This window comes from Variovorax sp. P4_B10 (assembly GCF_056402375.1).
In genome coordinates this window covers 1-49,213 of the sequence record NZ_JBFUHN010000054.1, presented here as the reverse complement: position 1 = coordinate 49,213, position 49,213 = coordinate 1, and the positions used below count along the sequence as shown (strand labels likewise).

The 49,213-nt window shown below is 67.7% G+C and carries 38 protein-coding genes and 1 pseudogene; 34 read left to right on the top strand and 5 right to left on the bottom strand.

Annotation, left to right across the window (positions count from 1 at the left end):
- Together AC1DXX_RS22785 and AC1DXX_RS22780 are read right to left on the bottom strand one after the other, a co-directional pair.
- Positions 1–111 (bottom strand): annotated as a pseudogene (locus AC1DXX_RS22785) (TetR family transcriptional regulator); the annotation flags it as partial.
- Between the two features lie 22 nt (positions 112–133).
- Complete coding sequence (locus tag AC1DXX_RS22780) at positions 134–907, bottom strand: ferredoxin--NADP reductase (RefSeq protein WP_478136489.1); 774 nt, start codon at positions 905–907, stop codon at positions 134–136.
- Between the two features lie 315 nt (positions 908–1,222).
- Between AC1DXX_RS22780 and AC1DXX_RS22775 the strand changes: the two genes are divergently transcribed.
- From AC1DXX_RS22775 to AC1DXX_RS22640, 28 genes are all read left to right on the top strand, one after another.
- The gene (locus AC1DXX_RS22775) at positions 1,223–2,842 is read left to right on the top strand and encodes a 6-hydroxynicotinate reductase (protein ID WP_478136488.1); all 1,620 of its coding nucleotides are present in this window, start codon (positions 1,223–1,225) and stop codon (positions 2,840–2,842) included.
- Positions 2,843–2,844: 2 nt separating this feature from the next.
- Positions 2,845–3,759, top strand: coding sequence for a UPF0280 family protein (locus AC1DXX_RS22770; protein ID WP_478136487.1), 915 nt, complete (start codon positions 2,845–2,847; stop codon positions 3,757–3,759).
- Between the two features lie 21 nt (positions 3,760–3,780).
- The gene (locus tag AC1DXX_RS22765; RefSeq protein ID WP_478136486.1) at positions 3,781–4,422 is read left to right on the top strand and encodes an amino acid synthesis family protein; all 642 of its coding nucleotides are present in this window, start codon (positions 3,781–3,783) and stop codon (positions 4,420–4,422) included.
- A gap of 35 nt (positions 4,423–4,457) precedes the next feature.
- On the top strand, positions 4,458–5,042 hold the full coding sequence (locus AC1DXX_RS22760; RefSeq protein WP_478136485.1) for an amino acid synthesis family protein: 585 nt from the start codon (positions 4,458–4,460) through the stop codon (positions 5,040–5,042).
- A 67-nt stretch (positions 5,043–5,109) separates the two neighbouring features.
- Entirely contained in the window at positions 5,110–6,315 is a 1,206-nt protein-coding gene (locus AC1DXX_RS22755) for an ABC transporter substrate-binding protein (RefSeq protein ID WP_478136484.1), read from the top strand.
- Between the two features lie 24 nt (positions 6,316–6,339).
- Entirely contained in the window at positions 6,340–8,259 is a 1,920-nt protein-coding gene (locus AC1DXX_RS22750; RefSeq protein ID WP_478136483.1) for an ABC transporter permease, read from the top strand.
- The gene (locus AC1DXX_RS22745; RefSeq protein ID WP_478136482.1) at positions 8,256–9,074 is read left to right on the top strand and encodes an ABC transporter ATP-binding protein; all 819 of its coding nucleotides are present in this window, start codon (positions 8,256–8,258) and stop codon (positions 9,072–9,074) included. Before AC1DXX_RS22750 ends, AC1DXX_RS22745 begins: the two co-directional genes overlap by 4 nt.
- The gene (locus AC1DXX_RS22740) at positions 9,071–9,805 is read left to right on the top strand and encodes an ABC transporter ATP-binding protein (protein WP_478136481.1); all 735 of its coding nucleotides are present in this window, start codon (positions 9,071–9,073) and stop codon (positions 9,803–9,805) included. Before AC1DXX_RS22745 ends, AC1DXX_RS22740 begins: the two co-directional genes overlap by 4 nt.
- Positions 9,806–9,833: 28 nt before the next feature.
- Entirely contained in the window at positions 9,834–10,559 is a 726-nt protein-coding gene (gene pncA / locus AC1DXX_RS22735; RefSeq protein ID WP_478136480.1) for a bifunctional nicotinamidase/pyrazinamidase, read from the top strand.
- A 44-nt stretch (positions 10,560–10,603) separates the two neighbouring features.
- Positions 10,604–11,764 (top strand): ABC transporter substrate-binding protein, encoded by a 1,161-nt coding sequence (locus tag AC1DXX_RS22730; protein ID WP_478136479.1) that lies wholly within the window; start codon positions 10,604–10,606, stop codon positions 11,762–11,764.
- Positions 11,742–12,251, top strand: a complete 510-nt coding sequence (locus tag AC1DXX_RS22725) for a (2Fe-2S)-binding protein (RefSeq protein WP_478136478.1) — start codon at positions 11,742–11,744, stop codon at positions 12,249–12,251. The genes AC1DXX_RS22730 and AC1DXX_RS22725 overlap by 23 nt, the downstream gene beginning before the upstream one ends.
- The gene (locus AC1DXX_RS22720; RefSeq protein WP_478136477.1) at positions 12,248–16,009 is read left to right on the top strand and encodes a molybdopterin cofactor-binding domain-containing protein; all 3,762 of its coding nucleotides are present in this window, start codon (positions 12,248–12,250) and stop codon (positions 16,007–16,009) included. Before AC1DXX_RS22725 ends, AC1DXX_RS22720 begins: the two co-directional genes overlap by 4 nt.
- Positions 16,010–16,083: 74 nt before the next feature.
- On the top strand, positions 16,084–17,280 hold the full coding sequence (locus AC1DXX_RS22715) for a fumarylacetoacetate hydrolase family protein (protein WP_478136476.1): 1,197 nt from the start codon (positions 16,084–16,086) through the stop codon (positions 17,278–17,280).
- Between the two features lie 141 nt (positions 17,281–17,421).
- Positions 17,422–18,519, top strand: a complete 1,098-nt coding sequence (gene tssA, locus AC1DXX_RS22710) for a type VI secretion system protein TssA (protein ID WP_478136475.1) — start codon at positions 17,422–17,424, stop codon at positions 18,517–18,519.
- Positions 18,520–18,595: 76 nt separating this feature from the next.
- Positions 18,596–19,171, top strand: a complete 576-nt coding sequence (tssB, locus tag AC1DXX_RS22705) for a type VI secretion system contractile sheath small subunit (RefSeq protein ID WP_478136474.1) — start codon at positions 18,596–18,598, stop codon at positions 19,169–19,171.
- A gap of 42 nt (positions 19,172–19,213) precedes the next feature.
- A complete protein-coding gene (gene tssC, locus AC1DXX_RS22700) occupies positions 19,214–20,722 on the top strand; it encodes a type VI secretion system contractile sheath large subunit (protein ID WP_478136473.1) in 1,509 nt (502 codons plus the stop codon).
- Between the two features lie 47 nt (positions 20,723–20,769).
- Positions 20,770–21,252, top strand: a complete 483-nt coding sequence (locus tag AC1DXX_RS22695; RefSeq protein ID WP_478136472.1) for an Hcp family type VI secretion system effector — start codon at positions 20,770–20,772, stop codon at positions 21,250–21,252.
- Positions 21,253–21,376: 124 nt separating this feature from the next.
- A complete protein-coding gene (locus tag AC1DXX_RS22690) occupies positions 21,377–22,249 on the top strand; it encodes a type VI secretion system accessory protein TagJ (RefSeq protein WP_478136471.1) in 873 nt (290 codons plus the stop codon).
- Positions 22,250–22,287: 38 nt separating this feature from the next.
- Positions 22,288–22,815 carry a type VI secretion system baseplate subunit TssE gene (gene tssE, locus AC1DXX_RS22685; protein WP_478136490.1) on the top strand — a complete coding sequence of 176 codons (528 nt, stop codon included), beginning with the start codon at positions 22,288–22,290 and terminating at the stop codon, positions 22,813–22,815.
- Positions 22,815–24,686: a type VI secretion system baseplate subunit TssF gene (tssF, locus tag AC1DXX_RS22680; RefSeq protein WP_478136470.1), complete on the top strand. Its 1,872-nt coding sequence runs from the start codon at positions 22,815–22,817 to the stop codon at positions 24,684–24,686. Before tssE ends, tssF begins: the two co-directional genes overlap by 1 nt.
- A complete protein-coding gene (gene tssG, locus AC1DXX_RS22675; protein WP_478136469.1) occupies positions 24,683–25,873 on the top strand; it encodes a type VI secretion system baseplate subunit TssG in 1,191 nt (396 codons plus the stop codon). Before tssF ends, tssG begins: the two co-directional genes overlap by 4 nt.
- The gene (tssH, locus tag AC1DXX_RS22670) at positions 25,870–28,575 is read left to right on the top strand and encodes a type VI secretion system ATPase TssH (protein WP_478136468.1); all 2,706 of its coding nucleotides are present in this window, start codon (positions 25,870–25,872) and stop codon (positions 28,573–28,575) included. The genes tssG and tssH overlap by 4 nt, the downstream gene beginning before the upstream one ends.
- Positions 28,576–28,595: 20 nt before the next feature.
- The gene (locus AC1DXX_RS22665; protein ID WP_478136467.1) at positions 28,596–30,974 is read left to right on the top strand and encodes a type VI secretion system Vgr family protein; all 2,379 of its coding nucleotides are present in this window, start codon (positions 28,596–28,598) and stop codon (positions 30,972–30,974) included.
- The gene (locus AC1DXX_RS22660; RefSeq protein ID WP_478136466.1) at positions 30,971–31,447 is read left to right on the top strand and encodes a hypothetical protein; all 477 of its coding nucleotides are present in this window, start codon (positions 30,971–30,973) and stop codon (positions 31,445–31,447) included. Before AC1DXX_RS22665 ends, AC1DXX_RS22660 begins: the two co-directional genes overlap by 4 nt.
- A gap of 13 nt (positions 31,448–31,460) precedes the next feature.
- Complete coding sequence (locus tag AC1DXX_RS22655; RefSeq protein WP_478136465.1) at positions 31,461–34,079, top strand: DUF2169 family type VI secretion system accessory protein; 2,619 nt, start codon at positions 31,461–31,463, stop codon at positions 34,077–34,079.
- Complete coding sequence (locus AC1DXX_RS22650) at positions 34,076–35,125, top strand: pentapeptide repeat-containing protein (protein ID WP_478136464.1); 1,050 nt, start codon at positions 34,076–34,078, stop codon at positions 35,123–35,125. Before AC1DXX_RS22655 ends, AC1DXX_RS22650 begins: the two co-directional genes overlap by 4 nt.
- Positions 35,126–35,171: 46 nt before the next feature.
- Positions 35,172–35,834, top strand: a complete 663-nt coding sequence (locus AC1DXX_RS22645) for a DUF3540 domain-containing protein (protein ID WP_478136463.1) — start codon at positions 35,172–35,174, stop codon at positions 35,832–35,834.
- A gap of 15 nt (positions 35,835–35,849) precedes the next feature.
- On the top strand, positions 35,850–36,230 hold the full coding sequence (locus tag AC1DXX_RS22640; protein WP_478136462.1) for a DUF4150 domain-containing protein: 381 nt from the start codon (positions 35,850–35,852) through the stop codon (positions 36,228–36,230).
- 28 nt (positions 36,231–36,258) lie between these two features.
- On the opposite strand, the gene AC1DXX_RS22635 is transcribed toward AC1DXX_RS22640, so the two are convergent.
- From AC1DXX_RS22635 to AC1DXX_RS22625, 3 genes are read right to left on the bottom strand one after another with little or no spacing between them, the layout of a single operon-like run.
- Positions 36,259–37,071, bottom strand: coding sequence for a PP2C family protein-serine/threonine phosphatase (locus AC1DXX_RS22635; RefSeq protein WP_478136461.1), 813 nt, complete (start codon positions 37,069–37,071; stop codon positions 36,259–36,261).
- Entirely contained in the window at positions 37,064–39,043 is a 1,980-nt protein-coding gene (tagH, locus tag AC1DXX_RS22630; protein ID WP_478136460.1) for a type VI secretion system-associated FHA domain protein TagH, read from the bottom strand. The genes AC1DXX_RS22635 and tagH overlap by 8 nt, the downstream gene beginning before the upstream one ends.
- 45 nt (positions 39,044–39,088) lie before the next feature.
- On the bottom strand, positions 39,089–39,493 hold the full coding sequence (locus tag AC1DXX_RS22625) for a TssQ family T6SS-associated lipoprotein (RefSeq protein WP_478136459.1): 405 nt from the start codon (positions 39,491–39,493) through the stop codon (positions 39,089–39,091).
- A gap of 141 nt (positions 39,494–39,634) precedes the next feature.
- Between AC1DXX_RS22625 and tssJ the strand changes: the two genes are divergently transcribed.
- The 6 genes from tssJ to AC1DXX_RS22595 form a co-directional block, all read left to right on the top strand.
- Positions 39,635–40,150, top strand: coding sequence for a type VI secretion system lipoprotein TssJ (gene tssJ, locus AC1DXX_RS22620; RefSeq protein WP_478136458.1), 516 nt, complete (start codon positions 39,635–39,637; stop codon positions 40,148–40,150).
- 158 nt (positions 40,151–40,308) lie between these two features.
- A complete protein-coding gene (gene tssK / locus AC1DXX_RS22615; RefSeq protein ID WP_478136457.1) occupies positions 40,309–41,688 on the top strand; it encodes a type VI secretion system baseplate subunit TssK in 1,380 nt (459 codons plus the stop codon).
- Between the two features lie 8 nt (positions 41,689–41,696).
- A complete protein-coding gene (locus AC1DXX_RS22610; RefSeq protein WP_478136456.1) occupies positions 41,697–43,049 on the top strand; it encodes a DotU family type VI secretion system protein in 1,353 nt (450 codons plus the stop codon).
- Positions 43,049–46,693 (top strand): type VI secretion system membrane subunit TssM, encoded by a 3,645-nt coding sequence (gene tssM / locus AC1DXX_RS22605; RefSeq protein WP_478136455.1) that lies wholly within the window; start codon positions 43,049–43,051, stop codon positions 46,691–46,693. Before AC1DXX_RS22610 ends, tssM begins: the two co-directional genes overlap by 1 nt.
- A gap of 345 nt (positions 46,694–47,038) precedes the next feature.
- Positions 47,039–47,752, top strand: a complete 714-nt coding sequence (gene tagF, locus AC1DXX_RS22600) for a type VI secretion system-associated protein TagF (protein WP_478136454.1) — start codon at positions 47,039–47,041, stop codon at positions 47,750–47,752.
- A 31-nt stretch (positions 47,753–47,783) separates the two neighbouring features.
- Positions 47,784–49,213, top strand: a 1,430-nt coding sequence (locus AC1DXX_RS22595) for a serine/threonine-protein kinase (protein WP_478136453.1), incomplete at its 3' end; no start/stop codon positions are given.

The window sequence follows — 49,213 nt, the reverse complement described above, 5'->3', positions numbered from 1 at the left end:
GGCGAACACCTTGGTCGCCGACTTCAGGATGCTGTCGCGCGTGGCCTGCGCGGCGGCCTCGCGCACGCCGGTGCGCCGTTGGGGCTTGGTGACGGAGTGGCTGACGGCCATCGTGCGCGCGGCGTCGCTGGTCTTATTTTTCGGCGAAGGCGCGTTCGACCACGAAGTCGCCCGGCGTGCTCGTGTTGCCTTCCTTGAAGCCGCGCTTCTCCAGGATGTGCTTCAGGTCCACCAGCAGGCCGGGGCTGCCGCACAGCATGACGCGGTCTTCCTCGACGTTGAGCGGCGGCAGGCCGAGGTCGTCGGTGAGCTTGTTGCTCTCGATGAGGTCGGTGATGCGGCCCTGGTTGCGGAACTCCTCGCGCGTGACCGTCGGGTAGTAGAGCAGCTGCTTGGCAACCATCTCGCCCAGGAACTCGTGCTTGGGCAGATGGTCGGTCACGAGGTCGTGGTAGGCCAGCTCGTCCACCTGGCGCACGCCGTGCACCAGGATGACCTGCTCGAACTTCTCGTAGGTGTCCGGGTCGCGGATGATGCTCATGAACGGTGCGAGGCCGGTGCCGGTGCCGAACAGGTAGAGGCGCTTGGCGGGCAGCGTGTAGTCGATCAGCAGCGTGCCGGTGGGCTTGCGGCCCACGATGATGGTGTCGCCCACCTGGATGTGCTGCAGCTTCGAGGTCAGCGGGCCTTCTTCCACCTTGATGCTCAGGAACTCGAGGTGCTCCTCGTAGTTCGGGCTCACGATGCTGTAGGCGCGCAGCAGGGGCTTGTTGTTGACCTTCAGGCCGATCATCGTGAAATGACCGTTCGAGAAGCGCAGCGCCGGGTCGCGCGTGGTGGTGAAGGTGAACAGGCGGTCGGTCCAGTGGTGGACGCTCAGGACGCGTTCTTCGCTGAATGCACTCATACGGAACTCAAGAGTTGGTTGGTAACGGTAGAAGGTGGCTGGGCCGAAATGCACGCCCTTGGGGCGTCAGCCGTCGGCCGGCTCCGAACCCTCCATTGTCGTTGGTCGGAAAAACCCCGATAAACCCCGCGAGAAAACACCATTGCAAGCATCGGGCCTGTTTGCTACATTGACTGCGAATGTAGTGAACGCAACATGAAAGTGTAGGGAATGCTACACAAACGGCAGGCGACGCACAAGCGGGCAGACGGCACGTTTGTTGCAAACCCCGGCCGAACCGGATTGCCCCATACACACCGCCCACGAGATCGCCCGATGACCGAACACACCAAGACAGACGGATTGCCCGGCATGGACATGCCGGTGGTCGCAGAAGCCGGCGGCAGCGCCTTCGGCAAGGCGCCCCCGCGCAACGAGCGCATGAGCACGGCCAAGGTCGAGTGCAACGCCTGCCCGGTGCTGTGCCAGATCTCCGACGGCCGTACCGGCGCCTGCGACCGCTACGCCAACAGGGAAGGCGTGCTGGTGCGCGTGGATCCCGTGGTTCTCTTGCGCCGCGAGATCGCGAGCGAGGCGCCCACGCTGGTGCCCTTCGACCGGCCGGCCGCCGAGAAGACCGACGAAGTCGGCGCCCCCGACTGGAATGGCGACCTGCTGCACGCCGACGAAGTGTTCGTCACCGGCGTGGGCTCGTCCACGACCTACCCCGACTACAAGCCCGCCCCCTTCATCGTGGCCTCCAAAGCCCAGGGCGTCGACATGGTCACCGTCGTCACCGAAGGCATCTTCAGCTACTGCAGCTTCAAGGTGAAGATCGACACCGACCGCTTCCTCGGCTCCGAGCAGGCCAACGTGCGCTACCGCGGCGAAGTCGTGGGCCACGTCACCACGGCCGAGTACGGCTCGCAAATGCTCTCGCTCGGCGGCGTGCATCACCTCACCGGCGGCAGCAAGAAGGAAGGCCGCATGACGGCCGAGCTGATGCAGCTGCTCGGCAACAAGAAGGCCGTCGAATGCACCATCGACGGCGGCGCTGGCCTCGTGATCCAGGCCGGCAAGGCGCCCATCGTCAACGGCGTCGAAGAGCAGCGCATGCGCGTGGGCTGCGGCTCGGCGGCGGTCGGCATCTTCGCGCGCCAGTTCGCCGGCGTGGCCGACGAGGTGGTGGTGGTCGACGACCACATCACCGGCGTGCTCACCGAGCACCAGGCCGGTCGCTGCCTCGACATGGCGCCCTCGGGCATCCAGATGCTGGGCCGCAAGTCCACGCCGGGGCGCTACTTCCAGGTGGCGAACCCGGGCAACGGCTGGGGCGGCACCGACATCGCCGATCCGCTCTCGATCATCGAAGGCTGGGAAGAGGGCGTTGCGCGTCCGGGCCTGCGCCTGCTGATGACCTCGACCACCGGCGAGCACGCGCAGTGGTACGTGCTCGACGATGCGCTGAAGCCGGTCGAGCAGCCCATGCCGCCCGAGGTGCGCCGCATCGTCGAGCGCATCGGCGAGAACTGCGAGCCATCGCTGTGCACCGTGCTGTTCCTCGGCGGCGCGGGCGGCAGCCTGCGTGCCGGTGTCACCGAAAATCCCGTGCTGCTGACGCGCGCCATCAAGCGTGCGCTGGTCAACGTCACCTGCGGCGGCGCACCGGCCTATGTGTGGCCCGGCGGCGGCATCACCGTGATGGCGGACGTCATGCGCATGCCCGACAACAGCTTCGGTACCGTGCCCACGCCGGCCATCGTGGCGCCCATCGAGTTCAGCATGCGGCGCGACGCCTACGAAGCGCTCGGTGGCCACATGGAACACATCTTCTCGCTCGAGCAGGCGCTGGCGCGCGGTGCGTGGCAGGAAGACGGCGCACCGCTCGCGCGCCGATGGCTCGTCATGGACGACGCCAACCCGTGGCCGCTCGGCCACGCACCCATGCTGGGCTGATCATGTCTGCCCAACTCAGCGCGCTCGACGGCGGTCGCTGGCACTTCAACCACGGCCCGATCGACATCGTGGCCGAGGCGCACGGCGATCCGTATGCCGTCACGGCCGCGCACGACGCAGCGTGGGCGCGCTTCGTTCATGTGCTCGACGAACTGGTGCGCGAGCTGCCGCTGCTGCGTCTGCCCGTGACCGACAGGATGCGCCCGCGCGGCGTCGTGGGGCAGCGCATGTGGGATGCCTGCGCTGCGTTCTCGCCCATGTTCATCACGCCCATGGCCGCGGTGGCGGGCTCGGTGGCCCAGGAGCTGATCGCGTTCTACGACCGCCCCGGCATCGAGCGCGCCTGGATCAACAACGGCGGCGACATCGCGCTGCACCTCGCACCCGGCCAGTCTGCGCGCGTGGGCGTGTTCGCCGACATCGCACGCTTCGACTGGCGCAACCATGGCGATGGCGGCGGCATGCTCACCACCGACGGCCAGTTCGAGCTGCACGCCAGCCAACCCGTGCGCGGCGTGGCCACCAGCGGCTGGCGCGGCCGCAGTTTCTCGCTGGGTATCGCCGACAGCGTGACGGTCCTGGCCGCCACCGCGGCGCAGGCCGACGCCGCCGCCACCGTGATCGCGAATGCCGTCGATGTCGACGACGCCGCCATCCAGCGCCGCCCCGCCAGCGAATGCAAGGACGACAGCGACCTCGGCGACACCCTCGTCACGGTCGATGTGCCGCCGCTTGCACCCTCGCAGGTGCAAAGCGCACTCGATACGGGCGCCGTGTGTGCCAGGGTCCTGCAAAAAGGGGGGCTGGTCTGGGCCGTTCTACTCGTTTGCCAGGGGCAGTGGCGACTTGTCGAACCCTTATGCTCGAAGCCGCTGCAGACAGTGCTGCCGAAGGCAGTTGGTTCAGTATTTGCTTAACGAAAAGCAAGGTTCTTTTTCATGATCGATATACGCCGCGTCTTCACCCATGTCGAGCACATCCACCACGAGTTCGGGCCGCGCGCCGACACCCCGTTGGTGCGCGGTGCCATCGGTGCGGTGCTGACCAATCCTTTCGCGGGCCGCTACGAGCCCGACATCCTGCCGATGATGGCGCTGCTCGACCCGGTGGGCGTCGACATGGCGCACAGGCTGCATGCCGCCATGGACGTGCCGCTCGAGCAGATCGCCACGTACGGCAAGGGCGCCATCGTCGGCGCCGACGGTGAACTCGAGCACGGTGCGTTGTGGCACGTGCCCGGCGGCTACGCGATGCGCGAACTGCTCGGCTGGAAGGGCAGCCGCGCCGCGTACACGGCAGGCAAGGCCGAGGAGAAAACCGGCCAGCCCGGCAATGCGCTCTCCATCGTGCCTTCGACCAAGAAGGTCGGCCCGCCCGGTGCCGCGCTCGACGTGCCGCTCACCAACATCAACGCCAGCTATGTGCGCGGCCAGTTCGACGCCATCGAGGTGCGCGTGCCCGGCGCGCCTGCGGCCGACGAGATCGTCTTCATCCTGGCCATGAGCACCGGCTACCGCATCCATGACCGCGTCGGAGGTCTTCGCGCCGAAAACATCAGCAAGTGGGACGGCCTGCGCTGACCCACCCACAGAGAGACAAACAAGGAACATCCGCCATGACCGCCAACATCCGCAAGCTCGTCGTCCAGGTCGACGAAACCCGCAAGGAAATGGGCAAGGACATCACGCCGCCCACGCGCCGTGCCGTTGCCATCGCCGTGATCGAGAACCCCTATGCCGGCCGCTACAGCGAGAACCTCGACGAACTGATCGCCATCGGCGAAGAACTCGGCGCGCTGCTGGGCCAGAAGGCCGTGAAGGCCCTCGGCATCGAGCCGGGCCAGGCGCAGAGCTACGGCAAGGCCGCCATCGTCGGCGAGAACGGCGAGCTCGAGCATGCGGCCGCCATCCTGCATCCCAAGCTCGGCGCACCGCTGCGCGTGGCGGTCGAGAAGGGCGCAGCCCTCGTGCCTTCGGCCAAGAAGCGCGGCACGCTCGGCACCGCCATCGACGTGCCGCTCGGCCATAAAGATGCCGCCTTCGTGCGCAGCCACTTCGATGCCGTCGAGGCCCGCGTGTCCGACGCGCCGCGTGCCAACGAGATCGTGGTCGCCGTGGCCGTGACCGACAGCGGCCGTCCGCTGCCGCGCATCGGCGGCCTGCAGGTCAGCGAAATCAAGGGCGAAGACGGTCTGCGCTGAGGCCGCCGTTCACGCACCACCCATTCACGCCGTTTCTCTTCTCTTTCGATCCCAAGGAGTTTCCCCCATGAACCCATTGCGTCACGTCTTCAGCGCCGCGGCACTCGCCGCGCTGGTCACCGCTCTCGTCCCCGCCCATGCGCAGGGCGTGATCAAGATCGGCGAGGTCAACAGCTACAAGGCGCAGCCTGCCTTCCTCGAGCCCTACAAGAAGGGCATGGAACTGGCCGTCGCAGAAATCAACGCCAAGGGCGGCGTCAACGGCAAGAAGGTCGAGCTCATCACGCGCGACGACAACGCCAACCCCGGCGACGCGGTGCGCGTGGCCGAAGAGCTGGTCGCCCGCGAGAAGATCGACGTGCTGACCGGCACCTTCCTGTCGAACACCGGCCTGGCTGTGGCCGACTTCGCCAAGCAGAAAAAAATCTTCTTCCTGGCCGGCGAACCGCTGACCGACAAGATGACCTGGCAGGGCGGCAACGAATACACCTTCCGCCTGCGCCCCGGTACCTACATGCAGGCCGCGATGCTCGTGCCCGAGGCCGTCAAGCTCAAGAAGAAGCGCTGGGCCGTCGTGTACCCCAACTACGAATACGGCCAGTCGGCCGTGGCCGCGTTCAAGACGCTGCTGAAGGCCGCGCAGCCCGATGTCGAGTTCGTCGCCGAACAGGYGCCGCCGCTCGGCAAGGTCGATGCGGGCGCGGTCGCGCAGGCGCTGGCCGATGCGAAGCCCGATGCGATCTTCAACGTGCTGTTCGGTGCCGACCTGTCGAAGTTCGTGCGCGAAGGCAACACGCGCGGCCTCTTCAAGGACCGCGCGGTCGTCAGCGTGCTGACCGGCGAGCCTGAATACCTCGACCCGCTCAAGGACGAGACACCCAACGGCTGGATCGTGACCGGCTACCCCTGGTACGGCATCCAGACGCCCGAACACAAGGCCTTCTTCCTCGCGTACCACGAGAAGTACAAGGACTACCCGCGCCTGGGTTCGGTGGTCGGCTACAGCATGATCAAGTCGGTTGCGGCCGGCATCGCCAAGGCCAAGAGCACCGAAACGCCGAAGCTCGTCGAAGCCTTCAAGGGCCTGCAGGTCGACACGCCGTTCGGCAAGATCAGCTACCGCGCCGAAGACCATCAATCCACGATGGGCGCCTTCGTCGGCAAGACGAAGAACGAGAACGGCAAGGGCGTGATGGTCGACTACACGTACTTCGACGGCGCCAAGTTCCAGCCCTCCGCCGCCGACATCAAAAAATCGCGCACCGCTGATTGACCCTTTTCCGGAGCGCTTGCACCCATGAGTCTCTCGTCCCTGCTGCTTCAGTTCCTGACCGGGCTGTCGTCGGCTTCGTCGCTGTTCCTCGTGGGAGCCGGCCTTTCGTTGATCTTCGGTGTCACGCGCATCGTCAACTTTGCGCATGGCTCCTTCTTCATGGTCGGCATCTATGTTGCCTACACGCTGGTCGAGAAGCTGGGCGGTGGCCTGGGCTTCTGGCCGGCGGTGGTGATCGCCGCGCTCGCGGTCGGCGTGCTCGGTGCGCTGATCGAGATGGTGCTGCTGCGCCGCATCTACAAGTCGCCGGAGCTGTTCCAGCTGCTGGCGACCTTCGCACTGGTTCTTGTCATCAAGGACGCGGTGCTCTACATCTGGGGGCCTGACGAACTGCTCGGGCCGCGCGCGCCGGGCCTGTCGGGCTCCGTTGAAATCCTGGGCCGACAATTCCCGACCTACGACCTGTTCCTGATCGTCGTCGGCCCGCTCGTGCTCGGCCTGATGTGGCTGCTGCTCACGCGCACGCGCTGGGGCACGCTGGTGCGTGCGGCCACGCAAGACCGCGAGATGGTCAGTGCGCTCGGCGTGAACCAGGCCTGGCTCTTCACGGCGGTGTTCGCGCTCGGCGCCATGCTCGCAGGCCTCGGCGGCGCGCTGCAGCTGCCGCGCGAACCGGCCACGCTGGCGATGGACCTCAACACCATCGGCGCGGCCTTCGTCGTGGTGGTGGTGGGCGGCATGGGCTCCATTCCGGGCGCCTATGCGGCCGCGCTGCTGATCTCCGAGATCAAGGCCGTCTGCATCTGGCTCGGCGTGGTCGAAATCTTCGGCTACAGCGTGTCGTTCTCCAAGCTCACGCTGGTGGTCGACTTCGTCGTGATGGCGGTCGTGCTGGTGTGGCGCCCGTGGGGCCTGTTCGGCCGTCCGCAGGCGCCGAGCCGCTACGTCGGCATGCCCGAGGAGCCGCTGCGCCGCGCGAGCAAGGGCTATCTGTGGCTGGTCGCCGCGCTCGGCGCCGTGCTCATGGCCATGCCGTTGCTCACGGCCGACTCGCCCTACACCACGGTGCTGCTGATCGACCTGCTGATCGCGGCCCTGTTCGCCGCCAGCCTGCACTTCATCATGGGCCCGGCCGGCATGCACTCGTTCGGCCATGCGGCCTACTTCGGCCTGGGCGCCTACGGCGCCGCGCTGCTGGTGCGCGCGAGCGGCTTGCCGATGGAGGCGGCGCTGGTCGTGGCGCCGCTGGTCGCGGCCATCGGCGCCTTCGTCTACGGCTGGTTCGCGGTGCGGCTCTCGGGCGTGTACCTCGCGATGCTCACGCTGGCCTTCGCGCAGATCACCTGGGCCATCGTCTACCAGTGGGATTCGTTCACCGGCGGCAGCAACGGCCTCACCGGCGTCTGGCCCTCGGAATGGTTGTCGGACAAGCGCACCTACTACTGGCTCACGCTGGTACTGGTGGCGGCCGGCATCCTGATGCTGCGCCGCGTGCTGTTCTCGCCCTTCGGCTATGCGCTGCGGGCGGGGCGCGACTCGGTGCTGCGGGCGGATGCGATCGGCATCGACGTCAAGCGCATGCAGTGGACGGCCTTCGTGATCGCGGGCGCCGCCGCGGGGCTGGCGGGTTCGCTCTACGCCTTTTCCAAGGGCAGCATCTCGCCCGAGAGCCTGAGCGTCGACAAGTCGGTCGACGGGCTCGTGATGGTGCTGCTGGGCGGCATCCAGACGCTGGCGGGGCCGGTGGTCGGCGCCGTCACGTTCAGCTGGCTGCACGACACCGTGGCGCGCAACACCGACTACTGGCGCGCCACCCTGGGTGCCATCATCCTGGTCCTCGTGCTGCTGTTCCCGCAGGGGATCGCCGGCTTCGCCAAGCAGATGACCGAGCGCCTGCTGCGGCGCAAGACGCCGGCTGCCGAGGTGAAGGAGGCCAAGGCATGAGCAACAACAACGCACCGCTCCTCAAAGTCGAGAACCTCGGCAAGTCCTTCGGCGGGGTCAAGGCCGTCGACGGCATCAGCTTCGAACTGAAGGCCGGCGAACTGCTGGCCCTCATCGGCCCGAACGGCGCCGGCAAGTCCACCACCTTCAACATGGTCAACGGCCAGCTCAAGGCCGACCAGGGCTCGATCCTGTTCGACGGCCACGAGCTGGTGGGCCAGAAGCCGCGCGCCATCTGGCGCAAGGGCGTGGGCCGCACCTTCCAGATCGCCGAAACCTTCGCCTCGCTCACGGTGGCCGAGAACGTGCAGATGGCGATGCTCTCGCACGACGGCAAGCTGTTCTCGATGTGGCGCCGCGCCAGCGAGCACAAGCGCGACGAAGCGCTCGCGCTGCTCGACCAGGTCGGCATGAAGGCGCAGGCCGACCGGCCCTGCAGCGAGCTTGCGTACGGCGACGTCAAGCGCGTCGAGCTGGCCATCGCGATGGCCAACAGCCCGAAACTGCTGCTCATGGACGAGCCCACCGCCGGCATGGCGCCGAAGGAGCGCAACTCGCTCATGGCGCTCACCAAGGACCTCGTGATCCAGCGCGGCCTCGCGGTGCTCTTCACCGAGCACAGCATGGACGTGGTGTTCGCGTATGCCGACCGCATGATCGTGCTGGCCCGCGGGCGCCTGATCGCGCAGGGCAAGCCGCTCGAGATCCGCGACCACCCGAAGGTGCAGGAGGTGTACTTCGGCAGCGGCAAGACATTCGAAAAAATCGCCGAGAAGGCTGCGGCCGTGTCGGCAGCTCTGGGAGAAACCGCATGAGCGGAGGAGAACTGTTGCTCGAAGCGAAGGCGCTGTGCGCGTGGTACGGCGCCGCGCAGATCCTCTACGACGTCGACCTCGAGGTGCGGCGCGGCGAGGTGGTTGCGCTGATGGGCCGCAACGGCGCGGGCAAGTCGACCACGCTCAAGACGCTGATCGGCATGCTGGCCAAGCGCCGCGGCGCGGTGCGCTTCCTGGGCCACGACATCTCGAAGAGCGAGCCGCACGTGGCGGCGCGCCTGGGCCTGGGCTTCGTGCCCGAAGACCGGCGCGTGTTCACCGACCTCACGGTGATGGAGAACCTCGAAGTCGGCAAGCAGCCGGCACGCCGCTGGACCGACGGCACCGACGCGCCGCTGTGGACGCCCGAGCGCCTGTTCAAGCTCTTTCCCAACCTGGGCGAGATGCCGACCCGGCCGGGCGGGCGCATGAGCGGCGGCGAGCAGCAGATGCTCACCGTGGCGCGTACGCTGATGGGCAACCCGTACCTGGTGCTGCTCGACGAGCCCTCCGAAGGCGTGGCGCCGGTGATCGTCGAGCAGATGGCCAACATGATCCTGGAGCTCAAGGCCCAAGGTGTGAGTATCCTGCTGTCGGAGCAGAACATGCACTTCGCCGAACTGGTGTCCGATCGCGCCTATGTGCTCGAGAAGGGCCAGATCCGTTATCACGCCACGATGGCCGAGCTTGCGGCCAACGAGGATGTGCGCCGTGCCTACCTGAGCGTCTGATTTTTTCAACCCCACCGGAGTCCAYGCCATGCATCGCAGAACCGTCCTGAAATCCGCCGCTGCCCTCGGGTTTGCGGGCAGCCTCGGCAGCTTTGGCCTCTCCGCCTTCGCGGCCGGCAAGATCAAGCCCGGCAGCAAGGCCGCGCTGATCGTCGTCGACGTGCAGAACTGCTTCCTCGACGGCGGCACGCTCGCGGTGAAGGGCGGCAACGAGGTGATTCCGGTGATCAATGCACTGGCACCGGCGTTCGAGAACATCGTCGTCACGCAGGACTGGCACACGGCGGGCCACGCGTCCTTCGCCAGCACCTACTCGGGCAAGAAGCCCTTCGAGACGACCAAGCTCAGCTACGGCACGCAGGTGCTGTGGCCGGACCATTGCGTGCAGGGCACGGAAGACGCCGCGCTCGGCAAGGAGCTCAAGGTGCCGACCGCGCAGCTCGTCATCCGCAAGGGCTTCCACAAGGAAATGGACAGCTACTCGGCTTTCGAGGAAGCCGACCACAAGACCGCGACGGGCCTGGCCGGCTACCTCAAGGCGCGCGGCATCAAGACGGTGTTCGTCACCGGGCTGGCCACCGACTTCTGCGTGGCCTGGACCGCGATGGATGCGCGCAAGGCCGGCTTCGAGGCCTATGTGATCGAGGACGCGACGCGCGGCATCGACCTCAACGGCTCGCTGGCCGCCGCCTGGAAGCAGATGAATGCCAAGGGCGTCAAGCGCATCCAGTCCACCGACATCCAGGGCTCCTGAACGCATCTCTTCCCCAACGACGACAACTCCGAGATTCACGACGCATGAAGCTTTCGATTTCAAGGCGCGCCATGGTGGCGGGCGGCGCAGCCCTGGCCCTGGGCCCTGGCCTTTTGCGTTCGGCACGCGCGGACAACGGCGTGACCGACACCACCATCCGCATCGGCCAGTCGGCCGTGCTCAGCGGCCCGGCCAAGGACTTCGGCGTCGATTACCGCGCGGGCATCAAGCTCTACTTCGACCGCGTCAACAAGTCGGGTGGCGTCAACGGCCGCAAGATCGAGCTCGTCACGTATGACGATGCCTACGATCCCGCGAAGACGGCTGCCAACACGGCGAAGCTGATCGACGAGGACAAGGTCTTCGCGCTCACCGGCTTCGTCGCCACCGGCAATCTCGCAGCCGCCATGCCGCTCGCGGAGAAGGCGGGCGTGCCGATGTTCGCGCCGCTGGTGGGCACCACCTCGTTCCGAACCAAGGTCAACCGCATCCTTTTCCATGTGCGTGCCGGCTACGACCTCGAGCTGCGCAAGATCATCAGCCACCTCTCGACCATCGGCATCTCGTCGATCGCCGTGGTGTTCCAGGACAGCCCCTTCGGCAAGTCGAACCTCGCCACTTGCGAGCAGCTCGCGGCCGAGTACAAGGTGCAGGTGGTGAAGACGCTGCCGCTGGCCATCACCGCCGAGGATGCGAAGCAGGTCGCCACCGGCCTCGCCGAAGCGAAGCCGGGCGCGGTCGTGATGATCATGGCCGGCCGCATGGTCGAAACCTTCATCCGCGACTACCGCGCGAACGGCGTGGGCGCGCCGCTGTACACGCTGTCGGTGGGCATCACCGATGCGGCCGGCTCCGCCAAGCGGCTCGACGGCAAGCTCGCGGGGCTGGTCACGGCCAGCATCGTGCCGCCGCCGCAGGCGCAGCGCGTGCCCATCGTGGCCGACTACCAGCGCGACCGCGCGGAGTTCGGCGAGAAGATCGACAGCTACACCGCGCTCGAGGGCTACATCGTCGCGCGCGTGATGGTCGAAGGCCTGCGCCGCGCTGGCAAGACGCTCACGCGCGACAGCTTCATCGCCGGGCTCGAAAGCATCGGCAGCACGCGCTTCGGCGATTTCCCGATCGACTACAGCGCGAAGAACCACAACGGCTCGACCTTCGTGGACCTGGAGATGTACACCCGTGACGGCCAGTTGCGGCGCTGAGCCGCTGCACCTGCAGGTCAACGGCCAGGCCTGTTCGTTGTCGGGCGTTTCACGCGAGGCTTCGCTGCTGCATCTGCTGCGCAACGACCTGGGCCTCAACGGGCCCAAGTACGGCTGCGGCCTGGGACAGTGCGGCGCGTGCACGGTGCATGTCGACGGCGTGGCGGCGCGTTCCTGCGTGATTCCCGCGCACGGCGTGGCGGGCCGCGCCATCACCACGCTCGAAGGCCTCGGCACGCGCGGCCGCTGGCATCCGGTGCAGGCGGCCTTTGAAGACGCGCAGGCCGCGCAGTGCGGCTACTGCCTCAACGGCATGGTGATGCAGGCGGCGGCGCTGCTCGCGCGCGATCCGCAGGCGAGCGAGGCGCGCATCCGCGCCGAGCTTTCGGGCAACCTGTGCCGCTGCGGAACGCACATTGAAATTCTCGACGCCGTGCAGCGTGCCGCCGCGCGCATGAGCGCAACATCGCAAGACAAGGCCGCATGACGCGTCGCGCCGATCTGCCGCAGACCCGCGCGGCGTTTCTCGCTGCCGACGGCGTGTTGCTGGTGGTGCGCGAGACGCCGTCCGCGCCGGCGCCTGCGAACGGGCAGCCTGCGCTGATCGCGGGCAACCCCATCGAGGGCGACGAGATCCTGCTCGCGGTCTGGGACGACGGCAGCGCCTCGGCGCTCAACGGGCACGTCGATCTCGGCACCGGCATCCAGACCGCACTCGCGCAGATCGTGGCCGAAGAGCTCGACCTCGGCATGCCCTGCGTGCGCATGATGCTGGGCGACACTGCGCGTGCGCCCAACCAGGGTGCGACGATCGCGAGCGCCTCGATCCAGCTCCACGCGCAGCCCCTGAGGCTGGCCGCCGCACAGGCGCGCGCATGGCTGCTGGCGCGTGCGGCCGAGCGGCTGGGCGTTGCGGCCGAAGCGCTGCAGGTGCGCAACGGCGTGGTGCGCATTGCCGAGGCACCGGACCGCCACGTCAGCTACGCGGACCTCGTGGCCGGCCAGCGCACGGTGCTGCGGCTCGATGCGGCCGCACAACCCAAGGACCCGGCCGACTACCGCATCGTCGGCACCCGCCAGGCGCGCGTCGACATTCCCGCGAAGCTCGCGGGCGAGCTGGTGTTCGTGCACGACATGCGCGTGCCGGGCATGCTGCACGGCCGCGTGGTGCGCCCGCCCTATGCGGGCGCAGACCACGGCGAGTTCATCGGCAACACGCTCGAGTCGGTGGACGAATCGTCGATCGCGCACATCCCCGGCATCCGTGCCGTGGTCGTGATCCGCGACTTCGTCGGCATCGTGGCCGAGCGGGAAGAGCACGCGGAGCAGGCGCTGCGCGAGTTGCGCGTGACGTGGAAGCCCTGGCCCGGCATGCCCGACCTGGGCGACCTCGCACAGGCCCTGCGCGACAACCCGTCGACGCAGCGCTTGCTGGTCGACGAAGGCGATGTCGATGGCGCGATGGCCGCAGCCGCACAGCCGATGCAGCGCACCTATGTGTGGCCGTACCAGATGCATGCGTCCATCGGTCCGTCGTGCGCGCTGGCCGAATGGCAGCCGGCCGACGGCACCGGCATGCAGCTGCGTTGTTGGGCGGGCTCGCAGAACCCGCATGTGCTGCGCGCCGACCTGGCGAAGCTCATGGGCGTGGACGACGTGCAGGTCGACGTGGTCCGCATGGAGGCCGCGGGTTGCTACGGCCGCAACGGCGCCGACGACGTGGCGGCCGATGCGGCCCTGCTCGCGCGCGCCGTGGGCATGCCGGTGCGCGTGCAGCTCACGCGCGAGCAGGAACATGCGTGGGAGCCCAAGGGCGCCGCGCAGCTCATGGAGATCGATGGCGGGCTGATGGCCGACGGCCGCGTCGCCGCCTACGACTTCGAGACCTCGTACCCGTCGAACGGCGCGCCGACGCTGGCGCTGCTGCTCACGCGCACCATCGAGCCGGCCGCGCAGGCCTTCGAGATGGGCGACCGCACGGCGCGCCCGCCCTACGGCTACGACAACCTGCGCGTGAAGGTCAACGACATGGCGCCGATCGTGCGCGCCTCGTGGCTGCGCGGCGTGTCGGCGCTGCCGAGCTCGTTCGCACACGAGTCGTACATCGACGAGCTGGCGACCGCGGCGGGTGTCGATCCGGTGCAGTTCCGCCTGCGCCACCTGAACGATCCGCGCGCGGTCGAACTGGTGCAGGCCACCGCGCAGAAGGCCGGCTGGCGCATGCGCACGGGGCCGCAGGAGAACGCCGATGGCGGGCTGGGCGAGGGCGGCGACATCCTCTTCGGCCAGGGCTTCGCCTATGCGCGCTACATCCACAGCAAGTGGCCCGGCTTCGGCGCCGCGTGGGCTGCGTGGGTGGCCGATGTGGAGGTGAACCGCAAGACCGGCGAGGTGCACGTGCGCCGCGTGGTGGTGGGGCATGACGCGGGCTTGATGGTCAATCCCGCGGGTGTCGAGCACCAGGTGCACGGCAACGTGATCCAGACCACGAGCCGCGCGCTCATGGAGCAGGTGCAGTTCGCGCCGCAGCAGGGCGCCGCGGCCGGTGGTGCCCGGTTGCCCGGCGTGCTGCCGGCCGGCGTGGTCGCGAGCCGCGAGTGGGGCGGCTACCCGATCATCAACTTCCGCGACGTGCCGGTGATCGAAGTGATGCACATGCCGCGGCCGGGCGAGCCGTCGCTGGGCGCGGGCGAGTCGTCCTCGGTACCGGGGACCGCGGCGATCGCGAATGCGATCTTCGATGCGACGGGGGTGCGGTTCCGGTCGCCGCCGTTCACGCCGGAGACGGTGCTGGCCGAACTGAATCGGGAGTTTCTCCCTCCCCCTCTGGGGGAGGGCGGGGGTGGGGGCGAGCGGCGCTCGAGTGGTGACGCCGCCGTGCCCCCATCCCAACCTTCCCCCAAAAGGGGAAGGAGCAAGACGGATGCGCCGTGGCCCCAGCGCAAGAGCGTCTGGGCCACCGGCGCAGCGCTCTTCATCGGCGGCATCGGCCTCATCGCCGGCCTGCTCGGCTGGCGCTCCGCCATTGCCCCGGTCTCGCTCAGCGCGCCGGTCTACAGCGAGTCCACCATCGAACGCGGCCGCGTGCTCGCCGCGCTCGGCGATTGCGCGGTGTGCCATACGGCGCCCGGCGGCGCGCCCAATGCGGGCGGCCGCGCGATGGACACGCCCTTCGGCACGCTCTACACCACCAACCTCACGCCCGATGACTACACCGGCCTTGGCCGCTGGTCCTTCAGTGCCTTCCAGCGTGCGATGCGCGAGGGTGTTTCGCGTGACGGCCATTACCTGTATCCCGCGTTCCCGTACACCGCGTTCGCGAAGACCAGCGACGACGACCTGCAGGCGCTCTATGCGTACTTCATGTCGATGCCCGCGGTGCGCGCGGAAACGCCGAAGTCCGCGCTCAAGTTCCCGTTCAGCATGCGGCCGCTGATGGCCGGCTGGAATGCGCTGTTCCACGATCCCGCACCGTTGCAGCCGGCGGCCACGCAAAGCGCCGAATGGAACCGCGGCGCCTACCTCGTCAACGGCCTGGGCCATTGCGGCGCCTGCCACACGCCGCGCAATGCGCTGGGCGCGGAGCAGGGCGGCAGCGCCTTTCTTTCGGGCGCGATGGTCGATGGCTGGGAGGCGCCTGCGCTCACCGGCCTTTCGAAATCCGCGGTGCCGTGGGATGCCGACGAGCTGTACCGCTACCTGCGCAGCGGTCACACGCAGCGCCACGGCATCGCAGGCGGGCCGATGGCCGAGGTGGTGCGCGAACTCGGCCAGGTGTCCGATGCCGACGTGCGTGCGATGGCGACCTACCTCGGTTCGTTCAACCCGACGCCGGCTGCAGCACCGCAAGCCGTCGCGCAGCAGGTGGTCGACGCTGCATCGCGCACGCAAGGCCAGCTGCTCGGCCCCGCGCAGCGCATGTTCGACAGCGCGTGCGCGTCATGCCATCACGACGGCAACGGCCCCACGCTGCTCGGCGTGAACACGCCGCTCGCACTCAACGGCAACCTCACGAGCGCACGGCCCGACAACCTGCTGCGCACCATCCTCGACGGCGTGCGCGATCCCGCGAGCCGCGACATCGGCTTCATGCCGGCCTTCCGCGAGGCACTCGACGACCGGCAGATCGCCGAGCTCGCTGGCTACATGCGTGCGCGCTTCGCGCCGCAGGAGCCTGCGTGGACGGACCTGCCCGCACAGGTGGCGCGGGTTCGGGCGGCAAAGGCGCACGGCGCAGGGCACTGAGCGCACCTCCGACGTACGATGCAGCGTCGCGCATTCGCGCACTGCATCGCACCCTACCGGAGACACACAGCGCCATGTCCTTGAACCTCTCGACTTCCAACAGCCTTCCCCGCGACGCCGAGCGCGCCACCCTGGTCGGCCGCCTCTGGCAACCCGGCGTGGGCCCGGTGCTGGTGGCCGTGCACGAAGGCGGCCTGCACGACCTGTCGAAGCTCGCGCCGACCATGAGCGACCTGCTCGAAGGCAGGAACCCGCCGGCCGAGGCTGTGCGTGGTGCCCTGCAAAGCGGCCAGGCCCCGCGCATCGCTGCGCTCGAGGCCGTCCTCGCGAACAGCGACGAGAGCGACGAGACCGCGCGCGACGTCGGCAAGCCCTGGCTGCTCGCCCCCTGCGACCTGCAGGTCATCAAGGCCAGCGGCGTGACCTTCGTGGCAAGCCTCCTCGAACGCGTGATCGAAGAGCAGGCGCGCGGCGACGCCTCGAAGGCCGAGGCCACGCGCGCCGCCATCGGCAGCGTGCTCGGCGACAACCTCGCGGACATCGTGCCCGGCTCGCCCGAGGCGGCGAAGGTCAAGGAGGTGCTGCTCGCGCAGGGCGTGTGGTCGCAGTACCTCGAGGTCGGCATCGGGCCCGATGCCGAGATCTTCACCAAGGCGCCCGTGCTCGCCGCCGTGGGCACAGGCGCCGACGTCGGCATTCATTCGGGCTCGGTCTGGAACAACCCCGAGCCCGAGGTCGTGCTCGCGGTCAACAGCCGCGGCGAGACGCTCGGCGCCGCGCTCGGCAACGACGTCAACCTGCGCGACTTCGAAGGCCGCAGCGCGCTGCTGCTCGGCAAGGCCAAGGACAACAACGCCTCCTGCGCCATCGGTCCGTTCATCCRCTTGTTCGATGCGCATTTCGGCATCGCCGATGTGCGCCGCATCACGGTGGCGCTCGAGGTGACCGGGCCCGAAGGCTTCAGGCTCGAAGGCTCCAGCTCGTTGTCGAAGATCAGCCGCGATCCGCTCGACCTCGTGTCGCAGGCGGTCGGTGCGCACCATGACTACCCCGACGGCTTCATGTTGTTTCTCGGCACGATGTTCGCGCCGACACAAGACCGTCACGGGCCTGGGCAAGGATTCACCCACGTCGTCGGCGACCGCGTGTGCATCGCCGCACCGGAACTCGGCGCGCTGTTCAATCGCGTGGTTCATGCCGACCAGGCACCGCGGTGGACTTTCGGCTTAAGTGCGCTGATGCGCAATCTTGGTGGGCGTGGCTTGCTGTAAGCGTTCCGTTTGACGTCTGAAAGGAGATGTACTCCTTTGGGATTCATCGCCTGTGCGTTGCGTCCTGTTGATGTTGACCGTAACTCTTGTTCCCCTCAAGATAAACATTGTTGAGAACGGTTTATCCAAAGGGGGGCGCGGTTGTTGCCGAGTGAGATCGATCTATTGCAGTCGCCTGTAGCAGGCCCGCTTCCGTGCGGAGAAGATCTGGAATACGACCCCGATTTCATGGCGTTGCAACAAGCGACGACAGGCAAGCGGGAGCAGCAGTTCGGCTCGACGATCATTCCGGCCGAACCGCCCGACTGGGCCCGTGTGGAACGCATTGCCAGGCAGCTGTGCGAACGCACGCGCGACCTGCGGGTGCTGGTTCCATTGACCCTGGCATGGACCGAAACGCGAGGCTTGCCCGGCTATGCCGACGGGCTTCGGCTGGTCGATGCCGTGCTGCAGAAATTCTGGGACGACGTGCATCCGCATGTCGCGGGCGATGGCTTCGAAGATCCGCTGCCGCGCATGAATGCGCTGGCTGCATTGGCCGAAGCCGAAGGGCTCGGACGCAGCGTGCGCGATGCGCGCCTGCTCGACGACGGAGGTTCGTCGGTGAGCCTTCGGCAGGTCGAGGCATTGCTCGATTCGAGCAAGACCGATCAGATCGATTACCCGGGCGGCATCGGCCGGCTGCGGGAGGCGGCGCGCCGCGCACAGGAGAAGGCGGCGCCGCCGGTGGTGGCCTTGCGCGAGGCGCTGGCGTTGCTGCAGCGCATTCGCGAGACCTCCGAACGCGCACTGGGACAGAGCTGGGCGCCCGATTTTTCGCGGCTCGAACGGTCGCTTCGCACCGTGGTCCAGTTGCTGCCGGAGCAGGTGCAGCCCGATCCGCCGGACGGCATTCGGCCCGAAAGCGGTGCGCATGCGGATGGCGTTGCGCAGCCCGCTGCTTCGAGCGCGCAGGGCACGGCTGCCGGTGCTGCGAATGGCAGTGCGGGCTTGCGCGCGGCGGGTATTAAAGAGATTGAAATATCGAGTCGTGATGATGTGCAGGTGTTGTTGGAAAAGGCTTGCCAGTACATGGAGCGCACGGAGCCCAGTCATCCGGCGCCCATGCTGATCCGCAGAGCGCAAAGGCTCCTGGACCTCAACTTCTTCCAGATCATCGAAGAGCTCGTGCCCGAGGGATTGCAAAAGATAGAGAGCCTGGCCGGGCGGCCGTTGAACAGCGGCGCGTCCTCGGAGTAGGCGGCCGTCGCCGCAGATGCCGAAGGCTTGCAGACAGCCGGGTCCGATCCACGCATTCAGTTTCAAGAGGAAGCTTATGGCAGACAACCGTGTCAGAAACAGTGGTCAGAAATTCATCGCGCGGAACCGGGCGCCGCGCGTGCAGATCGAGTACGACGTCGAGATCTACGGCAGCGAACRCAAGATCCAGCTGCCCTTCGTGATGGGCGTGATCGCCGACCTCGCGGGCAAGCAGGTCGACCCGATGCCCGATCTCGCGGATCGCGACTTCATGGCCGTGGACATCGACAACTTCGACGACCGCATGAAGTCGATCAAGCCGCGCGTGGCCTTCCAGGTGCCCAACACGCTCACGGGCGAAGGCCAGATGAATGTCGACATCACCTTCGACAGCATGGACGACTTCTCGCCCGCGCGCATCGCAAGCCAGGTAGGTGCGCTGCAGCAGCTGCTGGCGGCCCGCACGGAGCTCTCGAACCTGCTCTCCTACATGGACGGCAAGAACGGCGCCGAGCAGCTGATTGCGCAGGCGCTGCAGAACCCGGCCCTCCTCAAGTCGCTGGCCTCCGCGCCCAACCCCGCGGTGATCAAGGCGGTGGAAGCCGCGAATGAAAAGTCGGGCACCACGGCGCCCGGCACCTCTTCCGAGTAAGCGCGAGCAGCCGCAGCAAAGCAAGCCGACAGGATCTCCATCATGAGCACCGCACCCAAACAGACAGCGCGCGCGCAGACCACCACGGTCGAAGCGCTCGAGCCGAACGAGTTCTCCGACCTTCTGCAGCGCGAGTTCAAGCCCAAGACAGACCAGGCGCGCGAGGCGGTGCAGAACGCCGTCAAGACGCTCGCCGTGCAGGCGCTCGAAAGCACCGTCACCATCTCGAACGACGCCTACCGCACGGTGCAGGGCATCATCACCGAGATCGACCGCAAGCTCTCGGAGCAGATCAACCAGATCCTGCACCACGAAGACTTCCAGCAGCTCGAAGGCGCATGGCGCGGCCTGCACTACCTCGTCAACAACACCGAGACCGACGAGCAGCTCAAGATCCGCGTGATGTGCGCGTCCAAGCGCGAAGTGGCGCGCTCGCTCAAGCGCCACAAGGGCATCGGCTGGGACCAGAGCCCGCTGTTCAAGAAGATCTACGAGGCCGAGTACGGCCAGTTCGGCGGCGAGCCCTTCGGCGCGCTGATCGGCGATTTCCATTTCGACCACAGCCCGCCCGATGTCGAGATGCTGGGCGAGATGGCCAAGATCGCCGCCGCCGCGCACTGCCCCTTCATTGCCGGCGCATCGCCCACCGTGATGCAGATGGACTCGTGGCAGGAACTGTCGAACCCGCGCGACCTGACCAAGATCTTCCAGAACACCGAGCACACCGCCTGGCGTTCCTTGCGCGAATCGGAAGACGCGCGCTACATCGGCCTGGCCATGCCGCGCTTCCTGGCGCGCCTGCCCTACGGCGCGCGCACCAACCCGGTCGACGAGTTCGAGTTCGAGGAAGAGACCGACTCGGCGCAGCACACGCGCTACACCTGGGCCAACTCGGCCTATGCGATGGGCGTGAACATCAACCGCTCGTTCAAGCAGTACGGCTGGTGCACCTCCATCCGCGGCGTGGAATCGGGCGGCGCGGTCGAGAACCTGCCCACCCAKACCTTCCCGACCGACGACGGCGGCGTGGACATGAAGTGCCCGACCGAGATCGCGATCAGCGACCGGCGCGAAGCCGAGCTTGCCAAGAACGGCTTCATGCCGCTCGTGCACCGCAAGAACTCCGACTTCGCGGCCTTCATCGGCGCGCAGTCGCTGCAGTCGCCGGCCGAGTACTACGACGCCGACGCCACGGCCAATGCCAACCTGGCGGCGCGCCTGCCGTACCTGTTCGCATGCTGCCGGTTCGCGCACTACCTGAAGTGCATCGTGCGCGACAAGATCGGTTCGTTCCGCGAGCGCGAGGACATGGAGCGCTGGCTCAACGACTGGATCATGAACTACGTGGACGGCAGCCCCGGCACGTCGTCCCAGGACACGAAGGCGATGAAGCCGCTGGCGGCGGCGGAAGTCCAGGTGGAAGCCATCGAGGACAACCCCGGCTACTACGCCGCCAAGTTTTTTCTCCGGCCGCACTATCAGCTCGAAGGGCTGACGGTGTCGTTGCGGCTGGTTTCGAAGCTGCCATCCAACAAGAAGGACAGCAGCTAATTCAACGGTGCTCCACGAGGGGCGCACATAACTTTTGGGGGTTAATCATGGCAGTAGACATGTTCATGCGCGTCGAGGGCGCGAACGGCGAATCCAAGGACKCGAACCACAAGGACTGGACGGATATCAAGTCGTTTGCCTGGGGAGCGACGCAGCCTGGAAACATGGTCAGCGGCGGTGGCGGCGGYGTGGGCAAGGCGAGCTTCAACGACCTGCAGGTGCTGGCGCGYATCGACAAGGCGGCACCGTCSGTCATGAAGAACTGCGCRAGCGGCAAGCACCTGGGCAAGGTCGAGGTGTCGGTGTGCAAGGCSGGGGGCTCGCAGATCGAATACACGCGCGTCACGCTCGAGGAAGTGCTGGTCACCTCGGTGCAGTACACSGCCGAGCAGGGTTCGGACGCGGTGTTCGTGCAGTTCGCCTTCCAGGCSGCCAAGGTGAAGCAGCAGTACTGGGAACAGACCGACAAGGGCGGCAAGGGCSCCGAGASCGTGCTGGCCTGGAACATCAAGGAAAACAGGGAATCCTGATTCCCTCTCGTCATGCCGGGGCAGGTCGTGCGAGCGATTCGCGTGCCGATGAAAAGCCTGCCCTTCGGCCGAGGATCATCACCAGAACGACATGTCGTCGTGCGCGAGTCAATGAGGAAGCTTCATGGGCGATGGGTTTGCAGTGCTGGGCGAGCGCTCCGTGGCCGAGCACACCGAATGGGTGCAGCGGCAGATCCGCGCCAGTCCCCAGAATGCCGGCCTGCGGCTCGCCCTGTGCCACTTCCTCGCGCTGCGCGGCGAATGGCAGCGGGCTGAAGACCAGCTCAAGCTGGCCGCCAGGATCGATCCCTCCTTCGCGCCTGCCAGTGCCACCTGCGCGATGGCGCTGGCCGCCGAGCGCCATCGCACCGAATTCTGGAACGGCGGCCGTGCCCCGGCGATCGTTGCCGGCCAGGCCGGCTGGGTCGACGGGCTGATTGCCGCGGCGGCGCTGCCGTTCGAGCAGGCCTCCGAAGCGGCCGGGTTGCGCGAGGCCGCGCGAGAGGCCGCGCCCGCGCTGCACGGCACGCTGAGCTGCGTCGACCGGTCGGACGCGCGCGCCGTGCAGGCCATCGACGGCGAGCCGGTGGAAACCCATGCGTTCGCCTGGCTCTGCGACGGCGATGCGCGCCTCGGTGCCGTGCTGGAACTGCTCACGCCTTCGGGCTATGCATGGCTGCCGCTGCACGCGGTGCGCCGTCTCAAGCTTCAACGTCCGCAGCACCTGGTCGACCTGCTGTGGGCACCGGCCGAGATCGTGCTGCGCGATGGCCGCGGACTCAACGGCCTGATACCGGTCCGCTATCCCGGCGCGCTCGATGCGCTCGATGCGCTCGACGACGAAACCATGCTCGGCCGCCGCACCGACTGGCTGGCGCTGGCCGGCGAGGCGCAGTACGCCGGCGTCGGCCAGCGCACGCTGATCAGCGAAGCCGGCGACCACTCGCTGCTCGATGTGCGGCTCGTCGAATTCGCGGCGGAGGAAGCCGCACCGTGAGCACCACGCTGCCTGTGCCGCACGGGAGCCGCCTGGCCATGGACATCGATGGCGACCCGCAGGAAAGCGTGGCGCGCGACCGCCTGCAGCCCGTGCTGCTCGACCGCCTGACCGACAAGCAGCCGCAGAGCCGGCAGGAGCGCGCGGGCAGCTTCCTCATGAGCGGCAAGCTGCTGCGCGACTCGGTGCTGCGCGACCTGCAGTGGCTGCTCAACACCACCAACTTCGGCGCGGACCACGACATCAACACCATGCCGCGCGCGCGGCGCTCGGTCGTCAACTACGGCGTGCGCGGCTGGGCCGGCGGACGCATGTCGGAGGTCGACTTCGCGGACGTCGAGGCTGCCATCCGCGCCTCGATCATCGACTTCGAGCCGCGCATCATGAAGGACAGCATCGACGTGCGCTGCGTGACCGACGCGACCGACCTCGAGCACCACAACCTGCTTGCGCTCGAGATCCGCGGCACCTTGTGGTCGGTGCCTTACCCCATCGAATTCATCCTGCGCTCCGAGCTCGACCTTGAAAGCGGCCACATGATCCTGCGGCCGACGGGGGGGCTCTGATGGACGCGCGCCTTCTCGACTACTACAACCGCGAGCTCACCTACATGCACGAGCTCGGGGCCGAGTTCGCGCAGCGCTACCCGAAGATCGCGGGCCGGCTCGGCATGCGCGGCATCGAGGTCAGCGATCCGTACGTGGAGCGCCTGCTCGAAGGCTTCAGCTTTCTCACGGCGCGCATCCAGCTCAAGATGGACGCGGAGTTCCCGCGTTTCTCGCAGCGCCTGCTGGAGGTGGTGTACCCCAACTTCCTGGCGCCGCTGCCCGCGATGGCCGTGGTGCAGATCGACGGCAACCTCAACGAAGGATCGCTGAAGGCGGGCTACGAACTGCCGCGCCACACCATCCTGCGCGGCCGCATGATCAAGGGCGAGCAGACCGCCTGCGAGTTCCGCACCGGCCATGCGGTCACGCTGTGGCCCATCAAGATCGCCGAGGCCGGCATCGGGCCGGTGCCCGCGGAAATTGCGCACGCGATGCCGGTCGTGGCGCGCCAGGCCAAGAGCGCGATCACCATCAGGCTCGAAGCGGTGGGCGGCGCCAAGTTTTCCGAGATGCCGCTCGACCGGCTCGAGTTCTTTCTCTCGGGTGCCGAGCTGCATGCATTGCGCGTGCTCGAGCTCGTGGCGCACCACAGCGTCGGCACGGTGTGCCGCAGCGGCCCCGGCACCGCGGCACGGATCGTGCCGCTCGGCGACGAGGCCATCCGCCACGAGGGCTTCGACCCCGACCAGGCGCTGCTGCCCTACGACGCGCGTTCGTTCCAGGGCTACCGGCTGCTGCACGAGTACTTCGCGTTCCCCGACCGCTACCTGTTCTTCAGCGTGAAGAACCTGCGCGCGGCGGCCGCGGCCATGAGCGGCAGCACGATGGACATCGTGATCTTGCTCGACCGCGCCGACGGCGACCTGGAGCGGCTGGTCGATGCGCGGCACTTCTCGCTGTTCTGCACGCCCATCATCAACCTCGTGCCGCGCCGCAGCGACCGCATCCCGGTCGGCCCCGGCCAGCACGAGCACCATGCGGTGATCGACCGCACGCGCCCGCGCGACTTCGAGATCTTCACCGTCGAGCGCGTGACCGGCCACATGGCCAGCGGTTCGGAGGAGCGCGAGTTCCGGCCCTTCCTCGGCTCGTTCGCGGCCGACGACGGCGACTTCGGCGCCTACTTCTCGCTGCGCCGCGAGCCGCGCCTCGTGTCCGACCGTGCGCGGGCGCAGGGCACGCGCACCAGCTACACCGGCAGCGAGGTGTACGTGTCGCTGGTCGACCAGCACGACGCGCCCTTTCCGCACAGCCTGCGGCACATCACGCTCGATGCGCTGTGCACCAACCGCGACCTGCCGCTGCTGCTGCCGACCGGGCTCGAATCGGACTTCACCCTGCGCGTCTCGGCGCCCGTGCGTTCGATCCGCATCCTGCGAGGCCCCTCGCGGCCGTACCCGGCGCTGGCCGAAGGGGCGCTCACCTGGCGGCTCATCAGCCACCTCGGGCTCAACTACCTGAGCCTGACCGATGTCGATGCCGCGCAAGGCGCCGCCGCGCTGCGCGAGATGCTCGATCTCTATGGCAACCTGGCCGACCCTTCGGTGCGCCGCCAGATACAGGGCGTGCGCTCGATGGCGCTGGCGCCGGTGTTCCGCCGCCTGCCGGAGCCCGGGCCGATCGTCTTCGGGCGCGGCGTGGAGATCGCGCTCAAGATCGACGAGGTCGCGTTTTCCGGCGCGAGCCCGTACCTTTTCGGCGCCGTGCTCGAGCAGTTCTTCAGCCGGCACGTGTCGCTCAACGCCTTCACCGAGTTCGCGCTCTCCAGCCTGCAGCGCGGCGAAATCGCGCGGTGGACCCCACGGGTCGGACGCCGCCCCGCCGTATGAGCGCAGCCGGTTTCTCCGACGGGATGCAACAGGCCGTGCCCGCCGAGGGCGAGGACGTGTTCGAGGCGGTCGAGGCCGCGAACGGCGAGAACCCGCAACTGCCCATGCCCACTCGACGCGGCGCGCTCCAGGTCGACCCTGCGCTGTGGGCCGGGCTGGTCGATCAGCCCTTCGAGCACGACCTGTTCATGCTGCTGCGCCGGCTCGATGCACAGGGCGACCACCCCTTGCTGGGCCGCGCGCCGCGCCCGCTGGACGAACCGCTGCGCCTCGGGCAGGAGCCCTCGATGGCCTTCGCGCCGTCGAACGTGTCGGGCGTCGATGTCGACGGCGACGGCCCGCCGCGCATCTCGATCTACGGCTTCGGCCTGTTCGGTCCCAACGGCCCGCTGCCGCTGCACCTGACCGAATACGCGCGCGAACGCAAACGCCATCACAACGACAACACCCTCAGCGCGTTTGCCGACCTGTTCCACCACCGGCTGATCCTGCTGTTCTACCGGGCCTGGGCCGATGCGCAGTCGGTCAACAGCCTGGACCGTCCCGACGGCCATCGCTTCGTCGACTACGTGGCGAGCCTCATGAACATGGGGCAGCCGGGCCTGAAGCGACGCGACCGCATCGCCGACCATGCGCGCACCTTCATGGCCGGCCACCTGGTGCGCCAGACGCGCAACCCCGAGGGCCTGATCCAGATCCTCCGGCTCTACTTCGACGTGCCCGTGCGCGTCGAGGAGTTCGTGAGCGACTGGGTGATGCTCGACGAGCGGCAGGTGAGCCGGCTCGGCCTCTTCGGGCGCAACCACAAGCTGGGCGGTGGCGCGACCATCGGCCTGGCGGTGCGCGACGCTCAATCCAAGTTCCGCCTCGAACTCGGGCCGCTCTCGCAGCAGGAGTTCCGCGAGTTCCTGCCGGGCAGCCGCCGGCTCCAGCAGGTGGTCGACTGGGTGCGCCAGTACGTCGGCATCGAGTTCGCCTGGGAGCTCCGGCTCGTGCTGAAGAAGCAGGAAGCCCGTGGCATGCAACTGAGCAGCGACCAGCGCCTCGGCTGGGGCAGCTGGCTCGGCACGCGCCTTTCGGACACCGATGCCGGCGACATGGTGTTCCAGCCCGAGGCGCTGTCTTCCCGTAACGCGTCGGCAGCAGCAAAAGCACCTGCCGAGTCCGCATCTTCCATGGCTCTATGACCGACATCCGCCGCGTCTCTCTTTTCTCCAAGCTCAACCCGATGCTCTACAAGGCATTGGAGACCGCCACCGCCTTCGCCAAGCTGCGCGGCAATGCCTACGTGGAACTGGTGCACTGGCTGCACCAGATCCTGCAGCTGCAGGACAGCGACATGCTGCGCATCATCAAGCGCGCGGGGCTCAATCTCGATGCGGTGGAGCAGGACCTCGTGCGTGCGCTCGACCGGCTGCCGCACGGCGCCACGTCGATCAGCGACATCTCCGAGCACGTCGACAACGCCGTCGAACGTGCATGGGTGTATGCGAGCCTGCGCTTCGAGGCCACGTCGATCCGCGGCGCCTACCTGCTCGCCGGCATCATCAAGACGCCGGGGCTGCGCCAGGTGCTCTCGGGCATCTCGCGCGAGTTCGACAAGATCGTGCCCGACGTGCTGGTGGCCCAGCTTGCGGCGTGGACCGAGGGATCCCCGGAGGACGACTATGACGTTGTGCCGAGCGTGGGTACGGGCGGCAGCGCGCCCGCTGCGCAGCACCACCAGGGCGATGGCCCGGCGGCCGGTGGCTCGGCACTCGCCAAGTACGCGAGCGACCTGACCGCCAAGGCGCGCGCCGGGGAGCTCGATCCGGTCTACGGCCGCGACGACGAGATCCGCCAGATCATCGATATCCTGATGCGCCGCCGCCAGAACAACCCGCTGCTCACCGGCGAGGCCGGCGTGGGCAAGACGGCGGTGGTCGAAGGCCTGGCCTCGCGGCTTGCCGCGGGCGAAGTGCCGCCTTCGCTCAAGGACGTGTCGCTGTGGGTGCTCGACCCCACGCTGCTGCAGGCCGGCGCGGGCGTGAAGGGCGAGTTCGAGCAGCGGCTCCGGCAGGTGATCGACGAGGTCGAGAAGAGCCCCAGGCCGATCGTGCTGTTCGTCGACGAGGTGCACACGCTGGTCGGTGCGGGCGGTACGGCCGGCACCGGCGATGCGGCCAACCTGCTCAAGCCAGCGCTCGCGCGCGGGCGGCTGCGCACCATCGGCGCGACCACCTGGTCGGAGTACAAGAAGTACATCGAGAAAGACCCGGCGCTCACCCGCCGCTTCCAGACCATCCAGGTGCACGAGCCCACCGAACCCAAGGCCGTGATCATGCTGCGCGGCATTTCGGCCGAACTCGAGAAGCACCACGGCGTGCTGATCCTCGATGCCGCGCTCGAAGCGGCCGTGAGCCTGTCGCACCGCTACATTCCCGCGCGGCAATTGCCCGACAAGGCCGTGAGCCTGCTCGATACGGCCTGCGCGCGCGTCGCGTTGAGCCAGCATGCATTGCCGGCCGCACTGGAAGACCTGCAGCGGCGCATCGAGGTGCTGGGCATCGAGTCCGGCATCGCGGGGCGCGAAGCGGCGATCGGTGTCGGCGAGCACAAGCGCGTCGAGGACATCGCGGCCGAAGTGGCCGCGGCGCAGGCCGAGCTCGACCTGCTGGAGCAGCGGCGCGTGGAAGAGAGCGCATTGGTCGAGCGCATCGTGGCGCTGCGCAAGCTGCTGTCGCCGGCGGCGGTGCCCGTGCAGGCGGAGGAGGAGGGCGACGACGTCGAAGCCCCGCCCGCATCCGAAAGAACACCTGCAGAGATTCGCGCCGAACTCGACGAGGCGCAGGACAAGCTCGTGCAGCTGCAGGGTGAATCGCCGCTCATCCTTGCCGCCGTCGACGCGCAGGCCATCGCCACCGTGGTGGCCGACTGGACCGGCATTCCCATCGGCCGCATGGTGCGCGACGACGCGCAATCGGTGCTGCGGCTCGGCGAGATCCTCTCGGCCCGCGTGGTGGCTCAGCCCGATGCACTGGAGACCATCTCGCGGCGCATCCGCACCGCACGCGCGCGGCTCGACAACCCCAACAAGCCCGTCGGCGTGTTCCTGCTCTGCGGCCCCTCGGGCGTCGGCAAGACAGAGACCGCGCTCGCGCTGTCGGAGGCGCTCTACGGCGGCGAGCAGAACCTCGTCACCATCAACATGAGCGAGTTCCAGGAGTCGCACACCGTCTCCACGCTCAAGGGCGCGCCGCCCGGCTACGTGGGCTACGGCGAAGGCGGCGTGCTGACCGAGGCCGTGCGCCGCAGGCCGTACAGCGTGGTGCTGCTCGACGAGATCGAGAAGGCGCACACCGATGTGCACGAGATCTTCTTCCAGGTCTTCGACAAGGGCTGGATGGAAGACGGTGAAGGCCGGCATATCGATTTCCGCAACACCGTGATCATCATGACCTCCAACGTCGGCACCGACCTGGTCATGCAGCTGTGCGAAGACCCGACCCTGCGCCCTGACCCCGAGCCGCTGGCTGCCGCACTGCGCGAGCCGCTGCTCAAGGTGTTTGCGCCGGCACTGCTGGGGCGGCTGGTTGTAGTGCCTTATTACCCGTTGCAAGCGGATGCATTGCATCGCATCATCAGGCTTCAGCTCGATCGTATTGCCGCTCGCCTCGATGCGAACCATGGCATTACCTTGGACTACAACGACAGCGCCGTCGAGTTGGTGGCGCGCCGGTGTACGGCCATAGAGTCGGGTGGACGGATGATCGATGCGATCCTGACGCACACCATTCTGCCCCGATTGAGCGAGGAAGTCATCGGCGCCACCGTCAGTGCGCGCAAGCTCGCAGCCGTGCAATTGAGTGCGGCCGGCGACGACTTCCACTACGAATTTTCCGAACGCTGAGCGAAGAAAGCGAGTACGCCATGGCACGAGTCATCAAAGCCCATACGCCCCTCGGCGAAGACCAGCTCCTGTTCCGCTCGATGTACGGCACCGAGGGGCTGTCGCAGCTGTTCGAATTCGAGGTCGAGCTGCTGAGCCCGAGCGTGTCGATCGACATGAAATCGGTGCTGGGCAAGCCGCTGACGCTCGAAATCATGACGGCCGGCCAGCCCCGCTTCCTGAACGGACAGATCGTCCGGTTCACGATGATCGGCAAGGAAGGCGRCACGTCGCGCTACATCGTCTACCGCGCCACGGTCCGTCCCTGGCTCTGGTATCTGACGCGCACCAGCGACTGCAAGATCTTCCAGAACAAGTCGGTCGTCGACATCCTCGAAGAGGTGTTCGGCGACTACAGCTTCGCGTTCGAGAAGAAGCTCAGCGGAACCTACCGCCAGTGGGAGTACTGCGTGCAGTACCAGGAGACCGACTTCGCCTTCGTGAGCCGGTTGATGGAGCACGAGGGCATCTACTACTACTTCAAGCACGAAAAGAACCAGCACACGCTGGTGCTCGCCGACGACATGGCCGCGCACGAGACCCTGCCGGTCTATCCGAAGATCAGCTACCTCGCGACCGACCGCGACCCGGACCCGTTCCAGGAGGTGATCGACCAGTGGCAGGTGACCGAGGAAATCCGTCCCGGCACCTACGTGGTGGACGACTACGACTTCAAGAAGTCGAAGGCCGACCTGCTGAGCATGCGCAGCCAGCCGCGCGGAAACGCCCACGACACCTACGAGATCTACGAGTGGCTCGGCGGCTTCAGCGAGGCCGAGCAGGGCGAGCACTACTCGCGCATCCGGCTCGAGGAAGCGCAGTCGCAGGCCGAGCGCGACGTCGGCCATTCCAGCGTGCGCGGCATGGCGCCGGGCTACCGCTTCACCATGCAGAACTGTCCGCGGCAGGACGACAACCGCGAATACCTGATCGTGTCGGTGTCCTACGCGCTGCGCGAAGGCGGCTACGCGAGTGGCGGGGCCGACAGCTCGTACAGCTTCGACTTCGCGGTGCAGCCGACCTCGTACGCGTTCCGTGCGCCGCGCGTGACGCCGATGACCCGCACCAACGGACCGCAGACCGCCACCGTGGTCGGCAAGGCGGGGCAGGAATACTGGGTCGACCAGTACGGCCGCGTCAAGGTGCAGTTCCGCTGGGACCGCTATGGCAAGAACGACGAGAACAGCTCGTGCTGGGTGCGCGTCTCCAGCGCCTGGGCCGGCTCGAACTACGGCGCGGTCAATCATCCGCGCAAGGGCCAGGAGGTGATCGTCGATTTCATCGGTGGCCATCCCGACCGGCCCATCATCATCGGCCGCGTCTACAACTCCGACCAGATGCCGCCGCTGGAGCTGCCCGCGCAGGTGACGGTGAGCGGCTTCGTGAGCCGCAGCCAGGACGGAACACCGGCGAATGCCAACGAGTTCATCCTGGACGATGCGCCGGGCCGGGAGTTGGTGCGCATCCATGCCGAGAAGGATTTCGAGATCGACGTGGAGGCCGACGAGACGGACACCGTCGCAGGAAAGAGAACCACGACGATCGTGGGCGCGGACAACTACACCACCGACACCTCGCTGGACGAGACGATCAACGGACCGCACACCGTGACGGTCAACAAGGGCGGGCCGCAGAAGATCACCGTCAACGGCGGCGACCAGTTCATCAAGGTGGATGGCGGCAACCAGCAGGTCGATGTCATCGGGAATCAGACGATCCATGTCACCGGCAAGCGCACCGAAACGGTCGACACGGGCGAGACCCGCACGATCGGCGACTCGCTGAAGGAGACCGTCAACGGTCCGCAGACCACCACGGTGGTGGGGCTGTACACCGAGAAATCCAACGGCAAGAACGTCTCGGTGCTGGGCAGCGAGCAGTACTACGTGCAGGACAACAGCATGCGCACGGTGGGCGGCACCGAGACCATCGGTTCCGTCGGCAACATGCTCATCACCACCGCCGGAAAGCTGAAGATGCAGAGCGTGAACGCCGACGTGGACATCTACACGCCCACGCAGTTCAACGTCAATGCCAAAACGATCAGCCTGCACTCCGACCACAAGGACGTCAGCTACACGAATTCGCTGCACACGCACGCGGGCAGCACGATCACGACGGAGGCTGAGACTTCGATCACCTCGAAGACGCCGCTCTCGTTTTCCATCACCTACGCGAACTCCTTCACTTTTGCGTCGCTGTCCGAGACCATCAACGCCGTCAGCACCAACATTGGCGGTGCCAGCTTCGACTGGAAGGTGTACAGGCTGTCGAACCAGGCGCTCAACTTCGGTACTGGCGCCAAGATCACGATCGGGCCATTCAAGACCATGATCAAGGGCCTGTTCCTTTGCACATGACCGGCGCCGCATCGCTGTCCCTTTTGATGAAATGGTTGGGTGCGGTCCTGTTCGCGGTGGGCGTGGTGCCGATGGTCGTGCTCGCCGGCGGCATGAGCGTGCGCCAGATGGGGGGGTGCATCGCCCTGATGCTGGTCGGGTCATTCCTCCTGTGCGGTGGATGGGACCTCTTTCAGGCCTCGCGCCGCGAGGCGGCGAGTCACACGCTCGACGGACGGGCGGACGGTGTGATCGTGGCGAGCGAGATGGGCGGAAGCTACAGCGATCGCAGTCCCCTGATCACGTTCACCGTGGCGTTCCGGGATGCGGCCGGCGTCCAGCACAGCGCACGACTGCACAAGGTCGTGCCGCTCAACGAGCTCACCCTGTACGGCATCGGTTGCACGGTCGAAGTCCGCTATGCGTCGGACCGTCCGTCGCAAACCGCCGTGATCTTTCCGGCCGCCGCATCCCGCTCCCCTTCTCCTTCCTGATCGATCATCGCCGTTGAAAATCGTCAAGCCATTCCGACTCAGCCTGCTGACGCGCCCCTACCGCTGGAAGGGCAGCAACCATCTGGGCGTCGCCTCGCTCGCCCTGGTCAGCCTGAAGGCAGACCCGCAGCTGCAACCGGAGCAGGAGCTCTGGCAGATGGTGAGTGAGGTGCTCGACCCTGGCAGCGTGCTGGACCTCGGCATGCCCAAGGCCGAGGCCGAGGTGCTGGCCAGCGGCTTCGCCTATACCTGCCACCAGACCGAGAAGGCGCAGTGCGCAGTGCGCTTGCGGGTGGACACGCTCGAGAAGTCGCTGCTGGTGTCCGGCGACCGCTACTGGCTCGACGGGCGATCGACGGCCCCCTTGCCCTTCGAGCAGATGCCGCTGGATTGGCGGCACGCCTACGGGGGGCCCGGGTTCGCGCAGAACCCGTTGGGCATCGGTGCGCAGGAAGAGGTCGTCAACGGCGTGCGCACGCGCCGGCTGCCCCACCTCGGACAGGCCTCCCATCGACTTGCCGACCGCGAGCAGCGCGACAGCCCGGCGGCGCTTTGCGGCTACCTGCCGGACTGGCCGCAGCGCATGGCGCACATGGGCCGCCAGTACGACAACGCGTGGCTGGAAAACGGCTATCCCGGCTTCGCCGACGACATGGACTGGCGCTTCTTCAATGCGGCGCCGGAGGACCAGCGCTGGCCCGGCCGCAGCGCATTGCCGCCGGGCGCGGCGTACGAACTGTGGAACATGCATCCGCGGATTCCCGTCATGCGAGGCCATCTTCCCGACTGGAACGCGGTCTGCCACGTCAGCTTCTCGGACGATGCCCAGACGCTCAGGGCGGTGCCGCTGCAACTGAGCACCGCCTGGTTCTTCCCCGACCGCGAGCGCGTGATCCTGATCTGGCACGGCTCGACGGCCGTGCGCGAGGACGACGCCGCCGACGTCAAACACATCATGCCGGTGCTCGAGCTGCGGGATGGGCCGCGCCCGCAGGCGCACTACCGCGAGGTTCTTCTCAAGCGGATCGATCCGGAAAAGGCTGCGGTGCATGTGCTGCGCGACAGCGACCTCGTGCCCCGCTCGATCCTCGGGGACTGGCGCCAGATGCAGCTGCCCGACACGATGGCCGAGCCCCTGCCGCGCAACATGCGCGCCGGCCTGTTGCGCGACCGCGAAACACGCCGCGCGGACCTGCTGGCGCGTGGCCTCGACCCCGACCAGTACCTGGAGGCGCCCTGGGAGCCCGAAGCGATTCCGGACTTCGATGACCTGCCCGAGTACCTCGAGCGGGCCGAAGCCTCGGCCGTGGAGACGCGGGATCGGCTCCAGAAGGAGTCTGAGCGCATCGAGGCCGAGCGGAATGCCTTGCCGGAAGGTGCCGCCGGGTCGGCGGCGCGCGCACAGCCAGTGATGCCCGATCCGCAACAGATCCAGCGCGAGATGAAGCCGGGTGACCGCTACGACCAGACGAGCCCGGACAACAGCGAGCCCGAGACCGAAGCCGACGGCACCGACGACGCGGACGCACCGGCGGTGCCCGCCGATCCGTTGATGCGCCTCGGATACCTGCACTCGGCGCATTTCGGCGGCGCGGCGCCCGCAATGCCGAGCTTCCGAAGCGCCAAGCTGCGCCGGCGGCTGTCGGCGGCCGAACCCGGGCAGCGCAGGTTCGCGCACATGAGCCTGATCGGCGCCGACCTGTCCGGCATGGACCTGCGCGGCGCCGATTTCTCGCAGGCCATGCTGACGGACGCGAACCTGGCGGGCGCGCAACTCGACGACTGCAATTTCTCGCAAGCGGTTCTCGCGCGCGCCAACCTCATGGATGCGAGCCTCGCCCGCGCCCGGCTGGACGAGGCCAACATCGGCGGTGCCCGCTTCGAGCGCGTCAACCTCGACGGCGCGAGCCTGCGGGAGGTGCACGCCGACGGTGCGCGGTTCGCCGATTGCCGCATGACCGGCGTGCGCATGGACCAGGTGCAGCTGCACGAGGCGTCGTTCGCGCGCTGCGACTTCCGCGGCTCGCACTGGCACCAGGTGGCCCTGCTGCGGATGGCGCTGGAGGACCTGCACTTCGGCGAGGCCGAGATGCTGCAGGTGGTCTGGATCGAATGCCAGGTGCATCGCGTGTCTTTTGCCGGTGCGCAGCTGACGCGCTGCGGATTCGTGGCGGTCACGTTCGACAGCTCGGTGGATTTTTCCGACGCGACGCTGGACGCCTGCAGCGTGGTGCAGGGCAGCTCTCTGTCCGGTGTGCGGTTCAACAGTGCAAGGTTGAAGCAATGTGGCATGCGCGGCATGCCGCTGGTGGCGGCGGACCTGGGCGGGGCGCGCCTGGAGACCTGCGATTTTTCCGAGTGCGACTTCAGCGACGCGAAGCTGGATGGCCTTTCGGCCGGCGAGAGCCTGTTCGTGCGCGCCGACTTCACGCGCGCCTCCTTGCGCGCCGCCAGCTTCATCGATGCGAACCTGTCGAAGGCGGTGCTCACCCATTGCGATCTGCGCGGTGCGAATCTCTTCCGCACCGATGTCTCGCAGGCCCTCATCGACGGCACCACGCTGCTGGACGGCGCCTACACCCGGCATGCCAAGGTATGGCCGGCGCGCCCCGCGGAAGCACCGGCACCATGACGCGCGACGAATTGCTCGACCATGTGCGGCACGGCGTCCAGATCCGGGGCGTCGAGTGCCGCGGCTGGGACCTTCGCGGCCTCGACCTGTCGGGCGCGCTCTGGGACAACGTCGATTTCACGGGCGCCAGCTTCCAGGGGGCGAACCTCGCGGGCAGCGTGATCTCGCATTGCCGGATGGGCGAATGCGACTTCTCGCGCAGCATTGCCGGAAAGGTGCAGTTCTACCGCTGCCGGCTGGAGCGCGCCGATTTCTCACAGGCCACGCTCGAGGAGGCATCGTTCGTCGAATCGCACCTGCAACAGGCCGACTTGTCCGGCGCCAACCTCGACCGCGCGACCTTCTTCCGCTCGGACCTCACGCAGACCCGGCTCGCCATGCTGCGCATGGACCGGGCCACGGTGGCCGAGTCAAAGCTCGCGCAGATCGATTTCACCGGCGCTGTGCTGAGCTTCGTCACCATGTACAAGCTCGACCTCACGACCGCGGCCTTTGCCGGCATGCAGGCCGACAGCGTGGTGTTCCTGGCGTGCGACCTCACGCGCCAGGTCTTCGCGGGCCTGACGCTGCAGCGATGCCAGTTCACCGACAGCACGCTCGATGGGGCCGACTTCCGCAACGCGACGCTCACGCAGAGCAACTTCAAGGGAGCGTCGCTGCGCAACGCGGACTTCTCGGGTGCGGCGGCAACGCAGACGATCTTTGCCGAAGCCGACCTGGGCGGGGCGAATTGCAGGGGCGCGCGCTTCGAGCAGTCGATCTGGGTCGACGCGAAGCTGCAGGACACCGCGTTCGACGATGCTTTTCTGCCGCTGAGCGTGTTCCATCGCGCTCGCGCGAACAGGGCGCTTTTCCGTCGCGCCGATTTGCAGGATGCCGATTTTTCGTATGCGGACCTCAGCGATGCCGACATGAGCGGCGCGCACTTTTTTCGTACGCGCTTTCATCGAGCCATCCAGCAGGGGACCCGCTTTTCCTCACGCGGTGGCATCATAGAAAACGACCCCGAACTGCACAAGGCGCAAGCCTGGTCCGACTCCGCGTGAGTGGCCAAGCCATGCACAACTGATCAACGCCAAGAAGGGAATCATCATGAATGTCGTTCCGCTGCGCTCGGCTCCGGCCGAATCGACGCCGGTTCATTTCATCGGACGGCTGACAGCCCTCATGCCCGACGGGCAGCTGGGCGTCGAAGACGACGAGGGCCTCGTCTGGGTGTGCCGGCGGGCGGCGAGCTGCCTGCTCAAGCCGGAGCAGGGTGACACGGTGCTTCTCTCGGGGCCGGACCGCTATCGGGTCTACCTGATTGCGGTGATCGAACAGGCCGACCCCGCCACGAGTCGCATCGACGCCCCCGGCGACATCAGGCTCGGTGGCCCTGCGGGCACGGTATCGATCGAGAGTGCGGGCAACTTGAGCCTGCGAAGCGGCGCAACGCTGGACATGCAAGGCGCCCGGTGGGCACTGCAGGCCGACGAGGGCGATTGCCGCGTGGACCAGCTGAACGTCACGGCCCGCTCCGTCGATGCGACGGTGGGCCGCACGCGGCTGGTCGGCAAGGTGTTCGAGACCGTTGCCGACCGCATCGTGCAGATGGCGCGCAACGCGCTGCGCATGGTGGAAGAAGTCGATCAGTCCCGCGTCGGCCACCTCGACTGCAAGGCCACGCAGACGGTGCGCATCCATGGCCAGCACACGATGGTGACCGGCAAGGAGCTGGTCAAGGTCGACGCCTCGCAGATCCACATGGGCTGACACGGAGCTTCAACGATGTTTGCAAACTGCCAGCTGATGGGCATGGATCTGGCCTTCCCGGACGTGTGTCGCACACCGGTGCCCATTCCCTTTCCGAACATGGCCCTCGGGCCGATGGCCGTGCCGAACGCCTGGAATATCCTCTTCATGGCGATGCCGGCCCACAACATGGCGACCACCACGCCCATCACGCTGGGCGACCAGCCCGGGGCGCTGGGGGGCGTGGTGTCGCAGACCTTCATGCAGCAATCGCGTCACCTCACCGGTGCGTTCACGGTGCTGCTCAAGGGCACGCCGGCCACCCGCGTGACCAGCATCACGATGCAGAACCGCTGCAACATGGTGGGCATGCGGATCGTGCCGAGTCAGTTCAAGGTGCTGCTGCTCGCAGCTTGAAAAACCTTCGATCCGGCGCAGGCCGGTGTCAGGCGGATGGGCGCGGCGCCGCCATCCCCGCCAGCGTCACCTGCTGCGGAAACCCCACCCACACCGCCAGCGCCGAGTAGTTGTCGCGCGACTCGTCGGCCTTGGCTTCGGCCGCGCGGCGCAGCAGCGCGAGCCATTCCTCGGCGCTGTCCGCGAGCTGCAGCGAGCGCTCCATCACCTGCTGCGAGATCAGCTGCCACAGGCCGTCGGTGCACAGCAGGAAGGCATCGCCATCGGCGAGACGCTGCGGCGTCGCCACCGTGGTCTCCGCGGTGGCGCGCGCACCGAGCGCGCGGTACAGAAGATTGGTCTTGACGAGGCGTTCGCCGCCGTTGGCACCGTTGCCCAAGGCGGCTTCGCCGGAACGTTCCGACAGGCTGTGGTCTTCGGTGCGCTGCATCAACGCACCGCGGCGGAACCAGTAGAGGCGGCTGTCGCCCACATGGGCCCAGCAGGCCTGGCCGGTGGCGCGGTCCACGAACAGGGAGACGATGGTCGCGCTCATCCTGCTCTGGTCGGCGAGTTCCCGCTGCCTGGCGAGGATGGCGTCGTTCGCCTTCTTCACGGCGTCCCGGATGTCCTCGGCCGCGACCGACGGGTTGGCGACGAAGGTGTTGAGCGCGGTGTCGACCGCGATGCGCGCGGCCAGCTCGCCGCCCGCGTTGCCGCCGACACCGTCGCTCACGACGAAGCACGCGTTGTGCTCGTCGAGGTGGTAGCCGATGGCGTCCTGGTTGCCGGAGCGTTCGCCCACGCAGGAGAACTGCGAGGTCGAAATGGGCACCGTGAAGGCGCGGGTGGCTTCAAGCACGGCGCGCCTCCTTCAAGCGTTCCATCTCCCTGTCGTAGGCCTGCTGGAACGCGCGGCCGAAGACGGCCTGGAAATCGTCCTCGACGGCCGCGGTCGTTTCCGCATGCAGCTGCCGCAGCTGGCGCCACAGGCGCGCCTCGCGTCCGCCGGGCAGCATTTTTTCGCTGAGGCTGCCGTCGTGCGGCGTGGTGCGGTTCAGCGTGGCGGGATCGAAGCGCTGCAGCACGGTGAGCAGCGCGGCGCGCATGCCGGCCACCATGCCGAGCTGGTGCGATTGCAGATCGCCGAGCGCATCGTGCACGGCGGCTTCGGGCGCCAGGAAGCCGGGCATGCGCGCGCCGAACATCTGCATCAGCACCGCGCGGCCGTTGGGAAGGATCTTGAAGGGGTTGTTTTCCTCGTCGACGATCATCGTGATCTCGGCGCGCACTTCGCGCTTGAGCATCGCGCGCGACGACAGCAGCTCGATGGTGCCGTCGGTGAACGCGCGCATCAGCCGGCCGAGGCGGCGCATGGCTTCTGCATCCAGCGGCTGCTGGCCGGCTATGTCGGGCACGCCCGCGCCTTCGAGAAAAGCCTTGAAGAGCGCGTCCGAAGAGGCCGGCGATGAGGAAACCGATGTGGGCGGGAGCGCCGCGGCAACTGCGGAAGGCGCAATGGGTGTTGGGTCCTGCTCGGGCTCGGGCTCGACCGGTTCCGGTGGTGCGATTTCGGCCGGCGGAACGACCTCCGCGGGTGCGACCGCGGTCGGTGGCGCAATGGCGGGAGTTTGCTGTTCGATCGGCGTCGGCGCCGGTGTTGCAGGAGGCGGCGATGGAGGTGGCGGCGGCGAAGCCGGTGGCTCAGGCGGTGGACTCGCCTCCACCTCCACCGGCTTCGCCACAGGCGCATCGAACGCCACCGGATTCGGCGGCCTGAACTGCGCCCCCACTTCCCGCGCATGGTTCGAATGGCTGTACCCCTGCACGGCAGGCGGCTTGCCCAGCAGGTCGAGGGCCGGATGCCTGTCACTGAGGGGGTCCTCGTGGGTCAGCGCGGTGGGGCGTGGATCGGAGAGCGGCGAGGGCGCGTTGCTGTCGGCGGCGAAGAACGACAGCGGGTCCATGCCGCGCTTGAGCGCGATGTCGGACATGTCGTTTGCCGCACCCGGGTTCAGTTCCGCGAGCGGATCGACGGGGTTCCTTCGTGCCTGCGACGGCAGGTCGAAGGGCTCGTGCGCCAAGGGGTCTGGCATCGGCGCCGGCGTGCTGTCGACGCGGCGCGGCGCGTTGGCGAGGATGGCGTCCCAATCGGCCGCGGAAGGGATCTGCGATGCAGCCGTCTTTGCGAACGCCGTTGGTGGTGCGGGCGTGACGGCCGGCGCAGCGAACTGCTCCCTGGAGGGGGGCGGTGGCGCAGAGACTGGCGGAGGCACAGGTGCCGGCGTCGGTGCAGGTATCGCCACGGTCGTCGGCGGCGCATCGCCGATGGGCAGGGCGCCCGCGCCGAACAGGTCCGAGAACACATCGGAAGCCGGTGCATCCGGCAGCAGCGCATCCATCGCACTCGCCTGCGCTGCAGGCGGATGCAGCGTTGCCGGCACATCGATCGGCGGTGGTGGAGGTGATGGCGGTGGCGGCGAAGGCGGTGGCACTTCCGCCGCGACGTTCGCCGCACGCTGCGCACTCGCAGCCTCCAGCAGATAGCTGCCGATGGCCACGCGGTCGCCGTCAGCGACGGGCGACTCTTCTTCGTGGCGCAGCGTGCGCCCGTTGACGCTGATGGGCAGCACCGCGCTCATGTTGCGCACCACAGCCACGCCGTCTTCGTCGAAGCGCACGGTGGCTTGCAGGCGCGAGATCTGTCGCTGCTCGTCGGGCAGCACGAGGTGGTTGTCGGGGCTGCGGCCGATCGTTCCTCCGGGGGCCGCGAGCAGTGCCGAAGGGCCAGAAGCTACCGGTCTGCCGGCATGTTCGATCACCGTCCAACGCATGGCACCTCCATGTTCAAGTCGCGCGTCGATCTTCGACGGGAATGGTCAACGCTTCAAACGCCTGGCGGCCTCGAAGGCGGGGCCCCAGACCGGATGCTTGCGCTCCGCGACGCTCAGGTCGAAGTTCGGGAATGCATCGAGGATCCTGCGGAATTGCGTGCGGCACTCGGGGATCTGGTTGGCCACGCAGTAGCTGAACGCCTCGAGCTTCATCGCGCTGAGGCGCGTGGCGGGCTCGGCGCCTTCGAACACCGACACGCCGCCGCTCTTGAGCGTGGTGATGGCCTTGGCGTAGTCGCCTTCGTCATACGCCTGTTGCGCGCGCTCGAGCGTCGTGCGCGCCACCTGCTGGCTCAGCCGCTCGGGTTGCGGCGGCTCGGGCGGTGGCGTGGTGGTGCACCCGGTGACCAGAAAAAGCGCGAACGCCAGAGCAGGCAGACATGACTTCAATCTTCTCTCCTACCTCGCAAAAGGCAATGAACGGCAATGCTTGAGATAGTGTGCCGCTGTGATGCGACAGGCACACGATGCGACGTCGTTCGTGCGCACGGACTTCGATAATATAGGCCGCGAACCTCCGAGGGAGATCTCATGCATCGACGAACCTTGCTTCAAGGCGCACTTGCAACCACACCGTTGTTTGCGGGCCTCAGTGGATGCGCATCGACGGCGAAGTCGATGCCCACGCCTTATGCCGTCACCATCCGGATCGACGATGGCGTCAATCCCGACGGACGCGGCCAGGCGGCACCGATTCTCGTCAAAGTCTTCGAACTGAAATCTTCCGGTAACTTTGAAACCGCAGACTACTTTGCACTACAGGACCGCGACCGCGAGACGCTTTCAACCGAGCTCGTGAACGCGGACCAGGCCATCATGCGCAGCGGCGAAGAGCGTGTCTTCAAACGCGAGGCAGGCCTCGATTCGCGTTCCATCGGCATCATTGCGGGCTATCGCAAGCTGGAGGCCGCACGGTGGCGCATCGTGCTGCCGCTCAAGGAACCGAAGCAAACCAATCTGTACAAGGTGTGGCAGTTTTCGCCGAGCGAGCAGGCGGTGCACATCGCCATCCGCAAGACGGGCATCGAGTTACTACCAAGTCGTTAATTTCATCGGGCGGTAGTGCGAAAGTGCGAGAAATTCGTGTGCGAAATGCGGTGCAAAACGTAAGAAGCGGCGTGTAGCATCGGAGCAAAACCGATGGACCGGGAGGCCGTTTGCCAACGCATCTCCCGCTCCAGTGTGAGCACCCCCCAGGAGGTTCTTTGGTGACTGTTCGCAACCCGGGCTCCGCACGACAGGGCGCCCATCCGCAGGCATTGGCGAATCGCGTGGTGTGGTCCGAAGGCATGTACCTGCGGCCACAGCATTTCCAGCAACTCGAGCGCTACGTCGAGCAATACGTGACCCGCCGCGCCGCGGGTCTGCAAGGCGCGTACTGGGGATGGCTGCACCTCGACATCGACCGCGATGCCTATGCGCTCGGCCGCGTGTCGCTGCTCGGCGGTGCCGGCGTGCTGCCCGACGGCACGCCGTTCTCCTTCGGCGCGGAAGATGCGCCGCCGCCTTATGAAGTGCCCAGCGACCTGACCGACGAGCTCATCGTGCTCGCGCTGCCGCTGCGCAGGCCCGGCAGCGAAGAGGTCATCTTTGCCGAAGACGAAGGTTCGGCCGCGCGCTTCGGCGTGATCGAGCGCGAGGTAACCGACGGCAATGCCGTGGCCCTCGGCCCGGCGGTGCTGCAGCTCGCGGCGCCGCGCCTGCGTCTTGCGCGCGCTTCGTCGCTCACCGCGGAGTGGCAGGCCATCGGCGCGGTGCGCGTGATCGAGCGGCGCACCGACCACAAGCTGGTGGTCGATGCCAACTACATCCCGCCGGTGCTCGATGCCTCGGCGCACGCGATGCTGCGAAGCATGATCGCCGAGCTGCATGGCCTGCTCACGCAACGCTCCGAGGCGCTGGCCTCGCGGCTCTCGCAGCCGGGCCGCGGCGGTGTGAGCGAGGTCTCCGACTTCCTGCTGCTCGAGCTGGTCAACCGCTATCTCGCGCTCACCTGGCATGCGCAGCAGGCGGTGCAGGTGCACCCGGAGCAGCTGTTCATCGACTGGCTCAAGCTGGCCTGTCATCTCGCCACGCACACCTCGCCCACGCGCCGTCCGGTGCTGTGGCCGGTGTACGACCACGACAACCTCAACGAGAGCATTCGCCCGTTGATGGAAGAGCTGCGGCGTTCGCTGTCGGCCGTGCTCGAGCAGAGCGCGATCGCCATCGAACTCGAGGAGCGCAGCCACGGCGTGCGCGTGGGCCGCATGCCCGACCCGGTGCTGGTGCGCAACGCAGGCTTCGTGCTTGCGGTGCATGCCGACCTGCCGGCCGATGCGATCCAGCAGCGCTTTCCGACGCAGGTCAAGATCGGTTCGGTCGAGCGCATCCGCGACCTCGTGCAGCTTCAGCTGCCCGGCGTGGTCGTGCGGCCGCTGCCGGTGGCGCCGCGGCAGATTCCGTACAACGCGGGCTACCACTACTTCGAACTCGACAAGAGCGGCGACATGTGGCGCCAGCTCGAAAAATCGGGCGGCGTCGCCATGCACCTGGCCGGTGACTTTCCGGGGCTGGCCATGGAGTTCTGGGCCATCCGTCCGTGAGGGACCCTATGAATGGCGTGAACGACATGGCCGTCGGACCGGGAGGCTTCGTGCCACCGAACCCGGGCGGCGGCAACGGCGATCCGGGCGGCGTGTCTTCCGCGCCGCGCGGCCTGGGCCAGCAACCCGAATCCTTCACCGCATGGCATGACACACGGCGTCCGCATGCGGGCGACACGGCACTCGCGGGCAACAACCCGCTCGTCGCTGCAGCCAATCCGCTGCTCGACCTGATTCCGCAGATCCGCGCCACGGGCCACCACAGCGCCCCCGCGCAACTGCGCGAGCACCTCGTCGACGAAGTGCGGCGCTTCGAAACGCGTGCGCAGCAAAGCGGCATCTCGCCGGAGGTGATCATCGGCGCGCGCTACTGCCTGTGCACCGCGGTCGACGAGGCCGCGGCGCTCACGCCCTGGGGCGGCAGCATCTGGTCGTCGCAAAGCCTGCTGGTGATGTTCCACAACGAGACCTGGGGCGGCGAGAAGTTCTTCCAGCTGCTGTCGCGCCTGGTGCAGAACCCGCAACAGCACCTGCACCTGATCGAGCTGATCTATTTCTGCCTGGCCATGGGTTTCGAGGGGCGCTTTCGCGTCATCGACAACGGCCGCACGCAGCTCGAAACACTCAAGCAGCGCTTGCTGCAGATCATTCGCCAGACGCGCGGTGAAATCGCGCAGCCGTTGTCGCCGCACTGGCAGGACGCAACCGCGCCGGTGCGCCGCACGCGCAACTGGCTGCCGGTCTGGGCCGTGGGCGCTGTGGCTGCGGTGCTGCTGGTCATCGCATTCGCAGTGCTCACCTTCAATCTCGCGGGCCGTTCCGACGGCGCGTTCGCCGCCGTCAATGCGGTGCGCCTGCCGCAGACGGCGCGCGCGGTCGTCATGCCCGCGCCGCAGCCGCGCCTGCAGCGCTTTCTCGAGCCCGAGATCCGCGAGGGCCTGCTGACGGTGCGCGACGAGGCCGACCGCAGCGTGGTCGTGCTGCGCGGCGACGGGCTCTTCGCCTCCGGCTCCGACCGCGTACTCGACCGTTATGCGCCGGTGCTCGCCCGGGTGGCCGATGCGCTCAACGCCGTCGAGGGCAATGTGCTGGTCAGCGGCTTCAGCGACGACCAGCCGATCCGCAGCGTGCGCTTTCCTTCCAACTGGCAGCTCTCGCAGGCCCGCGCCGACGCGGTCAAGAAGATGCTGGCCACGCGCATTGCGCGGCCCGAGCGCCTGCGTTCCGAAGGCCGCGGCGATGCCGATCCGCTGGTGCCCAACGATTCGCCGGCCAACCGCGCGCGCAACCGGCGCGTCGAGGTCACGCTGCTGGTGGCGCCGGTGGCGGGGGTTCCCGCAGCGCAGGGGGGAACACGCTGATGCTGCGCGCCATCTTCCGTTTTCTCGTCAGCCGCGACCTCTGGATCTTCCTCGGCCTGCTGGCCGTTGCGTTCCTGATCTGGATCATCGGCCCCGTCATCGCCGTCGGCCGCTACCGTCCGCTCGAAAGCGAGTTCGTCCGCATCGTGGTCATTGCGCTGATGTTCGCGATCTGGCTGGTGCGGCTGGCCTACCGCAAGTGGCGCGAGGGCCGGCTCAATGCGCAGCTGCTCAACCAGCTGCGCACGCCTTCGAAGAAAGAGAAAGAGGCCAAGCCCGAAGACGCGCCCGAGATCAAGGCGCTGCAAAGCGGTTTCACCGACGCCACGGCGATCCTGAAGAACATGCGCTTCGGGCAGGGCGCCGACGGCAAGCCCGCGAGCCGCTTCTCGGTGTTCGACCGGCAGTACCTGTACCAGCTGCCCTGGTACATCTTCATCGGCGCGCCGGGCTCGGGCAAGACCACCGCGCTGGTCAATTCCGATCTCGACTTCCCGCTGGCCGACCAGCTCGGCAAGGCCGCGGTGCGCGGCATCGGCGGCACGCGCAACTGCGACTGGTGGTTCACCAACGAGGCGGTGCTGATCGACACCGCCGGACGCTACACCACGCACGAGAGCAACCGCGAGACCGACGAGGGCGAGTGGAAGGGCTTTCTCGACCTGCTCAAGAAGTTCAGGCCGCGCCAGCCGATCAACGGTGCGATCCTCACGATCAGCATCGCCGACCTGCCGCTGGCCGACGACGCGCAGCGCGCCCGCCACGCGATGGCGCTGCGCAAGCGGCTGCTGGAGCTGCGCAACGACCTGGGCATCGACTTCCCGGTCTACGTGCTGGTCACCAAGACCGACCTGCTGGCCGGCTTCAACGAGTACTTCGGCTCGCTGGGCCGCGCCGAGCGCGCGCAGGTCTGGGGCTTCACCTTCCCGATCGAGGCCAACCCGGCCGACCGCGCAGGCCCCGCGAAAGCCGACCTGCGCGAGCGCTTCCACCAGGAATACAAGCTGCTGCACCAGCGCCTGGACGAGCGCCTGCCCGAGTTGCTGGCGGCCGAGCCCGACCCGATGCGCCGCGCGCAGGCCTACCTGCTGCCGCAGCAGTTCGCGAGCTTCGAGGACATCCTGGGCACCTTCCTGGCCGACGTGTTCAACCCGTCGAAGTTCGAGGCCGCGTCGATGCTGCGCGGCGTGTACTTCACGAGCGGCACGCAGGAAGGCACGGCCTTCGACCGCGTCATGGGCGCGATCAAGCGCTACCTGCAGGTCAATGCGCCGCCGGCGCCGCCGCCGGGTCCGGGCAAGAGCTACTTCCTGAAGGAACTGCTGCAGCAGGTGATCTTCCGCGATGCGGGCGTGGCGGGCACCAACCTGCGCTGGTACCGCCGCCGCCGCGCCATCGACATCGCGGGCTACAGCCTGATCGGCGTGCTGCTGGTGGTGCTGCTCGGCGCCTGCGTGAACAGCTGGCGCAACAACAAGGACTACGTGGCCGAGGTCGACAACAACGCCCGCGCCTTCAACAAGGCCGCGGCGCGGGGCGAACTGCCGACGGTGGTCGATTCGAGCGGCGACATCGCGAGCTCGCTGCTGATTCTCGACCGCCTGCGCGACCTGCCCAAGTCGGGCCAGTTCGACATCGGCGATCCGCCCGTGTCGCACCGCTTCGGTCTCTACCAGGGCGAGAAGCTGCAGGCCGCGACCGATGGCGTCTACCAGCGCGCGCTCGAAAGCGTGCTGCTGCCGCAGGCGGCGCAGCGCATCGAGCAGTCGCTGCGCGATGCCGCGAAGACCGATGCCGAATACAGCTACGAGGCGCTCAAGGCCTACCTCATGCTGTACGACGCCGAGCGCTACGACGCCGACTTCCTGCAGGCATGGCTCCTCACCGACGTGGACCGCAAGATCGGCGCCTCGCTCACGCGCGAGCAGCGCACCAACCTCGAATCGCACCTGAAGGCGCTGTTCGCGGGGCGCGTGGTGGCTTCGCCCTTCGCCAAGGACGACCGCCTCATCACCCAGACGCGCGAGCGGCTGGCCGGCGTACCGCTGGCGCAGCGCGCCTATGCGCGGTTGCGGCGCATCCTCCTGCAGACCAGCCCGCCCAATGCCTTCAGCATCGCCGAGGCGGCGGGCGCAGAGTCGGCGCTCGTCATCCGGCGCGCCAGCAACAAGCCGCTGACCGACGGCATCCCGACGCTGTTCACCTACCGCGGCTACTGGGACATCTTCGACAAGCGCATGGCCGAGACCACGCTCTCGCTCGAACAGGAAGACCGCTGGGTGCTGCAGATCCGCGCACCCGGCATCACCGACATCACTTCGCGCGAACTGTTGCTGCGCGAGGTGCGGCGCCTCTACCTCACCGACTACATCCGGGTCTGGGACGAGTACCTGGTGGACGTGCGGCTGGCCGACAGCCGCTCGCTGCTGCAGAGCATCCAGATGACGCGCGTGCTCTCCACCAGCGAGTCGCCGATGTCGCGCCTCATCCGCGGCGCGGCGCGCGAGACCGACCTGCTGCGCAACCACGACGAAGCCGCGCGCAGCCTGCTCGATCAGGCGCAGAACCGCGTGGCCAGCACGCGCGAGCGCATCGAGCAGCTCATCGGCCAGCCCGACGGCAGCCAGCGCCGCAACGCCGCGCCGGACCGGCCCGAGTCGCTGGTCGACAACCACTTCGAGCCGCTGCGGCGCATGGTGACCGCGCCCAAGGCCGGCGGGCTGGCGCCCATCGACGCGACGGCCGCGCTCATCAACGAGCTCTACACCTTCCTCACCGCCACCGACACCGCGCTGCGCAGCGGCAACATTCCGCCGGCCAGCGATGCAGTCACCAAGGTGCAGGCCGAGGCGGGCCGGCTGCCGGTGCCGTTCCAGGGCATGCTGAACGACCTCTCGGCCACCGCGTCGTCGAAGGCCGCGGCGGTGACGCGGCAGAACATCGGCCAGAACGCGGCAGCGACCATCGGGCAGTTCTGCAACCAGGCGATCGCGGGGCGCTATCCGTTCACGCGCGGGTCCCCGCGCGACGTGGCGGCCGGCGACTTCGCGCAGCTCTTCGCACCCGGCGGGATGATGGACGACTTCTTCCAGAAGAACCTCGCCACGCAGGTCGACACCTCGGTCAACCCGTGGACCTTCAAGCGCGGCGTCGACGGCAGCGCGGCGGGGCGCTCGGCCTACCTCGATTCGTTCCAGAAGGCGCAGGCGATCCGCGACGTGTTCTTCACGGGCATGGCGGGTGGGCGCACGCCGTCGTTCACCATCGACCTCCGGCCCGAGGACATGGACGCCGCCCTCACCCAGTTCACGCTCGACGTCGACGGGCAGACGGTGCGCTATGCGCACGGTCCGCAGGCGCCGAGCACCGTCAAGTGGCCCGGTCCGCGCAACAGCAACCAGGTGCGGCTGCAGGTGACGACCGCCAACGGCACGCCGGCCGGCGGCATCGTGACCGAAGGGCCGTGGGCCCTGCACCGCCTCTTTGACAAGGCCTCGATTTCGGCGGGCAGCTCCCCCGAATCGTTCAACGCAAGCTTCGATCTGCAGGGCAAGAAGGTAGTGCTGGCGGTGACCGCGAACAGCGTCTACAACCCGCTGCGGCTCAATCAGATGAGCGGCTTCTCTTGCCCTGGGAAGTCTTAGGATGAACTCTTGCTTTTTGATTCGTCGCGTTGCGCGTTTGGTGCGTTGTTCAGGGCGCGATCCCGCCGACGGTGTGCTCTGCTCCGCGAATGTCCCCCGGCGCGGCCTAGGGCCGCATGCCTCCTCCTTTATTTCGCTGCGCAGAGCACACCGCCAGCGTGATCGCTCAGAGCACTGGTTGATCGGCTGCAAACCCACAGCGTGCCCTCGTGCGCAGGGCACCGGGTGCTCCCCGCAGCGAAATAAAGGAGGAGCGAAGCGGGGGACATTCGCGGAGGGGAGTACCCGGTGGCCTGTGCACGCGCCCCGAATGCAGCGCCCTGAACGCTTCCGCCTGGGTTTGACATGAACAGCAGCATCCCCCCGCACGCCTGGGTCCCCGTCGACGAGCAGATCGGCTGGTACGGCAAGCTGCCCGCCGCCGGCGACTTTCTCTACCGCCGCATGCCGCGCGAACTGCAGGCCTGGTGGGACCGCTGGATGCAGAACGGCCTGGGCAGCTTCAAGCGCTGGCCCGACGCGATGACGCGCCACTACGCGGTGGCGCCGGTCTGGAACTTCGCCATTCCCGCGACGCATGGCGTGGACGCGGTGCAGTTCGGCTGCATTGCGCCGAGCTGCGACCGTGTGGGCCGCTACTACCCCGTGTGCGTGACCTTGCAGGTGGCCGCATCGAACTACCGGCCTTCGGTGCTCGAAGGCTCGGCCTCCTGGTACTGGCAGTGCGGCACCGCCTTGCTGCAGGCCATTCGCCACGGCGTGGCGCCCGACCAGTTCGACGGCCAGATCCTCGCCGCCGGGCGCGAAGGCTTCCGCACGGCCAGTGGCGGCTCGGACGACATCCTTTCGATCCTCGGGCCTACAGCCGCTGGCGCGAGCGCCCAACAGCGCCTGGGCTGGCCCGAGCTTCCACTGTGCTTCGATCCCTTCGGCAGCACCAGCTACTGGTGGACCAACCAGGCCGATGGATCACCGTTGCGGACCGCGGCCCATGGCGGCGGCCTCAACACACCGCTGTTCTCGAAATTGTTTTCGCAGGGGCACGTGCCATGGGCATGAAAAACCAGGCCCCCGCAGCAGGAGGAGATGCATGACGACGCACGGCAGCAGCGGCGGCGACAGTCCGCCGGCCAACACACAGGATGCGCAGGAGAAACCCCACCCGCTGGGCGCGGGCCATCGGCTGGACGAATTCGAGCTGCTCGAGGTGATCGGCGAAGGCGGCTTCGGCATCGTCTACCGCGCCTACGACCATTCGCTGCAGCGCGAGGTCGCGATCAAGGAGTACATGCCCTCGATGCTCGCGCGCCGCGTGGGCGACAACAGCGTGCACGTGCGGTCCGAGCGGCTCACGGCCACCTTCAAGGCGGGCCTGCGCAGCTTCATCAACGAGGCGCGCACGCTGGCGCAGTTCAGCCATCCGGCGCTGGTGCGGGTGCATCGCTTCTGGGAGTCGAACTCCACCGCCTACATGGCGATCCAGCTCTACAAGGGCCGCACGCTGCGCCGGCTGGCCGAGGAAGAGCCGTCGAAGATCTCCGAGTCCTGGCTGCTCGGCATGCTGGGGCCGCTGCTCGGCGCACTCGAGACGCTGCACCGCAACCAGTGCTTCCACCGCGACATCGCACCCGACAACATCTTCATCCAGCAGGACGACCTGCCGGTGCTGCTCGATTTCGGCGCGGCGCGCAAATCGATTGCCGACCTCGTCGACGAAGTGGCGGTGATGGTGAAGTCGGGCTACTCGCCGATCGAGCAGTACGCCGACGACAACACGCTGCTGCAGGGCCCGTGGACCGATCTCTATGCGCTCGGCGCCGTGCTCTACCGTGCGGTCACCGGCCACCCGCCGCCGTCGGCGGTGGTGCGCAGCGTGCAGGACGCCTATGTGCCGTTGTCCTCGATGGACCGCAGCGACCTGAGCCCGGGCTTCTGTGCGGCGGTCGACCACACGCTGGCCGTGCACAGCAAGGACCGCACGCAGACCGTGGCGGCCTTCGCGGCCGAACTGGGGCTGGTGAAGCTCGGCGACCTCTACGTGAATGCCATGGCGGCGCCGACGGTGATCGTTCCGGCTGCGCCTGTGCCGGCGACACCACCGCCCCCGCCGCTCACGCCGCCGCCGTTCTCGCCAGTCTCGGCGCCCGAGCCCGCGTCCGCACCGCTCGAAGCGACGGGTGCAGCGGCCTTCGCTTCTTCGCCCCCCGCGGCTGCCGTCGAGGCCGTGCAGGCCAACCCCCAACCTGCTGCACCACCGCCACCGCCGCGCACTACTGCGTCGAAGGGCGGCAGCGCCCGCGGTAAGCCGGCGGGGAAGGCCGGGAAGTCCGGAAAGTCCGCGGGCATGCCGTCGTGGGGATGGGTGAGCATTCTGTTGATCGCGCTGGTGGCGGTGGGCTGCTGGATCGGCCTGCGCCTGACCTCCGGCAAGCCCGACACGAGCACCGCCATGGCGCCGGTGCCGCCGCCTGCGGCGCCGATGTCCAGCACCGCCTCGCCGCCGGCCGCCCTGCCGCCGAG

Bases quoted from the DNA above. Each gene is read 5' to 3' on its own strand.
- AC1DXX_RS22640 (WP_478136462.1), top strand. From the start codon at position 35,850: ATGTTTGCAAACTGCCAGCTGATGGGCATGGATCTGGCCTTCCCGGAC.
- AC1DXX_RS22650 (WP_478136464.1), top strand. From the start codon at position 34,076: ATGACGCGCGACGAATTGCTCGACCATGTGCGGCACGGCGTCCAGATC.
- AC1DXX_RS22740 (WP_478136481.1), top strand. From the start codon at position 9,071: ATGAGCGGAGGAGAACTGTTGCTCGAAGCGAAGGCGCTGTGCGCGTGG.
- tssH (WP_478136468.1), top strand. From the start codon at position 25,870: ATGACCGACATCCGCCGCGTCTCTCTTTTCTCCAAGCTCAACCCGATG.
- tssM (WP_478136455.1), top strand. From the start codon at position 43,049: ATGCTGCGCGCCATCTTCCGTTTTCTCGTCAGCCGCGACCTCTGGATC.
- AC1DXX_RS22720 (WP_478136477.1), top strand. From the start codon at position 12,248: ATGACGCGTCGCGCCGATCTGCCGCAGACCCGCGCGGCGTTTCTCGCT.
- AC1DXX_RS22760 (WP_478136485.1), top strand. From the start codon at position 4,458: ATGACCGCCAACATCCGCAAGCTCGTCGTCCAGGTCGACGAAACCCGC.
- AC1DXX_RS22610 (WP_478136456.1), top strand. From the start codon at position 41,697: ATGAATGGCGTGAACGACATGGCCGTCGGACCGGGAGGCTTCGTGCCA.
- AC1DXX_RS22660 (WP_478136466.1), top strand. From the start codon at position 30,971: ATGACCGGCGCCGCATCGCTGTCCCTTTTGATGAAATGGTTGGGTGCG.
- AC1DXX_RS22750 (WP_478136483.1), top strand. From the start codon at position 6,340: ATGAGTCTCTCGTCCCTGCTGCTTCAGTTCCTGACCGGGCTGTCGTCG.
- AC1DXX_RS22765 (WP_478136486.1), top strand. From the start codon at position 3,781: ATGATCGATATACGCCGCGTCTTCACCCATGTCGAGCACATCCACCAC.
- AC1DXX_RS22690 (WP_478136471.1), top strand. From the start codon at position 21,377: ATGGGCGATGGGTTTGCAGTGCTGGGCGAGCGCTCCGTGGCCGAGCAC.
- tssF (WP_478136470.1), top strand. From the start codon at position 22,815: ATGGACGCGCGCCTTCTCGACTACTACAACCGCGAGCTCACCTACATG.
- tssE (WP_478136490.1), top strand. From the start codon at position 22,288: ATGGACATCGATGGCGACCCGCAGGAAAGCGTGGCGCGCGACCGCCTG.
- AC1DXX_RS22770 (WP_478136487.1), top strand. From the start codon at position 2,845: ATGTCTGCCCAACTCAGCGCGCTCGACGGCGGTCGCTGGCACTTCAAC.
- tssJ (WP_478136458.1), top strand. From the start codon at position 39,635: ATGCATCGACGAACCTTGCTTCAAGGCGCACTTGCAACCACACCGTTG.
- pncA (WP_478136480.1), top strand. From the start codon at position 9,834: ATGCATCGCAGAACCGTCCTGAAATCCGCCGCTGCCCTCGGGTTTGCG.
- AC1DXX_RS22780 (WP_478136489.1), bottom strand. From the start codon at position 907: ATGAGTGCATTCAGCGAAGAACGCGTCCTGAGCGTCCACCACTGGACC.
- AC1DXX_RS22645 (WP_478136463.1), top strand. From the start codon at position 35,172: ATGAATGTCGTTCCGCTGCGCTCGGCTCCGGCCGAATCGACGCCGGTT.
- tagF (WP_478136454.1), top strand. From the start codon at position 47,039: ATGAACAGCAGCATCCCCCCGCACGCCTGGGTCCCCGTCGACGAGCAG.
- tagH (WP_478136460.1), bottom strand. From the start codon at position 39,043: ATGCGTTGGACGGTGATCGAACATGCCGGCAGACCGGTAGCTTCTGGC.
- AC1DXX_RS22745 (WP_478136482.1), top strand. From the start codon at position 8,256: ATGAGCAACAACAACGCACCGCTCCTCAAAGTCGAGAACCTCGGCAAG.
- tssG (WP_478136469.1), top strand. From the start codon at position 24,683: ATGAGCGCAGCCGGTTTCTCCGACGGGATGCAACAGGCCGTGCCCGCC.
- AC1DXX_RS22730 (WP_478136479.1), top strand. From the start codon at position 10,604: ATGAAGCTTTCGATTTCAAGGCGCGCCATGGTGGCGGGCGGCGCAGCC.
- AC1DXX_RS22775 (WP_478136488.1), top strand. From the start codon at position 1,223: ATGACCGAACACACCAAGACAGACGGATTGCCCGGCATGGACATGCCG.